This window comes from Pseudomonas sp. PSPC2-3, from assembly GCF_049898265.1.
Lineage (GTDB): Bacteria > Pseudomonadota > Gammaproteobacteria > Pseudomonadales > Pseudomonadaceae > Aquipseudomonas > Aquipseudomonas veronii.
The window spans coordinates 228,178-285,307 of sequence record NZ_JAFCXJ010000013.1 but is presented as its reverse complement, the minus strand read 5'-3'; the positions used below and the strand labels follow the sequence as shown (position 1 = coordinate 285,307).

The window sequence follows — 57,130 nt, the reverse complement described above, 5'->3', positions numbered from 1 at the left end:
TTATCCAGGAGAGACCGCAACCATTGCACCACCTGGTTCCTACGATACGTCTATAGACCACCTACTTCAGCAGTAACGCTTCTGCCCCCACCCCAGAAAACCGTCCAACAACTGCTTCAACACCCCCCGCGTCGGCCCCGCCAGATCCTCGCGATAACGAAACGGCTCGAACTCTTCCATATACGTGCTCTGGCACAACTCCAACTGCACGGCATGAATGTTCTGCGCCGGGTTGCCGTAATGCCGGGTGATATGCCCGCCCTTGAAGCGTCCGTTGAGCACATGGGTGTACTGCGGATGCGCGGCGCAGATGGCTTCCAGTTGGCTGGCCAGCCCAGGGTCGCAGGCGGCGTTGTTGAAGGTGCCGAGGTTGAAGTCCGGCAGTTTGCCGTCGAACAGGTGCGGGATCACCGAGCGGATCGAATGTGCGTCGAACAACAGTGCGTAGCCGAATTCGGCCTTGAGCCGCGCCAGTTCGTCTTGCAGGGTGCGGTGATACGGCATCCAGATCTGCTCGAGGTAGGTGGCGCGCTCTTCCCTGGATGGCGCCAGGCCTTCGCGGAACAATGGCACACCATCGAACAGGATCGACGGGTACAAACCAGTGGTGGCGCCGGCGTACAGCGGCGTGTCGTCGGAGGGCCGGTTCAGGTCGATGACAAACCGCGAGTACTCCGCCGCCAGGGTGCTGGCGCCGAGTTCTTCGGCAAAGTCATACAGCGTGGGGATATGCCAATCGGTGTCCGGCAGGCTTTGTGCCTCGGGGATCAGCCCGGCCTGCACGGCAGGCGTCAGGCGCAGGCCGGCGTGGGGCATGCTGATCAGCAGCGGCACGCGGCCTTGTTTGAAGTTCAGAACGTTATCCACAGTGCGACTCCTTAAACAGTGACATCGACGCCGTGGCGCACGACGCGTTTTTCAAGCTCGCCGCCCAGCCAGTAGGCCAGGTCGGCGGGACGATCGATCTGCCAGGCGACAAAGTCGGCGACCTTGCCCACTTCCAGCGAGCCATGGGTATCGCCCATGCCCAGCGCGGTGGCGGCATGTTGGGTGGCGCCGGCAAGGGCTTCTTCCGGGGTCATGCGGAACAGGGTGCAGGCCATGTTCAGCATCAGGCGCACCGACAAGGCCGGTGAAGTACCGGGGTTGAGGTCGCTGGCGATGGCGATCTTCACCCCGTGCTTGCGCAGGGCGTCCATCGGCGGCAGTTGGGTTTCGCGCAGGAAGTAGAACGCGCCCGGCAGCAGCACCGCGACGGTACCGGCAGCGGCCATGGCGATGGCGTCGTCTTCGGTCATGAACTCCAGGTGATCCGCCGACAGCGCCTGGTAACGCGCGGCCAGGCTGGAACCGTGCAGCGACGACAGTTGCTCGGCGTGCAGCTTCACCGGCAGGCCGAGTTGCCGCGCGACCTTGAACACACGCTCCACCTGCGCCGGCGAGAACGCCAGGTATTCGCAAAACGCATCCACCGCGTCCACCAGCCCTTCCGCGGCCAGGGCCGGGAGCATTTCGCTGCAGATGTGATCGATGTAGGCGTCGGCGCGGTCCTCGTACTCCGGCGGCAACGCATGGGCGGCCAGGCAGGTGGCGCGCACGCTGACCGGCAGCGCATCGCCGAGGCGCCGAATCACCCGCAGCAACTTGCGCTCGTTGGCCAGGTCGAGGCCGTAGCCGGATTTGATCTCCACCGTGGTCACGCCGTCGCGCAGCAAACTGCGCAGGCGCTTGTGGGCGCTTTCGAACAGTTCATCCTCGCTGGCGGCGCGGGTGGCGCGCACGGTGCTGGCAATACCGCCGCCCTGGGCGGCGATGTCGGCGTAGCTGACGCCTTGAAGGCGTTGCTCGAATTCACCACTGCGGTTACCGCCGAACACCGTGTGGGTGTGACAGTCGATCAGCCCGGGGGTGACCCACGCGCCGTGCAGGTCATGCACCTGGGCGTAATCCGCAGCCGGCATTTCGCTGCGCGGGCCGATCCACTCGATCAGCGAACCGGCAGTGACCAGGGCGGCATCCTCGATGATCGAGTAATTGCCGTGGGCCATGGTTGCGATGTGGCAGTGTTGCCAAAGGACTTTCATCAATGCCTCCCAAGGTGGTCGCTGTTGCCTGTAGGAGCGAGCTTGCTCGCGAAAAACCTCAACGATAACGCGTGCTACTTGATAGCTCGCGGCGCCTGGGGGTTCTTCGCGAGCAAGCTCGCTCCTACAGGGGCGGAGGGTTTTTCAAAGGCTCGGCAGCAACTTGGCCGGCACCAGTTCATTCAGGCAGCGGCTGGCGAGCAGTTCAGTGGCGGCGATGATGTCCGGGGCGAAGAAGCGGTCTTTGTCGTAGAACGCCACTTTGCCACGCAGGGTAGCGCGCGCTTTTTCCAGCTTCGGCGAGGTCTTCAGGCCTTCGCGCAGGTCCAGGCCCTGGCACGCCGCCAGCCATTCCACCGCCAGGATGCCCCGAACGTTTTCAGCCATTTCCCACAAGCGCTTGCCCGCAGCCGGAGCCATCGACACATGGTCTTCCTGGTTGGCCGAGGTCGGCAGGCTGTCGACGCTGTGGGGATGGGCGAGTGCCTTGTTTTCGCTGGCGAGTGCCGCGGCGGTCACCTGGGCGATCATGAAACCGGAGTTCACCCCGCCATTGCCCACCAGGAACGGCGGCAGTTGCGACATGTGCTTGTCCATCATCAACGAAATACGCCGCTCGCTCAGCGAGCCGATTTCAGCGATGGCCAGCGCCATGTTGTCGGCGGCCATGGCCACCGGTTCGGCGTGGAAGTTGCCGCCGGAGATCACGTCGCCTTCGGCGGCGAATACCAGCGGGTTATCCGACACCGCGTTGGCCTCGATCACCAGCACCTCGGCGGCCTGGCGGAACTGGGTCAGGCAGGCGCCCATGACTTGTGGCTGGCAGCGCAGGGAATAAGGGTCTTGCACCTTGTCGCAGTTCTGGTGCGACTGCGACACCTGGCTGCTTTCGCCCAGCAGGTCGCGGTAAGCCGCCGCCGAATCGATCTGCCCACGCTGGCCGCGCGCGGCGTGAATGCGCGCATCGAACGGCGAGCGCGAACCCAGCACCGCTTCCACGGTGAGGCTGCCGCACGCGAGGGCACCGGCGAACAGATCCTCGCCCTCGAACAAGCCCCGCAGCGCATACGCTGTGGACACCTGGGTGCCGTTGAGCAGCGCCAGGCCTTCCTTGGCGGCCAGGGTCAGCGGGGTGAGACCGGCGATTTTCAGCGCAGCAGTCGCCTCCAGCCATTCGCCTTGGTAGCGCGCCTTGCCTTCGCCGAGCAGCACCAGGGACATATGGGCCAAGGGCGCCAAGTCACCGGAGGCACCGACCGAGCCTTTGAGCGGGATGTGCGGGTACACCTCGGCGTTGATCAGCGCGATCAGCGCGTCGATCACCTGGCGGCGAATCCCGGAAAACCCACGGCTCAGGCTGTTGACCTTGAGCACCATGACCAGCCGCACCAGCGCATCGCTGATCGGCTCACCGACGCCGGCGGCGTGGGACAGCACCAGGGAACGCTGGAGGTTTTCCAGGTCTTCGCTGGCGATGCGGGTCGAGGCCAGCAGGCCGAAACCGGTGTTGATGCCGTAGGCGGTGCGGTTCTCGGCGAGAATCTGCTCCACGCAGGCCACACTGGCGTCGATCTGCGCAGTGGCGCTGTCATCCAGATTGATCGTTACCGGCTGCTGGTAGATGGCCCGCAGTTGGGCAAGGCTCAGTTGGCCCGGAATCAGAGTTAGCGCAGTCACATTCATGCTCCTTGGAAATTATTGTTCAGTGCAATTCGGGAAAAGTCTGCTGCAGCAAAGCGCTGTGCTTGAGCAACGCGGCGGCGGTCGCGATGTCTGGCGCCAGCCAGCGGTCTTGCGCGTAAGGCGCGACCTGTTCACGCAACAAGCGCCAGGCGCGGTCGGTGCCCGCGCCGAAACGCTGGTCCTTGAGAAACTCGAAGGCCTGGGCCGCCAGCAGGTACTCGATGGCGAGGATCTGGGTAACGTTGGCCAACAGTTGGTGCAGCTTGAGCGCGGCGTTGGTGCCCATGCTCAGGTGATCTTCCTGCAGGCCCGAGGTGACGAAATTGTCGAGCACCGCCGGCTGCGCCAACTGGCGGTTCTGCGCGCACAGGGAAGCGGCGACGTACTGCACGATCATCATCCCGGAGTTGACCCCCGGGTCGCTCACCAAAAACGCCGGCAAGCCGCTGACGTGGGGGTTGATCAGGCGGTCCAGACGACGTTCGGCGACCGAGCCGATCTCGGCCATGGCAATCGCCAGCATATCAGCGGCCAGCGCCACGGACTGCCCGTGCGGGTTGGCCTGGGACACCACGCGATAGCTGTGCGGCGTGCCGAGCAGCAGCGGGTTGTCGGTGGCGCTGTTGAGTTCGGTCTCGATCTGGCGGGTCGCGTGTTCCACCTGGTCGCGCGCCGCGCCGTGGATCTGCGGGATCGAGCGGATGCTCAGCGCGTCCTGGGTGCGGATGCCCTGGCTGCTGGCGATCACTTCACTGCCGTCGAGCAACGCACGCAGGTTGATACCGACCTGCTGCATGCCGGGGTGCGGTTTGAGGGCGATGATTTCGGCGTCGAAGGCATCGATCTGGCCGCGCTGGGCCTCGAAACTCATGGCGCCGATCACGTCGGCCCATTGCAACAGTTGATGGGCGTCGGCCAGGGCCAGGCAGCTCAGGCCGGTCATGCACGGCGTGCCGTTGACCAGGCACAGGCCGTCCTTGGCGCCGAGCACCACCGGCTGCAAGCCTTCTGCGCTCAGGGCCTGTTGCGCCGGGACGATCCGGCCGCGGTAGCTCACGTCGCCAATCCCCAGCAACGCCACGCCGACATGGGCCATATGGGTCAGGTAACCCACCGAACCCTGGGACGGCACCTGCGGCGTGATGCCGTGGTTGAGCAGCGCCAGCAGCGCATGCACCACCTGCGGATGCAGGCCGGATTTGCCGTGGCTGTAGTTGATGATCGCCGCGCAGATGATCGCGCGGGTCTGTTCGTCGCTGAGCACCGGGCCGACGCCACAGGCGTGGCTCAACAGCGTGTTGCGCGACAGTTGGCTCAGTTGCGCGCCCTCCAGCGGCACATTGCACAGCGCACCCAGGCCGGTGTTCACGCCGTAGGCGCGCTCACCGCTGGCGACGATGCGCTGCACAATGGCCTGGGCATTGTCGATGCGCGCCCAAGCCTGGCCCGAGAGTTCGAGCACCGCGCCGAAGCGGGCCACGGCGACCACGTCCTGCCAGCGCAGGGGGGTGTCGGCGATGATGATTTTTGCTGCCTGGGACATCTTCATACCTTCTTGAGTTCTTGTGCAGCGTTACTGGCCCTATCGGGAGCAAGCCCCCTCCCACCTTTGGAATGCATCCCCCTGTGGGAGGGAGCTTGCTCCCGATGAGGCCAGCAGCCTCCCCACATAATCCGGATCAAACCACCGCCGCCCGCCGCTGAACGAACCGATCCACATACTCATCCGCCGGCGAATGCAAAATCTCCCGCGGCGTGCCGACCTGGATCAGCTTGCCGTCCTTGAGGATCGCAATGCGGTTGCCGATACGCACCGCCTCGTCGAGGTCGTGGGTGATGAACACGATGGTCTTGTGCAGGGTCTTTTGCAGTTCGAGCAACTGGTCCTGCATCTCGGCGCGGATCAGCGGGTCGAGGGCGCTGAAGGCTTCGTCCATCAGGATGATGTCGGTGTCTGCCGCGAGGGCGCGGGCCAGGCCGACCCGCTGGCGCATGCCGCCGGAGAGCTGGTGCGGGTATTTGTTTTCGTAGCCTTTGAGGCCCACGGTTTCGATCCAGTGCAGCGCGCGCTCGGTGCAGACCTGCTTGGTTTCGCCGCGCACTTTCAGGCCGTAGGCGACGTTGTCGAGCACGTTCTTGTGGGGCAGCAGGCCGAAGCTCTGGAACACCATGCTGATCTTGTGTCGACGGAATTCGCGCAGGGCTTGCATGTCCAGTTGCAGGATGTCTTCGCCGTCCACCAGGATCGCGCCGCTGGTGGGGTCGATCAGGCGATTGAAGTGGCGCACCAGGGTCGATTTCCCCGAGCCCGACAGGCCCATGATCACAAAGATCTCGCCGGTGCCGACGCTCAGGGACAGGTCGTTGACGCCGACCACGCAACCGGTCTCGGCCAGCACCTGATCCTTGGTCTTGCCCTGGCCGATCAGCGCCAGCGCGTCCTTGGCGCGGTTGCCGAAGATCTTGAAGACGTTTTTCACTTCGATTTTGCTGACAGTAGTCATTTGCTCGCCTCATGCCGTGGACGACCATAGGCCTGGGTGATGCGGTCGATGACCACGGCGAGAATCACGATGGCCAGCCCGGCTTCAAGGCCGCGGCCGACGTTGAGGGTCTGGATGCCGACAAGGACATCTTCGCCCAGGCCGCGGGCGCCGATCATCGAGGCGATCACCACCATCGACAACGCCATCATGGTGGTCTGGTTGATGCCAGCCATGATGCTCGGCAGCGCCAGCGGCAGTTGCACGCCGAACAGCTGTTGCCAGCGATTGGCGCCGAAGGCGTTGATGGCTTCCATGACTTCGCCGTCGACCTGGCGAATCCCCAGGTCGGTCAGGCGGATCAGCGGCGGCGCGGCGTAGATCACCGTGGCGAAAATCGCCGGCACCTTGCCCAGGCCGAACAGCATCAGCACCGGGATCAGGTACACGAAGCTGGGCATGGTTTGCATGATGTCGAGCAGCGGCATCAACACCGAACGCAGGCGATTGCTGCGCGCCGACAGGATGCCCAGCGGAATGCCGATCAGCACCGAGATCAGCGTAGCGACCAGCATCAGGGCCAGGGTCTGCATCAGTTTGTCCCACAGGCCGACCGCGCCCACCAGGAACAACAGGCCGACGATCACCGCGGTAGTCACCACCTTGCGCGTGGCGTGCCAGGCCACGGCGCCGACGATGGCCAGCATCAGCCACCAGGGCGCGGCGCGCAGCAGGCCCTCGAGGTTGACGATGGCCCATAGCAGGGTGTCGGAGATGTGCCGGAACACATCGCCGTAGTTGGTCACCAGCGAATCCACCCAACCGTTGACCCAGTCGGCGATGGAAAACGTAAAACTCTCAGGAAACATAGCGTGCTCTCGATCCAGTGGGTTGTGGCCAGGCGCCCGGCTGCCCCTCAGGGTAGTCGGGCGCGCATGACCTACAAGGCCGCGTCGATTTTCTTGGCGGCGTCTTCGCTCACCCAGGCGTGCCAGATTTCAGGGTGTTCCTTGAGGAATAGTTTCGCCAGTTTCGGCGACTCGATTCGCTCCTTGGCCATGCGCCCCAGGTTCTGGTTCAGCAGGTCGATGGGCAGGTTGACCTTTTCCAGCACGGCCACCAGTTCCGGTGCCTGTTCGTGGAAGGTCTTGGACAGGCCGACCTTGATGCTCACGCTCTTATCCACGCCGGGTTTTTCTTCCAGCTTGACCAGGTCGACCTGGCCCATCAGCGGCGTTGGCGACCAGTAGTAGAACAGGATCGGCTCGCCGCGCTTGTAGCTCGACAGCACCGCCGCATCCAGCGCCGGGCCGGTGCCAGGACGGAAGTTGGTGTAGCTGCTCTCCAGGCCGTAGCTCTTGAGCATCGCGCTGTTGTCCAGCTCGCAGGTCCAGCCGGCCGGGCAATTATAGAAGCGGCCTTTGGACGGCTCTTCCTGGTCCTTGAACACCGCGGCGTACTTGGCCAGGTCGGCGATGTTTTTCAGGCCCGGCGCCTTGGCTTCCAGCTTGCGCTTGGCATCGCCTTCGATCACGTAACGCGGCACATACCAGCCTTCGATCGCACCGACAATCGGCGCGCCGACACCGACGACCTTGCCGGCCTTCTCGGCCTTGTTCCACACCTCGCTGCGGCCGACCCACTCTTCGGCAAACACTTGAATGTCATTGCTGCTCAGGGCGTTTTCCATGGTGATCGAATTACCCGGCAGGCTGTCGGTCTTGCAGTCGTAGCCCTTTTCCATAACGGTTTGCAGGATGTCAGTGAGCAACATGCCGCTTTCCCAGTTCAGGCCGGCGAATTTCACCGGTTTACCGGACTCGCACCAACCGGCCGCCTGGGCACCGGCGCTTGCCAGCAAGCCCATGGACAGCAATGTGGTCAGCAGGGTCTTGTTCGATTTCATTGTGTGACGCTCCTAATCATGAGTTGGCTTACGGCAGTCAAGAGGCATCCTGCCCGGTCCACGTCCAATCAGGCCCGCGCCGCAGAGCGACTGGCGCCGCTGGCTGGGGCAGGTACAACGCTGTCCTGCTCGACCGGCAGAATCAGTTGATCGGGCACGGCGCTGTGCCATTTTTTCGCACACACGTAATACAGAACTGCGGGAATTATCAGACCGATGATCCAGGAAATATCCACATCACCCAGGGCGGCCACCAGCGGACCGGTGTAGAACTTGGTGGAGATGAACGGCAATTGCACCAGCACACCGAACACATAGACGCTGATACCGAGCAGGTTCCAACGCCCATAGCGCCCGTCCGGATCGGCCAGCGCCGTCACGTCATAACGCTCGCGGGTGATGCAGTAGTAGTCCACCAGGTTGATCGCGCTCCAGGGCGTAAAGAACGCCAGCAGGAACAGGATGAAAGACTTGAACGCACCGAGGAACGAGTGCTGGCCGAGCAACGCGATCAGAGTCGCCGTACCGACGATGGCCAGCACAAAAACCAGACGCTGCAAGCGCGTGACCTGCAGGCGCCCCCGGAAGCCGCTGATGATGGTGGCAATGCACATGAAGCTGCCGTAGGAGTTCAGCGTGGAGATGGTGACCTTGCCGAACGCGATGCTGAAATACAGCAGCGCGGCGGTGGCCCCCGTACCGCCCAAACCGACGATGTAGGCCACTTCATGACCGGCGAATTGCCCGTTGGACAGGGCGGCGGCAAACACACCGAGGACCATCGCCACCTGTGCGCCGATCACCGACCCCGCGCCGGCGGCCAGGAAGGTTTTCAGCGAGGACGTCTGGCTCGGCAGGTAGCGCGAATAGTCCGCCACGTAAGGGCCGAAGGCGATTTGCCAGGAGGCTGCGAGCGACACCGCGAGCAGGAAGCTGCTCCAACTGAAGTGACGGATTTGCAGCAGCGCGCCAATGTCGGCCTGGCTCATCAGACGGCTGAACAGGTAGACAAAGGCAATCACACCAATGACGCTGGCGACCCGGCCGATGAAGTGGATCACGCGGTAGCCGAGCACCGTGACCAGCACGATGACACTGGCAAAGACAAGGATACCGACGCTGTCGCTGACGCCGAACAACTGGCCCAGCGCCTGACCGGAAAGCACGGTGCCGGTGGCGGTGAACCCCAGATACATCAAACACACCAGCACGATCGGGATGGCCGCGCCATAAACCCCGAACTGCACCCGGCTGGAGATCATCTGCGGCAGACCAAGCTTGGGCCCTTGCGCCGCGTGCAACGCCATGACGCTGCCGCCGAGCAGTTGGCCGATCAACAGGCCGATCAACGACCAGAACACATCACCGCCCAGCACCACGGCCAGGGCCCCGGTGACGATCGCAGTGATTTGCAGGTTGGCGCCCATCCATAGAGTGAACTGGCTAAACAGACGTCCGTGTCTTTCCGCTTCCGGGATGTAGTCGATCGAACGCCTTTCGATCAACGGGGTGGTGCTTGCACGCGCGTCATTTGCAGCCATGTGTGTTCAACCTCTGATGGATTGTTTTGGGTACTGATTGCTCTTCTGTGGGAGCTGGCTTGCCTGCGATGCGGGCGACGCGGTCTTTCGGGTAGACCGCGGTGATGCAATCGCAGGCAAGCCAGCTCCCACAGAAACCGAGCCAGTCGTTACTTGATCATCGGCAGGTTCAAGCCCTGCTCTTTGGCGCAATCGATCGCGATCTGGTAACCCGCATCGGCATGACGCATCACCCCGGTGGCCGGGTCGTTGTGCAGCACGCGGGCAATCCGCTCGGCCGCTTCGTCGGTGCCGTCGCAGACGATCACCATCCCCGAGTGCTGCGAGAAGCCCATGCCCACACCGCCGCCGTGGTGCAGCGAGACCCAGGTCGCGCCGCTGGCGGTGTTGAGCAAGGCGTTGAGCAGCGGCCAGTCGGACACGGCGTCGGAGCCGTCCTGCATGGATTCGGTTTCGCGGTTGGGGCTGGCCACCGAGCCGGAGTCGAGGTGGTCGCGGCCGATCACCACCGGCGCGGACAGCTCACCGCTGCGCACCATTTCGTTGAACGCCAGGCCCAGCTTGGCGCGTTGGCCCAGGCCGACCCAGCAGATACGCGCCGGCAGACCCTGGAAGCTGATGCGTTCGCGGGCCATGTCCAGCCAGTTGTGCAGGTGCGCGTCGTCGGGGATCAGCTCTTTGACTTTAGCGTCGGTCTTGTAGATGTCTTGCGGGTCGCCCGACAGCGCGGCCCAGCGGAACGGGCCGATGCCACGGCAGAACAGCGGGCGGATGTAGGCCGGTACGAAGCCTGGGAAGTCGAACGCGTTTTCCACGCCCTCTTCTTGCGCCATCTGACGGATGTTGTTGCCGTAGTCGAAGGTCGGGATGCCTTGTTTCTGAAAGTCCAACATCGCTTTGACGTGAACGGCCATCGACTGCTTGGCGGCCTTGATCACGGCCGCCGGTTCGGTCTTGGCGCGGGCGCGGTATTCGTCCCAGGTCCAGCCGGCCGGCAGGTAGCCGTTGAGAGGGTCGTGGGCGCTGGTCTGGTCGGTGACCATGTCCGGGCGCACGCCGCGCTTGACCAGTTCCGGCAGGATTTCGGCGGCGTTGCCCAGCAGGGCGATGGAGATCGCTTTGCCTTCCTGGGTGTACTTGGCGATGCGCGCCAGGGCGTCGTCGAGGTCGCTGGCCTGTTCGTCGACATAACGGCTGTTCAGGCGGAAATCGATGCTGACCTGCTGGCATTCAATGTTCAGCGAGCATGCGCCGGCCAGAGTCGCGGCCAGCGGCTGCGCGCCGCCCATGCCGCCGAGGCCGGCGGTCAGTACCCAACGGCCTTTGAGGTTGCTGTCGTAATGCTGGCGACCGGCCTCGACGAAGGTTTCGTAGGTGCCCTGGACGATGCCCTGGCTGCCGATGTAGATCCAGCTGCCGGCGGTCATCTGGCCGTACATGGCCAGGCCCTTGGCATCCAGTTCGTTGAAGTGTTCCCAACTGGCCCAGTGCGGCACCAGGTTGGAGTTGGCGATCAGCACACGCGGGGCATTGCGGTGGGTCTTGAACACACCGACCGGTTTGCCTGACTGCACCAGCAGGGTTTCGTCATCGTTCAGGTTGGTGAGGCTCTCGACAATCTGGTCATAGCACTCCCAGTTACGCGCCGCACGGCCGATGCCGCCATACACCACCAGCTCTTTCGGGTTTTCGGCCACTTGCGGGTCAAGGTTGTTCATCAGCATGCGCAGCGGCGCTTCGGTCAGCCAGCTTTTGGCGGTGAGCGTGTTACCGCGCGCGGCGCGGATTTCGACGTCTCGGTATTTTGTAGGCTTAGCGTTAGAAAAATCGGTCACAACCAGAACTCCTCAGCGATCGATGCGCGAACTGGATGCGTGCGAAGTCGACTCTTACGCACACACCTTTACTTGTACATACAAGCATATGCAATCGAACGGCCAACTTTCCTGGAGTGCAGGCGCGATTGTTTGCACAGGCGTGCGCGAGCCTTGGAAATTAAGGCTTCGAGGCGTGATGAAATTTCTCGGGGGGCGGTTTTACAGCGAGGCCGGTTTGCCACGTCAGGGTGGTATTGCGCCACGCTGGGGCGTTCGGTAACAAAGTGGTGCGGAAGGCTGGAAACAGATCGCAAGAACAGTGGAGAAACAAATGTGGGAGGGGGCTTGCCCCCGATAGCGGTGGACCAGTCAGCTTATCTATAGCTGACCCACCGCAATCGGGGGCAAGCCCCCTCCCACATTTTTTAACCGCGTGCAGTCAGTTCGATGATGCAGCAACGGCCAGTGATGGAGATATCCAGCAAACCAGCATTACCGTCCACCTGCAGGCAATCATGATGACCCAACACCTGGCCGAGCACCGTCACCTCATCGGCCACGCTGAACACCAGCACCGTCTGCGCGGTGCTGAAAAAGCGCTGCATCCCATCGACCCACTGCAACCGCGCATGGTAACGCTGGGGTGAATAGATCAGGTTGAAATCGCGGATCGGCCCACTGATCAGGCGACACGACACCTGGCTGTCGCCCTTGAACGCGAACGCTTGCAGCGGCAACAACCCCCGCTGCTCCTCGCCGTCCACGGTCAGGACCATGCCCGCACCGTTGATCACCGTGATCACGCGTTGATAGCCGGCGAAGGAGGAAAACCCGCCCGACTCGCCGATATCGGCAATCGACAGGCGCCAGCCAAAGCCCTCCAGGCCATGGCCGCCATCGCGGCTGATTTCTTCGGTGCTGCCGCCGCCGTTTTTCCACGGCATACGCACGTAATTGGCGGCGCGCCAGACGGTCACTGCACTCATTTACTGAAGCGTCCTTCCAGGCTGTGACGGGAACCGGGGTGGATCAAGCGCGCGGCGGTCACCGGCTGGCGACCGGACCAGGTGCGTCGACGAATCAACAGGCACGGCTCGCTCGGTTCGATCTGCAGCAACTTGCACTCGGCGGCATCGGCGAGGATCGCTTCGACCACATGCTCGCCCTCGGTCAACGGTGCGACCTGGTTCAAATAGGCGTAGGGGGTTTGCTGGGTGAAATCCTGCTGCAGGTATTCCGGCGCGACCAGGGCGTTGACGAAGCGGTCTTCGATTTGCACCGGAATATCGTTTTCAAAGTGAACGATCAGCGAGTGGAATACCCGTCCGCCTTCACGCATTTCCAGGGCGACGGCGCGCTCGGAACCGGCCGCCTCTTCGCCCAGGGTGATGACCTGGCAGGTATGCCGATGGCCGCGGGCGGCGATCTCATCGGCAATGTTATGCACTTCAAACAGCGCCGACTGGCTCTTGGGCTCGGCGACGAACGTGCCGACGCCTTGCATGCGTACCAGCAGCCCTTCGGCGGTGAGTTCACGCAGGGCGCGGTTGATGGTCATGCGGCTGAAACCCAGCTGGCTGACCAGTTCACTCTCCGACGGCACGCGGTAATGGGGCGGCCAGTTGCCGCTGAGGATCTGCTGGCTGATCATTTGTTTGACGCGGGCATACAAGGGCGCCGGACTTTCGTCCAGGTGGGCAGCCAGTGAAGACTTGGCGGGCGGAGTCGGCACGGGGAATCCTTGCAGGGGAAAAAGATGCATAGATTGCCGGAGTTTACCGAGCAGGCAAACGTCTGTATATGTATATACAAATAAACACACGACCGGGGTGCCCTGAACATGTCCGTTTTCTTTGCCGAACGCGCACTGCTGCCTGATGGATGGGCCAACGATGTACGCCTTGAAGTCGGCGTTGATGGCCTGCTGACCCACGTCGCGGCCAATGCCAGCGCAGACGGTGCCGAACGGCTCAGGGGGCCGGTGTTGGCGGGCATGCCGAACCTGCACTCCCATGCATTCCAGCGCGCCATGGCGGGCCTGGCCGAAGTGGCCGGCAACCCGAACGACAGCTTCTGGACCTGGCGCGAGCTGATGTACCGCATGGTCGGCAAGATCAATCCGGAACAACTGCAGATCATCGCGCGCCAGTTGTATATCGAGATGCTCAAGGCCGGTTACACCTCGGTCGCGGAATTTCATTACGTCCACCACGACGTCAGCGGCCAGCCATATGCCGACCGCGCGGAACTGTCGCGGCAGATCAGCCAGGCGGCCGCCAGCAGCGGGATTGGCCTGACATTGCTGCCGGTGCTCTACAGCCACTCCGGGTTTGGCGGCCAGGCACCCAATGAAGGACAGCGGCGGTTTATCAACAGCGGCGAACATTATCTGGAGCTGCAGGCGCGCCTGAAACCGATCCTCGCCGCACAGCCGGCGCAGCAACTGGGCTTGTGCTTCCACTCCCTGCGCGCCGTCACGCCGCAACAGATCACAGACGTGCTGGCTGCCAGCGACAAGGCCTGCCCGGTGCATATCCACATCGCCGAGCAACAGAAAGAAGTCGACGACTGCCTGGCCTGGAGCGGCAAACGCCCGCTGCAATGGCTGTATGACAACGTCGACGTCGATGAGCGCTGGTGCCTGGTACACGCCACCCATGCCGACCCCGAGGAAGTGACGCGCATGGCCAACAGCCGCGCGATTGCCGGTTTGTGCCTGACCACCGAAGCCAACCTGGGCGACGGGATTTTTCCGGCGGTGGATTTCCTCGCTCAAGGCGGGCGCCTGGGTATTGGTTCCGACAGCCATGTGTCGCTGAGCGTGGTGGAAGAACTGCGCTGGCTGGAATACGGCCAACGCCTGCGCGATCAGCGGCGCAATCGCCTGTATCGCCACGACCAACCGATGGTCGGCCGCACGCTGTTCGATGCCGCACTGGACGGCGGCGCCCAGGCGCTGGGGCAACCGATCGGGCGGCTGGAAGTGGGCAAGCGCGCCGATTGGCTGGTGCTGGACGGAAACGATCCATACCTGGCGACGGCGACCGAAGACGGGATTCTCAATCGCTGGCTGTTCGCCGGTGGTGATCGCCAGGTGCGTGATGTGCTGGTCAACGGCAAGTGGGTGGTGCGCGACGGGCGGCATGCCGCTGAAGAAGAGAGCAGCCGGGCGTTTACCCAGGTTTTGAGAGAGTTACTCGGTTAACAGGCAACCCATAACAAATGTGGGAGGGGCGGTGCGACGATTCGACTTGCCCCCTCCCACAATTGGATTTGTGCTGATCCAGAGTTATTGCGAGGTCTTCGCCATCTGCTTGTCCGACGTGCGCCAGATCAGGCGCGTGGTGTCATAGCCCTGCTGCCGTGCCCTGCTCAGCAGGTCTTCGCGGGTGTCGGCGCTGACCGTCGGCGTGCGCGACAAGATCCACATATAGCGCCGGCTCGGGCTGCCGACGAGGGCAGTCTTGTAATCATCGCTGACATACAACACCCAGTAGTCGCCCTTGGCGACGCCCGGCAACAGCGCGGTAAACCAGTTATTGAATTCCACCCTGAGCTTGTCGGTCTTGCCCGGCACTTGCGGCGTAGCGGTGCCCTTGGCTTCTTCCCACTTCCAGTCGCTGGTCAGACAGCGGTTGAACACCGACATATCGCCATCCGGCAACAAGGTGTAGCGGGCCTCGGACTGCGCGCAGTTGCGCTGGAAGTACATCGGCAATCGCGCCAATTCGTACCAGGTGCCCTGGTAACGCTTGAGGTTGACGTTACCCGCGGTCTTGGGTTGCAGATCATCGCCAGAATGGCTGGCGCAGCCCGCCAAAAACAGGCTGGCGCAAAGGAACACAACAAAACGCATCATTCTTCTTCTCCCGCAGGCTTTCGCCCCGGTTTACTTCAGGCCTTGCCCGGAAAACATCAGAACTTTGTCACCGGCATATTGAACGCTGATAAAGCTGTTTTTATCGCCCCAGGTGCAGCTGGACATACCCAGCGCGCCGGAACAATCGGTCGGCTTACCCAGCAACGACTCCACCTCGGCCTTGGCCATGCCAGCCGACAGCTTCGCGTAATTTTCCTGATTGACCTTGCTGCAAGCGGCCAACAGCACGCAAAAGGCCAGCAAAGCGAGACGGCGTAACGACATGGAATAACTCCTGGAGGGACGAGGCAGGTTGGGGGTCTGCCAGAAGCTTAGAAGGGAAAACAGGTGTCTGGTTCCCGACAAACGAAAACAAAAAAGCCCCGAAAACGCTGAAACGTTTCGGGGCTTCTCATCGTTCAAGACTTCACGTCTTGAACGTGCCGAGGGAGCTTGCTCCCTCGCCACACTTACTTCTTGTGATAGCCGGTCACGCGCTCGACTTCTTCCTTCGAACCCAGGAACACCGCCACGCGCTGGTGCAGGCCTTCGGGCTGGATGTCGAGGATGCGCTGGTGGCCGTCGGTGGACACACCGCCCGCCTGTTCAACCAGGAACGACATCGGGTTGGCTTCGTACATCAGGCGCAGCTTGCCCGGCTTGGACGGCTCGCGGCTGTCACGCGGGTACATGAACACGCCACCACGGGTCAGGATACGGTGTACATCAGCCACCATCGCCGCGACCCAGCGCATGTTGAAGTTTTTCTTCAACGGGCCTTCTTCGCCTTCCATCAACTCGCTGACGTAGCGCTTGACCGGTTCTTCCCAGTGGCGCTGGTTGGACATGTTGATCGCAAATTCCTGGGTAGAAGCAGGAATCGAGATGTCTTCGTGGGTCAGCACGAAGCTGCCCATTTCGCGGTCCAGGGTGAAGCCTTTGACGCCGTCGCCCAAGGTCAGCACCAGCATGGTCTGCGGGCCGTAGATCGCATAACCGGCGGCAACCTGCTGGGTGCCCGGCTGCAGGAAGGCCTTTTCGTTCAGGGCTTCGTTCTGGCTCAGGTGTTCGTTCGGGCAACGCAGCACCGAGAAGATGGTGCCGACCGGGGCGTTGATGTCGATGTTGGACGAGCCGTCCAGTGGGTCGAACACCAGCAGGTAGGCGCCTTTCGGGTATTTGCCCGGGATCTGGTAGGCATTGTCCATTTCTTCGGACGCCATGCCGGCCAGGTGACCGCCCCATTCGTTGGCTTCGAGCAGGATCTCGTTGGAGATCACGTCGAGTTTCTTCTGCACTTCGCCTTGGACGTTTTCAGTGCCCATGCTGCCGAGGACGCCACCCAGCGCGCCTTTGGACACGGCGTGGCTGATTTCCTTGCAAGCACGCGCCACCACTTCGATAAGGAAGCGCAGATCGGCAGGCGTGTTGTTACTGCGGGTCTGCTCGATCAAATAGCGACTCAGGGTAACGCGGGACATGGAAGGCTCCGATGTATGGGGGGGCTAAAAACCCGCGCAGTTTAACGCGAGTCGGGGCGTATTTCCTCCTATCAGAGGATTTAAACCCAATAGAGTTCATGGACGTTATTTAACGTGCTGCTGCAGGCTTGCGCAGCAAACTGTAAGCCATGGCCCCCAGCGCCGCCACACCGAGCAGCAATACGGCCCAGAGTCCGAGTTTTTTCCAGTTCGGTTCGGTGTCGACAGCGGCCACGAGCGCTGGCGACGTGACCCTGACGTCCCCCGCCACCGTGGCCTGCCCCAAGGTGTTGAGGCGCTCGGCGCTGTAGTCGGGGATCAGGGTCGACAGCGGCAGGTTCGCCGCCTTGGCCGAGGCATTCCCCAGCGCCAGGGTGAACGGCGGCTCGCCCCGCGCCAGGAACACCAACTGAGTGGCGCGCACGGCAACCCGCAGGGTCGGCGCGGCGGTGCCCAGGCCGCCGCCGCGCTCATCCACCTGCAACTTGAGTTCGGCGACCGCCTGGCCCGGCAACTGCAATTGATCCTGCACCACGTCCTGGCCGTTCTGGGTCAGGCGGTACAGCAAACCATTGCTCAACGGCTGCCAGGCTTGCTTGCTGTCGCGTCGCCCCGACAAGGTCACGGGCGCCAGCGTATTGGGTTGTGTCAATTCCACGCGCAGGCGCTCGACGTTCAGCCCCGCCGGCAACTGCCAGGTGTATTCCCCCGCCTGCAGCCGCGTGCCGGAGAGCGGCTGCGACCACATCCATGGCGTCGGCAGGCTGCTGCGGGTGGCGCTGACCAATTTGGCCGAGGTCAACAGCGGCGCCGCCTGGCCCTGCCACAACAGGCGCAGGTAACGCGCCGTTTGCCCCGGCAGGCTGACGTCGTGCTGCTCGACGCGCTCGTCGGCAAACGACAAGCGCGCCACTTGCCCGTCGCCCCAGGGCGTCCAGTGCTGCAAGTCATCGCTGGCTTCGATGCTGAATCGCTGGAAACCTTCTTGCTCGTGGCTCCAGTCGAGGCTCAGTTGCTGCAACGGCGCCTTGATCGCACTGGCGTCGAGCACCCAGCCGCGCAGCACCTGCTGGCCGGTCGTGGTTGCCGTGGAGGGGCGCACCTCCAGCAAGGTGCCTTCGGCGCTGGACTTCATCACCACCGCTGGCAAGGTTCCGCGGGTGTCGGCGGCGTACAGCGGGAACCACTTCACATCGGCAACGTTACGGTTCTCGGTGTGTTGCGCAGATTGGCGCGACAGCGCGTAGGCCTGGGGCTCACCGGCGGCGTTGAATACGCGCAGGTCGCTGAGGTCGGCCTGGCGCGCACTCAGTTGCACGGCCAGCGGCAATTCGAGGCGATACCACGGGCCGTTGCCGCTGATACTCAGCGGCACCTGGGCGGAGAAGTCGGCGGGCGTTTCCTGGGCCCATACCGACAATGTCGCACACACGCCCACTACCGCCACGCTCAACTTACCGATCAAGAGGATGCTCCTTCAGTTTCCAACACAGGTTCGGCGCGCTTGGGCGGCAGCGGTGCGAAGTAACCCACCACCAGCAACAACCCGCCCACGCCAATGAACGACACGATCCGCGCCAGGCCGCCACGGTTGCTCAGCTCGACAAAAAACAACTTGGCCACCACCACGGCAATCAACGCCGCGCCGATCAGCCAAACTTCGCGACGATGGCGCAGGTGACCGCCGATCATCAGGCCGAGGGCGATCAGGGTCCAGATGATCGACAAACCGGCTTGCACCAGCATCGACTCCAGCAACGCGTCCAGGTGAAACGGCACGCCGCCCCAATGGTGGGCGGTACGCATCACCAGCGCCGTGAAGAACGCAAACAGCGAAGCCCCCGCCACCCCTTGGGCGATCCATTCGGCACGCGGCCCGCGCTGCGGCGCCACACTGCGCGACCACAGATACACGCCAAGCAGGGCAAACAGCAGGCCCAGGTCCAGCGGGTTGATCAGCGGCACATAGGGCAACGGCTTGGCCGTACCGTCGCTGAACGTATTGGCCAGCCAGAACCAGCCGAGCATCAGCACCGCCAACGGCAGCGCCGCCAGCACGCGGTACTCCTTGCCATAGGCCGACACCGGCCATGGCCAACTGCGCGGCGCAGCCGCCAGCACCAGGTAGAGGCTCGGCAGGATCGCCCAGCCCAGCCAGCGCCAGGCGTTGTATTCGCTCGACAGCAACAACAGGCCGTAGCGCAGCTCCAGCGCCAGGACGCCGATCAACATCCAGCTACCCAACACATGGGCAACGCTCAGTACTTTGGCCGGAGCCACCGCCGCCAAGCGCCGCAACGAGATGAAATGCACCGCGAACACCGCCAGCCAGGCCAGCCAGCCGAACTGCGCCGCCGGGTGATAGTAGCTATGGGCAGACACCAGCAACACCGCTGCCGCCGCCGGCATCAGCAAGGTGCAGAGCATCGCCAGCGAGGCCCAGCGCAGGCGCGCCGCGAACAGCGTCCAGAGCGCCACGCTCGCCGCGGCGATACCCAGCAGGAACGCGCCCTGCAACGCTTGCGGGATAAACCGCAGCACTTCGCCGATCAGCGCCAGCGCCCACCAGGCCGCGCCCCACACCAGCAACAGGTCAGACAGGCGTTGCAGTTTCAGCACGGCAAACACCGGCGCATGAGGTTCGCGCTGCAAGCGCCAGGCGCCGACCAGAGCGGCCAGGCCCAACACCATCGGCGTCCAGAAGCCGCTGTGCGCCAACGGACGCAAACCTTCATTGGTCAACGGCCCGAGCAGTTCCGGCACCGCCAGCAGGAACGACGCGCCGCCGATCAGTTGCAGCAGCAAACCGAACACAAAACTGACGCGCTGTTGCAGGTACAGGCTCAACCAGATGATCAGCAGACCACTCGCCGCCCACACCCCGCTGGCGCTTTCCCAAGGCAGCACAAACAGCACGGCCAGGTTGATCAACACCAGGCCGGCCAGCAGCACCACCGACAACCCGCGCAACAGACGCGCGTCGCTGCGCACCATGTCGTCACGGGCCGCCAGCAGCATGCCGCCGATCAGCGCCAGCCCGATCAGCGAGGCCGTCAGCAAACCGCCCCAACCCGCGCTGAATACCGCCGCGCCATCACCGCCTTGCAGGCGCAACAGGAACAACGCGCCACCCAGCAGTTGCACGGCGAACGCAGTGAACAGGAAGGTCCGTGAACCGATGCGCAGGCCCACGTACAGCGTCGCCAGGCCGGCGAGCGCCCAACTGATGGCGGTGCCTTGGGTCAGCAACAGCAGCGGTGCGAGCAGGTACACGAAGGTCAGCCCGAGGCTGGCCAACACCGGCAAGCCCTTGCGCTCCCAAGCCGCGGCCTGTTCGGTGGAGGCGTTGCGCAACTGCGCGAAGCTGAACAACAACGCGGCACCCAGCAACAGCGCGCCCAATGGCGCACCGTCCAGCATTGTGTGTGCGCCGACGCGCAGTTCACTGAGGAACGCCAGCGCCGAGCCCAGTTGCAACAACAGGCCGAACGCCCGCGCCAACGGCCGTTGCTGGCGCAGGCCGAGCCAGAAGATCCCGGCGCCTTCCACGGCCCAGGCCGCTGCGGTCCAGCGCGCGTCGAGGCCCAGGGGAATCGCCAGGCTGGCGAAGATCACGCCCAGGGCCAGACAGGTTTCCGCCAGCAGCAAGGCACGCCCGCCACTGAGCAGTCGGGCCAGGCCCATGTAGATGATGCCCAGGCCCAGGGCGCTGAACGCAGCAGCAAACTCCAGGTGTTGTACCAGTGCGAACTGCAAGCCAAAGCCCACCAGCGGCGGACCGAACAGCAGGCTGCCGTCGACATAATCGCCCTTGGCCGCCGACCAGCGCAGCAGCGCGCCCCGGCTGTCGTCCTCGGGCGCGTCGTTCATCTCCAGCAATTTGCGCCGGGTGAACAGCAGGCCGATGGCCAGGTACATCAGGAAAAACACGATCAGGAACGGCTCGGTGCTCCACAGCAGCTGCGGCGCATACGAACGCAGGCCCCAGGCGAAACCGATGCCGAAGGTGCCGACAAAGCCGATCAGGTTGAGCAGGCGCCAGGCCTTGAACCAGGCGATGGCGAGGATGCCGGCATTGAGCAGGGCGAAGTAGCTGAACAGCGCCACATGGCTGCCGGCGCCGGTGGAAGTCAGGATCGGCGCGGCAAACCCGCCCAGCGCCGCTGCGCAGGCCAGGCCCAACGCATCCTGGGTAATCGCCAGGATCGCCGAAAACAGCGTGACCGCCACCAGCAGGCCCAGCGCCGCGCCCGGGTCGATCAACGGGTGCAGGCGCATTGCGGCAAACACCGTCAGGTACAGCACCGCAATCCCGGTGCCTTGCAGCATCAAGCCGTAATTGCTGTTGCGCAGCCGCAACCACCAGCCCAGGCCCAGCAGGCCCAAGGCGGCGGCGGCAACCCCGGCATAACGCAGTTCGATCGGCACCACCATGCCTTCGGTGGCATAACGCAGCAAAAAGGCCAGGCCGAGGAACAGCAGCACCACGCCGACGCGCAACACGGTATTGCCGCCGAACAGCCAATTGCGCGCGCCGCGGATGGCGCGTTCGATCAGGTTCGGGCCTCGGGGGATAACCGGTTCAGGTGCAGGCGGTTTCTCGGCAGGCGTCCACACATCCGCCGGTAATGCCTGGCTTGGTTCGGCGGCAATGGCGACGGGGGTCGGCGCCAGTTCGGCGGGCAATTCCCAGATAAGCTCGGGGGCCTTGGCCGGCGGGGCGGATTCGGCGACGGGGGATTCGACCAACACACTGTGTGCGAGCGGCGCGGGTTCAGGCGCAGGTTTTTCCAGTTGCGCCAGGCGTTGTTCCAGCGCGGTGAGCGCTTTCTGCGCGGTCTCCAACTGACGGCCTTGTTCATCCGTGCGCGAAGCCAGCATCGACAGGCGAATCGCCTGACCAATGCCCAACCCCAGCAGCGCGCCGATGCCCGCGTCGCCGAACGACTCATCGAGCGTCCAGCCAAGCGCCAGCCCAATCAGCATGAAAATCCATTGCATGGTCGATATTCCCTAAGCAAACCGGGACCTAGTATATCGACGAGAGACCAATGTGGGAGGGGGCAAGCCCCCTCCCACATTTTGGTTTTGGGGTGTTCAGTCGAGCGCTTTCCAGATCTCGGTGGCGTATTCGCGGATCGTCCGGTCCGAAGAGAACCAGCCCATCCGCGCGGTATTGAGCACCGCCGAACGCCACCATTCCTTGGAATCATGCCAATGCGCGTCGACCCGGGTCTGCGCCTCCCAGTAGGCATCGAAGTCGGCACACACCAGGAAGCGGTCGTACTCGATCAGCCCATCGATCAAGCCCACATAACGGCCCGGATCGTCCGGCGAGAACACCCCGCCGCGAATCGCTTGCAACACATCGCTCAAACGATGGGACGCGGCGATGTCCGGCCCGGCGTGGAATTCACCGGCGTGCTTGCGGGCCTCCACCTGCTGGGCGCTGAGGCCGAAGATAAACATGTGCTCGCCGCCCACGCGCTCGTGCATCTCGACGTTGGCGCCGTCCATGGTGCCGATGGACAGCGCGCCGTTAAGGCCGAATTTCATGTTGCTGGTGCCCGATGCTTCAAAGCCGGCGGTGGAAATCTGCTCCGACAAGTCCGCCGCCGGGATGATGCTTTCCGCCAGGCTGACGTTGTAGTTGGGCAGGAACACCACCTTGAGCAAGCCGCGCACGGTGGGGTCGTTATTGACGGTACGGGCGATGTCGTTGGTCAGCTTGATGATCAGCTTGGCCTGGTGATAGCTCGCCGCCGCCTTGCCGGCGAAGATCTTCACTCGCGGCACCCAGTCGGTCTCGGGCTCGGCACGGATCGCCTGGTACAGCGCCACGGTGTGCAGCAGGTTGAGTAACTGGCGCTTGTACTCGTGGATGCGCTTGACCTGCACGTCGAACATCGCCGCCGGGTTGACCGCAATACCCAGACGCTCATGGATGATCTCGGCCAGCGCGCGCTTGCTGTGCAGGCGTTGTTCGGCAAAGGCCTTGCGGAAGGCCTGCTTCTCGGCAAACGGTTCGAGTTCGATCAGGCGCTGTTCGGGCTTGTCGAGGATGTCCGCGCCCAGCGCGTCGACGAGCATGCCGGTGAGTTGGGGGTTGGCCTGGTACAGCCAGCGGCGGAAGGTGATGCCGTTGGTTTTGTTGTTGATGCGCTCCGGGTACAGCTTGTGCAGTTCGGAGAACACCGTGCTGCGCATCAGTTGGGTGTGCAGGCCGGATACGCCGTTGACGCTATGGGAGCCGAGGAACGCCAGGTTACCCATCCGCACGCGGCGGCCGTTGTCTTCTTCGATCAGCGACACGGCGCGCAGCACGTCAAAATCGTGGATGCCCTTGGCGCGCAGCGAGTCGATGTGCTGCGCGTTGATCAGGTAGATGATCTGCATGTGCCGAGGCAGCATGCGCTCCATCAGGCCGACCGGCCAGGTTTCCAGGGCTTCGGGCAGCAGTGTGTGGTTGGTGTACGACAGGGTTTCGACGGTGACGTCCCACGCCGCTTCCCAGGGAATATCGTGCAGGTCCACCAGTTGCCGCATCAACTCGGCGACCGCGATGGACGGGTGCGTGTCGTTGAGCTGAATGGCGGCATGTTCGCCCAGGCTCAGCACCGAGCCGTGCATGTTCTTGTGGCGGCGCAGCAGGTCTTGCAGCGAGGCCGAGACGAAGAAGTATTCCTGGCGCAGGCGCAGTTCCTGCCCCGCTTCGGTGCTGTCGGCCGGGTAAAGCACTCGGGAGATGCTTTCGGCGCGGGCCACTTCGGCGACGGCGCCCAAATGGTCGCCGGCGTTGAAGCGCTCCAGGTGCAGGTCTTCCACGGCACGCGCACGCCACAGCCGCAGGGTGTTGACACTGGCGCCGCGCCAGCCGACCACCGGGGTGTCGTAGGCCACGGCCCGCACGGTTTCGCTGGGCGACCACACCTGAATCAGCTTGCCGCCGGCATCGGCGAGGGTTTCGACGCTGCCGCCGAAGCCGATCGAGTAGATCACTTCAGCCCGTTCGAACTCCCACGGGTTGCCGAAATCCAGCCAGCGCTCGGTCTGCTCCTGCTGCCAGCCATCGACAATCGCCTGGCGGAACAGCCCGTGCTCATAGCGGATGCCATAACCATGGCCGGCAATGCCCAGGGTCGACATGCTTTCCATAAAGCACGCCGCCAGGCGTCCCAGACCGCCGTTGCCGAGCGCTGCGTCGGGCTCCAGCAGGCGGATGCGTTCCAGGTCGACACCCAACTCGGTGAGCGCTTCGCGAGCGATCTCCAGCAGGCCGAGGTTGCTCAGGCTGTCGAAGAGCAGGCGGCCGATGAGGAATTCCAGCGAGAGGTAATACACCCGCTTCTGGCCTTTGCGGTAGATTTGCCGCGTATGGTTCATCCAGTGATCGACCATCTGGTCGCGGGCGGCCAGGGCAATGGCTTCGAACCAGTCATGGTCGAAGGCGTGATCCGGGTCTTTGCCCACCGCGTAGGTGAGTTTGGTCAAGACAGCATCGCGAAATGCGGCTACCTCTGCTTCTCGTGCAAGCGGTTCCTGAGACATCGGTGTGACCTCGGGCGAGATTGAAGGAGTTGCTAGAGCCTAGTCGGTCTGACCGGCGGTCGACGCGCTGGTTCGGCAGTTTTTTAACTCATTCACCTTTGCATGAATTTAATGCAGGGGTCGTGCCCGATCACTGTTCGAGCCGCCTTCGAGCTGAAAACCCGAAAATATTGTTCAAAAAACCATCAATCCCGGTATGATCGCGCGCCCGGATACCGCCCCACCTTGGAACCCTGATGAAGCCTCAACTGATCGCCGCCGCGGAACTCGACCGTCTCGAGACCTGGCAGAAATATTCCGCCCACATGTGCGGAGGCTGCGTGTCCAGCTGCTGCACGCTGCCGGTCGAAGTGAAGATCAAAGACTTGATCCGCATTGGCATCGTCGATGAATTCGAGCGCGGCGACCCGCCGAAGAACATCGCCAAGCGTTTGCAGAAGGAAGGCATCGTCGAGCGCTACAACAGCAAATCCGAGATCTTCACCCTGCAGCGCATGAGCAACAACGACTGCCTGTACCTGGATCGTAAGACGCGCTTCTGCACTATTTATGACAAGCGCCCGGATACCTGCCGCAACCACCCGAAAATCGGCCCGCGGCCGGGGTATTGCGCGTACAAGCCCAAGGAAGTGGTGCGCGAGACCAATTTCAAGACGCTCGATAAGTTCTGATCCATGTTTTGCAGGGCTCTCAAGGGCCCTATCGGGGGCAAGCCCCCTCCCACAGTTTTGATTTGTGAACGCCTTCAAAATGTGGGAGGGGGCTTGCCCCCGATAGGGCCGGCACCTTCAGCACAAAACCTGCAGACATAAAAAAACGCCCCCGGCCTTTCGACCGGGGGCGTTTTTCATTCAGCCTGAGTTAACTCAGTTCTTGGCTTTCTTGGCAGCGCGGGTACGCTCGCCTTCGTCCAGGATCTTCTTACGCAGGCGGATCGACTTAGGCGTGACTTCGCACAGCTCGTCGTCCTGGATGAATTCCAGGGCCTGTTCCAGGGTGAAGCGAACAGGTGGAACCAGAGCGATGGTTTCGTCTTTACCCGAAGCACGCATGTTGTCGAGCTTCTTGCCTTTGGTTGGGTTGACGCCCATGTCGTTGTCACGGCTGTTCAGACCAACGATCTGACCGTTGTAGATCTCTTGACCGTGTTCAACGAACAGCTTGCCACGCGCCTGGAGGGTTTCCAGGGAGTAGGTCAGCGCCTTGCCGGTTTCAACCGAAACCAGAACACCGTTCTGACGGCCGGACATGTCGCCGGACTTCATGGTGTCGTAGCGATCGAAGATCGAGGTCAGGATGCCAGCACCGTTGGTCAGGGTCAGGAACTGGTTACGGAAACCGATCAGACCACGCGCAGGGATGTTGTATTCCAGACGCACACGGCCTTTGCCATCCGGCACCATGTTGGTCAGGTCGCCCTTACGCAGGCCCATCTCTTCCATGACCTTGCCCTGGGATTCTTCAGGGGTGTCGATGGTGACGTTTTCGAACGGTTCCTGCTTCACGCCGTCAACAGTACGGATGATCACTTCAGGACGACCAACGCCCATTTCGAAGCCTTCGCGACGCATGGTTTCGATCAGTACCGAGAGGTGCAGCTCACCACGGCCGGAAACCTTGAACTTGTCAGCCGAGTCGCCTTCTTCAACGCGCAGTGCCACGTTGTAGAGCAGCTCTTTGTCCAGACGTTCCTTGATGTTACGGGAGGTCACGAACTTGCCTTCTTTACCGCAGAAAGGCGAGTCGTTTACCTGGAAGGTCATGGAAACGGTTGGCTCGTCGACGGTCAGAGGCTTCATCGCCTCGACAGTGTCCGGCTGGCACAGGGTGTCGGAGATGAACAGCGAGTCCATACCGCTGACGCACACGATGTCGCCAGCGAACGCTTCTTCAACGTCGATGCGGTGCAGGCCGTGGTGACCCATCAGCTTCAGGATACGACCGTTGCGCTTCTTGCCGTCGGCGCCGATAGCGACAACCGGAGTGTTCGGCTTGACGCTACCACGAGCGATACGGCCAACGCCGATAACACCCAGGAAGCTGTTGTAGTCCAGTGCCGAGATTTGCATCTGGAACGGACCGTCACGGTCAACCTTCGGTGGTGGAACGTGGTCAACGATGGCCTGGTACAGCGGGGTCATGTCTTCCGCCATGGCGGTGTGATCCAGACCGGCAATACCGTTCAGGGCCGAAGCGTAGATAACCTGGAAGTCCAGTTGTTCTTCGGTAGCACCCAGGTTGTCGAACAGATCGAAGATCTGGTCCAGAACCCAATCCGGACGCGCGCCTGGACGGTCAACCTTGTTGATGCACACGATCGGACGCAGGCCGGCTTCGAACGCCTTCTTGGTCACGAAACGGGTTTGCGGCATAGGGCCGTCTTGAGCGTCAACCAGCAGCAGAACGGAGTCGACCATCGACATTACGCGTTCTACTTCGCCGCCGAAGTCGGCGTGGCCCGGGGTATCCACGATGTTGATGTGGTAGCCGTTCCAGTTGATAGCGGTGTTTTTAGCCAGGATGGTAATACCGCGCTCTTTTTCCTGGTCGTTGGAGTCCATCACGCGCTCGTCGTTGAGCTCGTTGCGCTCCAGGGTGCCGGATTGACGCAAGAGTTTGTCTACCAGGGTGGTTTTACCATGGTCAACGTGAGCAATGATGGCGATGTTACGTAGATTTTCGATCACTTGTGTATCTCGATCAGAGGATTCGGTGTGCTGACAGGTCGTGGCAGCGATTAACAGTAGAGTCAGGCCTTGCCGTTACAGCTTGACGGCAGAGTCGGGGGGCCGGTGACGCAGGCCACAGGCAAACAGCCCCGGGCTCTTAGCTCGGTCGATAAACGCGCACATTGGCATGCCCCTCACTGAGCAAATGGTGGGCATGCAGGCGACTCATCACGCCTTTGTCGCAATACAGCAGGTACTGACGGCTGTTATCCAGTTCCTTGAAACGCGCGTTCAATGCATAGAACGGCAGCGTTTGTACGTCGATGCCAGCGATTTCCAGCGGCTCGTCTTCAGCGGCATCCGGGTGACGGATGTCGATGATGATCTGACCGGCCAGGGCTTCGCTGACTTCTTCGATCTGCACATCCTGGCCCAACTCGTCGATGACACGATCGATCGGGACCAGTTTGGCGTTCTCGAGCGCACGCTCCAGAACCGCCATATCAAACTGTTGTTCTTCATACTCCACGCGGTTGCGCTTGGCGTGGGTCTTGGGGTTCACCGAAATGACCCCGCAATATTCAGGCATGTGCTTGGCAAAGTCAGCGGTGCCGATCTGTTCTGCCAGGTCGATGATGTCCTGCTTATGGCTGGCGATCAGTGGGCGCAGCACCAGCTTCTCGGTCACGCAATCGATGAGCGACAGGTTCGGCAGCGTCTGGCTGGATACCTGGGAAATCGCTTCGCCGGTCACCAGCGCGTCGATCTGCAGCTGATCGGCAATTCGGGACGCTGCGCGCAACATCATACGCTTCAATACTACGCCCATATGACTGTTATCGACTTTGCCGAGAATTTCGCCCAGTACTTCCTCGAACGGCACGCTGACAAACAGCACGCGTTGGGAGCTGCCGTACTTCTTCCAGATATAGTGCGCGACTTCCATCACGCCCAATTCGTGGGCACGCCCGCCCAGGTTGAAGAAGCAGAAGTGGCTCATCAGGCCGCGGCGCATGATCTGGTAGGCCGCCACCGTGGAATCGAAACCGCCGGACATCAAGACCAGGGTCTGTTCCAGGGCGCCGAGCGGGTAGCCACCAATGCTATTGTGCTGGCTGTGGATCACAAACAACCGTTGGTCGCGAATTTCCATCCGCACTTCAATTTGCGGCGCCTTGAGGGAAATTCCGGCAGCGCCGCACTCGCGACGCAGCTTGCTGCCGACGTATTTTTCCACATCCATGGAGCTGAACGGGTGCTTGCCGGCACGCTTGCAGCGCACCGAAAAAATCTTGCCTTCAAGCTCGCTGCCGAAGTGCTGTTTGCACTTTTCGGTGATGTCGTCGAAGTCGCCCAGCGGGTACTCGTCGACCTGCAGGAAATGCGCGATGCCCGGCATGCAGCTCAGGCGCTCGGTCATATCCTTCAAGGCCTTGGCGTCGGTGACACGGGTTTCCAGCTCGAGATTGTCCCACACACCGTTCACCACCACAGCCGGGTCCAGATCGCGGAGCACGGCACGGATGTTCTTGGCCAACTGACGGATGAAACGCATCCGTACCGGTCGGCTTTTGATGGTGATCTCGGGGAAGACTTTAACGATTAATTTCATGGAAACAGCGCGCGCAGGGCCTGCCGAAAAAGGGGGGCGCGGATTATAGCGGAAATCGCTCAAGGTTTAACCAGTTAATATGCATCAACGGCGCAACGCACCAAAACAGGTCATTTATGCAAATGTGCGCCACATTGCAGTGCGTTATTTATTCCATTTCGGCGGTTTGCACTGTTATAGGGGCCATTTTGACGCAAAAAGGCCATGTTGGCGCACTGGCATGCAATTTGCTCTCTTGTGAGGCAGGTTGCCATGGCGGACTATCCGCGCCGGCATCACCCACATTCTAAGGGCTAACTCCACTACCCAGCCCGAAGCCACCCCGGAGGACACCATGTCGAAGTCGGTTCAACTCATCAAAGATCATGACGTTAAGTGGATTGATCTGCGCTTCACGGACACAAAAGGCACTCAGCACCACGTGACCATGCCGGCTCGCGACGCGCTGGATGACGCGTTCTTCGAAGAAGGCAAAATGTTCGACGGTTCCTCCATTGCCGGTTGGAAAGGCATCGAAGCTTCCGACATGATCCTGATGCCGGACGACAGCACTGCCGTGCTGGACCCGTTCACCGAAGACCCAACCCTGATCATCGTCTGCGACGTGATCGAGCCTTCGACCATGCAAGGCTACGACCGCGACCCACGTGCGATCGCCAAGCGTGCCGAGGAATACCTGAAGTCGACCGGTATCGGCGACACCGTATTCGTAGGCCCAGAGCCAGAATTCTTCATCTTTGATTCGGTCAAGTTCAAGTCCGACATCTCCGGTTCCATGTTCAAGATTTTCTCCGAACAAGGTTCGTGGATGTCCGACCAGGACGTAGAAGGCGGCAACAAAGGCCACCGTCCAGGTATCAAAGGTGGCTACTTCCCAGTTCCGCCATTCGACCACGACCACGAAATCCGTACCTCCATGTGCAACGCCATGGAAGAAATGGGCCTGGTCATCGAAGTACACCACCACGAAGTGGCGACTGCCGGCCAGAACGAAATCGGTGTGAAGTTCAACACCCTGGTTGCCAAGGCTGACGAAGTCCAGACCCTGAAGTACTGCGTACACAACGTGGCTGATGCCTACGGCCGTACCGCAACCTTCATGCCTAAGCCTCTGTACGGCGATAACGGTTCGGGTATGCACGTTCACCTGTCCATCGCTAAAGATGGCAAGAACACCTTCGCTGGCGAAGGTTATGCCGGCCTGTCCGACACCGCCCTGTACTTCATCGGCGGTATCATCAAGCACGGTAAGGCCCTGAACGGCTTCACCAACCCGTCGACCAACTCCTACAAGCGTCTGGTCCCAGGTTTCGAAGCACCGGTAATGCTGGCCTACTCGGCTCGTAACCGCTCCGCATCGATCCGTATTCCTTACGTGTCCAGCCCGCGCGCTCGCCGTATCGAAGCCCGCTTCCCGGACCCGGCAGCCAACCCGTACCTGGGCTTCGCTGCACTGCTGATGGCTGGCCTGGACGGCATCCAGAACAAGATCCACCCAGGCGACGCCGCCGACAAAAACTTGTACGACCTGCCGCCTGAAGAGGCCAAAGAGATCCCACAAGTGTGCGGCAGCCTGAAAGAAGCCCTGGAAGAGCTGGACAAGGGCCGTGCGTTCCTGACCAAAGGCGGCGTATTCAGCGACGACTTCATCGATGCCTACATCGAGCTGAAAAGCGAAGAAGAAATCAAAGTCCGCACCTTCGTACACCCACTGGAATACGAGCTGTACTACAGCTGCTGATCCGGTAGCGTCGCTTAACGTGGCGTGATCGAAAAAGACCTCCTTCGGGAGGTCTTTTTTTGCCCGGGGATTACACAGCTCCGCACCTGCAAACCCAATCAAAAAGGTGGGAGGGAGCTTGCCCCCTCCCACAAGGAGATCAGCATTGAAACGTCGACTTGTGTTCGCTCTGTTATTCGTCAGTGCCAGTGCGAGCGCTGCGCCGCCCAGCCTCGAACCTTTACTCAACAGCATCGCCGAGCGCCTGGCGATCGCCGACCAGGTCGCCCTGAGCAAGTGGGACAGCCACAAGCCCGTAGAAGACAAGAAGCGCGAGCAAGAGGTGATCGCCAGCGTCGTCGCCCAGGCCCCGAGCTACAAGCTGGACCCTGCCGCCGCCGGGCAGTTCTTCTCGGCACAGATCGAAGCGAACAAACTGGTGCAGTACGCCCATCTTTCCGACTGGCAGTTCCAGGGCAAGGCCCCCGACGATCCGCGCCCGGACCTGGTCAAGCAGATTCGCCCGCAACTGGACCAACTGCAAAAACGCCTGCTGCAGCAATTGGCCGACTTCAGCCCGCAGCGCACCGACCCACAGTGCCCGCAATGGCTGGCCGAAGCCGTGCATGAGCCGCTCAATGAGCCGATGCAGCAGTTGGCGATGATCCGCGCGACCGCCGAGCTGTGTATCTACAAAAACTAAAACGGTAAACCCGATCCAAAAATGTGGGAGGAGGCAATCCCCCTCCCACATTTGATTTGTGTGAATTCGCGCTTCCTGAACAATCGTCACAAAATCGCACTATATTGGTGCGACAGCTTGCACCCTTCCCACCGACCCAGCCCATTTTGGTTCGAAACTTCCCGATGAAGCTGGCAGAACGCCACAGTTTCGAGCCTTAAACCCTTATTTCAGGGCTTAAACGCTTCTTTTCGGAGCCTTGGTTTGGTTTTTGCATTTTCCTTGTATCAGCGTGTGCCTCAAGCCCGCGCCTTGCTCCAAAAGAGGTCCTGATGACCATCAGCGATGCACTGCACCGTTTGTTACTCGACAACCTGACCACCGCGACCATCCTGCTCAATGACGACCTGCGCCTTGAGTACATGAACCCGGCGGCGGAGATGCTCCTGGCCATCAGCGGGCAGCGCAGCCATGGGCAGTTCATCAGCGAGTTGTTCACCGAGTCGGCCGAAGCCTTGAGCTCGTTGCGCCAGGCAGTGGAGCAGGCACATCCGTTCACCAAGCGCGAAGCGATGCTCACCGCCCTGACCGGCCAGACCCTGACCGTCGACTACGCCGTGACCCCGATCCTGAGCAACGGCAGCACCCTGCTGCTGCTCGAAGTCCACCCGCGTGACCGCCTGCTGCGCATCACCAAGGAAGAAGCGCAGTTGTCCAAGCAGGAAACCAGCAAGATGCTGGTGCGCGGCCTGGCCCACGAGATCAAGAACCCGTTGGGCGGGATTCGCGGCGCGGCGCAGTTGCTGGCTCGTGAGCTGCCGGACGAGCACCTCAAGGACTACACCAACGTCATCATCGAAGAGGCCGACCGCCTGCGTAATCTGGTGGACCGCATGCTCGGCTCCAACAAGCTGCCGTCGCTGGCGATGACCAACGTGCATGAGGTGCTGGAGCGTGTCTGCCAGTTGGTCGAGGCCGAAAGCCAAGGCTGCATTACCTTGGTGCGCGACTATGACCCAAGCATTCCCGACGTGTTGATCGACCGCGAGCAGATGATCCAGGCGGTGCTCAACATCGTGCGCAACGCCATGCAGGCCATCAGCAGCCAGAACGAGCTGCGCCTGGGCCGCATCAGCCTGCGCACCCGCGCCTTGCGCCAGTTCACCATCGGCCACGTGCGCCATCGTCTGGTGACCAAAGTCGAAATCACCGACAACGGCCCGGGCATTCCAGCAGAACTGCAGGAAACCATTTTCTTCCCCATGGTCAGCGGCCGCCCGGACGGTACCGGGCTGGGCCTGGCCATTACCCAGAACATCATCAGCCAGCACCAGGGTCTGATCGAATGTGAGAGCCATCCTGGCCACACCACGTTCTCGATCTTTCTGCCTCTGGAACAAGGAGCCCCATCGACATGAGCCGTAGTGAAACTGTCTGGATCGTCGATGACGACCGTTCTATCCGCTGGGTCCTCGAGAAAGCCCTGCAACAGGAAGGCATGACCACCCAGAGCTTCGACAGCGCTGACGGGGTGATGAGCCGCCTGGCGCGCCAGCAGCCCGACGTGATCATCTCCGACATCCGCATGCCCGGTGCCAGCGGCCTGGACCTGCTGGCGCGGATTCGCGAGCAGCACCCGCGCCTGCCGGTGATCATCATGACCGCGCACTCGGACCTGGACAGCGCTGTCGCGTCCTACCAGGGTGGTGCCTTTGAGTACCTGCCCAAGCCGTTCGACGTGGACGAAGCGGTGGCGCTGGTCAAGCGCGCCAACCAGCACGCCCAGGAACAGCAGAACCAGGAAGCCCCGCCTGCCCTGACCCGCACCCCGGAAATCATCGGTGAAGCGCCGGCGATGCAGGAAGTGTTTCGCGCCATCGGGCGCTTGAGCCACTCCAACATCACCGTGCTGATCAACGGCGAGTCGGGCACCGGTAAAGAACTGGTGGCCCACGCCCTGCACCGCCACAGCCCGCGCGCGGCGTCGCCGTTCATCGCGCTGAACATGGCGGCGATTCCGAAGGACTTGATGGAGTCCGAGCTGTTCGGCCACGAGAAAGGCGCCTTCACCGGCGCGGCCAACCTGCGGCGCGGGCGGTTTGAACAGGCGGACGGCGGCACGCTGTTCCTCGATGAAATCGGCGACATGCCGGCCGATACCCAGACCCGCTTGCTGCGCGTGCTGGCGGACGGCGAGTTCTACCGTGTGGGCGGGCATACGCCGGTCAAGGTTGACGTGCGTATCATCGCCGCGACTCACCAGAACCTGGAAACCCTGGTGCATGCGGGCAAGTTCCGTGAGGACTTGTTCCACCGCCTCAACGTGATCCGCATCCACATCCCGCGCATGTCGGACCGTCGCGAAGACATCCCGACCCTCGCGCGCCACTTCCTCAGCCGCGCCGCCCAGGAGCTGGCCGTCGAGCCGAAGCTGCTGAAAAGCGAGACCGAGGAATACCTGAAGAACCTGCCGTGGCCCGGCAACGTGCGCCAACTGGAGAACACCTGCCGCTGGATCACGGTCATGGCGTCCGGGCGCGAAGTGCATATCAGCGACCTGCCGCCGGAGCTGCTCAGCCTGCCGCAGGATTCGGCCCCCGTGACCAACTGGGAACAGGCGCTGCGTCAATGGGCCGACCAGGCCCTGGCACGCGGCCAGTCGAACCTGCTGGACAGCGCCGTGCCGGCCTTCGAACGGATCATGATCGAAACCGCCCTCAAGCACACCGCCGGCCGCCGTCGCGATGCCGCCGTGCTGCTGGGTTGGGGCCGCAATACCCTGACGCGCAAGATCAAGGAACTGGGGATGAAGGTCGATGGCGCGGATGATGACGACGGTGACGAGGGCTGAATCTCAGCCCCACTGAAGATCGAATGTGGGAGGGGGCTTGCCCCCGATAGCGGCATGTCAGTCGGCATCTACATGACTGATCCACCGCAATCGGGGGCAAGCCCCCTCCCACATTTGGATCTGCATAAGGTTTGGCGACCATGCACCGCTTCAATGCACCATGAACCGGCATCGGGCACGGCGCCAACACCTCAAACCTTCGCACCGCCGCCTGAAATCAGACAACCGAAAACGCCAAAGCCCCGTATTCCGGGGCTTTTCGCTGTCTGGAGCGTTTTTTTCGAGCAACTTGGCCAGTGTGGCACGCGCCCTGCAATAACCCTGATACAACCCAGTTTCGGGGACCTTGGTACAGGCAGGCCGAGAATCCCCTCTTTACACCCGGGGTGCTTGATGCGAACCGCGTCGCGCTCCACACCGCTTTCGGGAACCTCGGTACAGGCAGGCCGGGGATTCCCTCTTTAACACGAAGCCGGATGGCTTCATCCCGTTTTGGGAGCCCTGGTACAGGCAGGCCGGGAACTCCCTCTTTTATTGCTCTTGGAGATGGATCTCCAGCCGCCAGCGGCCTTCAGCTTCCTCTCCCGACCATTCCCCACGCAACGGCCGCGCCGCCACCAGGTTGAGCAACAGGCCGCCATCGGTCTTGCGCACGCGCCAGTTCACATCCTTGTCATTGACCTTGAGCTGCCCGCTGGCGGCCTTGCCCTGCGCGTCGAACAACAGCGCCACGGTGCCGTCGATATGCTCGCCATGCAGCTTGGGTTCGCTGTTGAACCACACCACCACACCGTTGGCCGCCGGCGTCACCTGCAGCAATTCGACCGGGTCCGGGGCGGTCAGGCGCCCGATCATCAGGCCCACCATCAGGCCGACAATCGCCAAAGAGCCCAAAACCCTTGGCAATAGCTTCGGCCTGGGGTCTTCTTCGAGGGTAGAATGCAGCGCATCTTTGCCTTCGGAGCCGTGCATGTTTCACGTCATCCTTTTTCAACCAGAAATTCCGCCGAATACCGGCAACGTTATCAGGCTGTGCGCCAACAGTGGCTGCCACCTGCATTTGATCGAGCCGCTGGGCTTCGACATGGACGACAAGCGCCTGCGCCGCGCCGGGCTGGACTACCACGAGTATGCCACCCTGCAACGCCACGCTGACCTCGCCAGCTGCCTGGAAAGCCTCGGCCACCCTCGGTTGTTCGCGTTCACCACCAAGGGCTCGCGGCCGTTCCATGACGCCAGCTTCGCCGACGGCGACGCCTTCCTGTTCGGCCCGGAAAGCCGTGGCCTGCCGGCCGAGGTGCTCGACGCCCTGCCCGACGGCCATCGCCTGCGTTTGCCGATGCGCGAAGGTTGCCGCAGCCTGAACTTATCGAACACCGTCGCCGTCGCCGTCTACGAAGGCTGGCGCCAACTCGGCTTCAAATAACACACATAACAAATGTGGGAGGGGGCTTGCCCCCGATAGCAGTGAGTCAGCCAACACCTATTCAGCTGACACACCGCAATCGGGGGCAAGCCCCCTCCCACATTTTTAGCGCATCGACTTATTGAACCGTCGACGAACCTTCCTGTTGCATGCGCTGCAGCTCTTGCGCGTACAGGGCATCGAAGTTCACCGGAGCCAGCATCAGCGCCGGGAACGAGCCACGGGTGACCAGGCTGTCCAGGGTCTCGCGGGCATACGGGAACAGGATGTTCGGGCAGAACGCGCCCAGGGTGTGGCTCATGGACGCTTCGTCCAGGCCCTGGATCAGGAAGATACCGGCCTGTTGCACTTCAGCGATGAAGGCCACTTCTTCGCCGTTCTTGACGGTGACCGAGAGGGTCAGCACGACTTCGTGGAAGTCACCTTCCAGGGCTTTTTGACGGGTGTTCAGGTCCAGCCCGACGCTTGGGGTCCACTCCTGACGGAAGATGGCCGGGCTTTTCGGCGCTTCGAACGACAGGTCACGCACATAGATGCGCTGCAGCGAAAACTGTGGGCCTTGGGCTTCTGCTGCTTCGGTGTTCTGTTGGTCAGTCATCGCAGATCCTTCTTGATCTTGGGTCTTTTAGGGTTTAGGAGTCAGACGTGAAGCAGCGCGTCCAGCTTGCCGGCGCGCTCAAGGGCAAACAGGTCATCGCATCCACCGACGTGCTTGGCGCCGATCCAGATCTGCGGCACGGACGTGCGTCCCGCCTTCTGGGCCATTTCGGCGCGCACCTGGGGTTTGCCGTCGACCTTGATCTCTTCGAAGGCAACACCCTTTTTCTCCAGCAAGGCCTTGGCCCGCATGCAGTAAGGGCACCAATCGCTGGAATACACGACAACCTGGCTCATATCACTTCACCAGCGGCAGGTTGTCGGCGCGCCAGCTGCTGATACCACCAGACAGTTTGGCGGCGGTAAAGCCGGTCTTGAGCATTTCGCGGGCATGGGTGCCGGAATGCTGGCCTTGGGCGTCGACCAGGATAATGGTCTTGGCCTTGTGCTTTTCCAGCTCGGCCAGGCGCGCGATCAGCTTGTCCTGGGGAATGTTCAGGGCGCCAACAATATGACCGGCGGCAAAATCCTTGGCCGGACGGATATCCACGACAACGGCCTCATCCTTGTTGACCAGCGCGGTCAGCTCCGACGTGCTCAGGCTGCGGCCACCGCGGCTCATTTCATGAGCGATCAGCAGCGCCAGCAGGATGACGAAGGCACCCGCGAGCAGGTAGTGGGCAGTGGCAAATGCAATCAGGTGATCAACCATCAAGGAGGTTCCAGGGCGTTAAAATGGCGGTAAGTATACACAGCCGTCAGGGGGGGCCAACCCCCGTAAAGCGGTGACGTGGTCGGAACTTCGCTTTAAACTGCCACTCCCTTTTCAATCCCCTTCATCAATTACCGCCGCGAGAGGATCTATGACTACGACGCCTAAACCTTTGGTCCTGATAATTCTCGATGGCTTCGGACACAGTGAAAGCCACCACGACAACGCCGTGTACTCGGCCAACAAGCCGGTGCTGGACCGTCTGACCGCCACTTTGCCCAACGGGCTGATCTCCGGTTCGGGCATGGATGTGGGCCTGCCGGACGGCCAAATGGGCAACTCGGAAGTCGGCCACATGAACCTCGGCGCCGGACGAGTGGTCTATCAGGACTTCACCCGCGTGACCAAAGCGATCCGCGACGGCGAGTTCTTCGAGAACCCGACCATCTGCGCAGCCGTCGATAAAGCCGTCGCTGCCGGCAAGGCCGTGCACTTCATGGGCCTGCTGTCCGATGGCGGCGTACACAGCCACCAGGACCACCTCGTGGCCATGGCCGAACTGGCCTTCAAGCGCGGCGCCGACAAGATCTACCTGCACGCCTTCCTCGACGGCCGCGACACGCCGCCGAAAAGCGCGCAATCGTCGATCGAACTGCTGGACGCCACCTTCGCCGCCCTCGGCAAGGGCCGCATCGCCAGCCTGGTCGGTCGCTATTTCGCGATGGACCGCGACAACCGCTGGGACCGCGTGTCCCAGGCCTACAACCTGATCGTCGACGGCCAGGCCGAATTCAACGCCGCCACCGCCCAGGAAGGCCTGGAAGCCGCCTACGCGCGCGGCGAGAGCGATGAGTTCGTCAAGGCCACCACCATCGGCGAGCCGGTGAAAGTGGAAGACGGCGACGCCGTGGTGTTCATGAACTTCCGCGCCGACCGTGCCCGCGAGCTGAGCCATGTGTTCGTCGACCCGGGTTTCAAGGACTTCGAACGCGCGCGCCAGCCGAAAATCGAGTTCGTGATGCTCACCCAATACGCCGCCAACATCCCGGCCCCGTCGGCTTTTGCCCCCGGCAGCCTGGAAAACGTGCTGGGCGACTACCTGGCGAAAAACGGCAAGACCCAACTGCGCATCGCCGAAACCGAGAAGTACGCCCACGTGACCTTCTTCTTCTCCGGCGGCCGCGAAGAACCGTTCCCGGGCGAAGAGCGCATCCTGATCCCGTCGCCGAAAGTCGCGACCTACGACCTGCAACCGGAAATGAGCGCACCGCAAGTCACCGACAAGATCGTCGACGCCATCGATAACCAGCGCTATGACGTGATCGTGGTCAACTACGCCAACGGCGACATGGTCGGCCACAGCGGCAACCTGGCCGCCGCGATCAAGGCCGTGGAATGCCTGGACCTGTGCGTAGGCCGCATCGTCGACGCCCTGGAAAAAGTCGGCGGCGAAGCGCTGATCACCGCCGACCATGGCAACTGCGAGCAAATGTCCGACGAATCCACCGGGCAAGCCCACACCGCCCACACCACCGAGCCGGTGCCGTTCATCTACGTCGGCAAGCGCGACCTGAAAGTGCGCAAAGGCGGCGTGCTGGCCGATGTGGCGCCGACCATGCTGATGTTGATGGGGTTGGAGAAGCCCAAAGAGATGACCGGCACCTCGATTCTGGTCTGATCTAAACCACACCGCAGAACCAATGTGGGAGGGGGCTTGCCCCCGATAGCAGTGGATCAGCCAACACCTATTCAGCTGACACACCGCAATCGGGGGCAAGCCCCCTCCCACACTAGGCTCTCTGTGTTGGGTAGATGTCTTTTCGCCATACCACTGCCGCTCGGCACCTATCTTGCCCAGAAGCCCGAATTGGGCGTTTTTTTTGCAGCGCTTGCCGGGCATACTAGGCCGTCCCTTTCCCTGGTGTCGCCCGCCTCTATGCTTCGCGCCTTGATTACCCTCGCTCTCGTCTGCCTGCTCCAACCGGCATTTGCCGATGAGCGCGCGCAAACCCAACAACAGTTGGACGCTACGCGTCAGGACATCACCGAGCTGAAAAAACTGCTCGGCAAGCTCCAGGAAGAGAAATCCGGGGTGCAGAAAGACCTGCGCGGCACGGAAACCGAGATGGGCAAGCTGGAGAAGCAGGTCCAGGAGCTACAAAAAGAATTAAAGAAGAGCGAGTCGGAACTGGAGCGACTCGACGCTGAGAAAAAAAAACTCCAGAGCGCCCGCGTTGAACAGCAACGCCTGATCGCGATCCAGGCCCGCGCCGCCTACCAGAGTGGCCGCCAGGAGTACCTCAAGCTGCTGCTCAACCAGCAGAACCCGGAAAAATTCGCGCGCACCCTGACCTACTACGATTACCTGAGCAAGGCACGCCTTGCCCAATTGAAGGGCTTCAACGAGACCCTGCGCCAACTGGCCAACGTCGAACAGGAAATCGCCGACCAGCAATCGCAACTGCTCGACCAGAAAAGCAGCCTCGACAGCCAGCGCGACCAGCTCGACAAGGTGCGCAAGGAACGCCAGTTGGCCCTGGCCAAGCTCAATGACGACGTAAAGGCCCGCGACGCCAAGCTACAAGCCCGCGAGCAGGACCAGGCCGACCTCGGCAAAGTGTTGAAAACCATCGAAGAAACCCTGGCTCGCCAGGCACGCGAGGCCGAGGAAGCGCGACAGAAAGCGCTGATCGCCCAGCAGGAAGCGGAAAAAAAGCGCCAGCGTGAGGCCGAACTGGCAGCCACGAGCGACGCCCCGGCACCGCGCAAACCGGCGCACGCAGCGCCCGGGCCGCTGGTTTCCAGCGCGGGCGAATCCTTCGGCGGGCCTTTTGCTTCCGCGCGCGGCAAACTTCCGTGGCCGGTTGATGGTCGACTGCTGGCACGCTTTGGGGAAACCCGCGGCGATGACACCCGCGCCAAGTGGGACGGGGTGATGATCAGCGCGGCCGCCGGCAGCCAGGTCCATGCCGTCCACGGCGGTCGCGTGGTGTTTGCCGATTGGCTGCGGGGCGCCGGTTTATTGGTGATTCTCGACCACGGTAATGGCTATTTGAGTCTTTATGGCCACAATCAGACTTTACTCAAGTCGGCAGGTGATGTGGTAAAAGCCGGGGAATCCATCTCCACTGTCGGTAACAGTGGCGGCCAGGACACCCCGGCGCTGTACTTCGCTATTCGTCAGCAGGGCCGCCCGAGCGATCCTGCACAATGGTGCCGCACCCAAGGATAGGGTCGCATCTACATTAGGAGTTCGTTCGACATGCTGCATTTGTCCCGCCTCACTTCGCTGGCCCTGACGATCGCCCTGGTGATCGGCGCGCCTCTGGCTTTCGCCGACCAGGCCGCACCGGCTGCACCCGCCGGCATGGCCGCGACCACCAAGGCGCCGTTGCCGCTGGACGAGTTGCGCACCTTTGCCGAGGTCATGGACCGGATCAAGGCAGCCTATGTCGAACCCGTGGACGACAAGACCCTGCTGGAAAATGCCATCAAGGGCATGCTCAGCAACCTCGACCCGCACTCCGCCTACCTCGGCCCGGAAGATTTCGCCGAGCTGCAGGAAAGCACCAGCGGTGAGTTCGGTGGCCTGGGCATTGAAGTCGGCGCCGAAGACGGCCAGATCAAAGTGGTCTCGCCGATCGACGACACCCCGGCGTCCAAGGCCGGCATCCAGGCTGGCGACCTGATCGTCAAGATCAACGGCCAGCCGACCCGTGGCCAGACCATGACCGAAGCCGTCGACAAGATGCGCGGCAAGATCGGCCAGAAAATCACCCTGACCCTGGTGCGCGACGGCGGCGCGCCGTTCGACGTGACCCTGGCCCGCGCGACCATCACGGTCAAGAGCGTGAAGAGCCAGTTGCTGGAGTCGGGCTACGGCTACATCCGCATCACCCAGTTCCAGGTCAAGACCGGCGACGAAGTGGCCAAGGCCCTGGCCAAGCTGCGCAAAGACAACGGCAAGAAGCTCAACGGCATCGTGCTCGACCTGCGCAACAACCCCGGTGGCGTGCTGCAGTCGGCGGTGGAAGTGGTCGACCACTTCATCACCAAAGGCCTGATCGTCTACACCAAGGGCCGTATCGCCAACTCCGAACTGCGCTTCTCGGCCACCGGCAACGACCTCAGCGAAAACGTGCCGCTGGCCGTGCTGATCAACGGCGGCAGCGCCTCGGCCTCGGAGATCGTCGCCGGCGCCCTGCAAGACCAGAAGCGCGGTGTGCTGATGGGCACCACCAGTTTCGGCAAAGGCTCGGTGCAAACCGTGTTGCCGCTGAACAACGAGCGCGCCCTGAAAATCACCACCGCGCTGTACTACACGCCGAACGGTCGCTCGATCCAGGCCCAGGGCATCGTGCCGGACATCGAAGTGCGCAAGGCCAAGATCACCAACGAGGTCGACAGCGAGTACTACAAGGAAGCCGACCTGCAAGGCCACCTCGGCAATGGCAACGGCGGCGCCGACCAACCGACCGGCAGCAGTGCCAAGGCCAAGCCGATGCCGCAGGACGATGACTACCAACTGGCCCAGGCGTTGAGCCTGCTCAAGGGCTTGAGCATCACGCGCAGCCGTTGATATGCGCGTTGCCCTGATCATCGCTGCGCTGTGCAGCCTGGCCGGGGTCGCCCACGCGACCCCGGCCAGCGAACCGCACAAAGCCTACCTGACCCTGATCATCGACGACCTGGGGCAAAACCTGCCCCGGGATCGCCGTGTGCTGGCCCTGCCCGGCCCGGTGACCACGGCGATCATGCCCGACACGCCCCACGCCGCCGAATTCGCCCGCGAAGCGCACAAGGCCGGCAAGATCGTGATCCTGCACATGCCCATGGACCCGGCCACCGGCCCGTTCGCCTGGCACCCCGAGTTGCCTATCGAAGAGCTCGGCAAGCGCCTGGACGCTGCGTTCAAGGCCGTGCCCTACACCGCCGGCATCAACAACCACATGGGCAGCCGCATGACTGCCCAGCCCGAAGCGATGGCCTGGCTGATGGGCGAGTTGCAACGGCGCCACAAGTTCTTTGTCGACAGCCGCACCAGCGCGCAGACCGTCGGCGCCGCCGAAGCGCAGAAGATCGGCCTGGCCAGCGTCTCGCGGGATGTGTTCCTCGACGACGAACGCACCGAAGCCGCGATCACCACGCAATTGCAGAGCGCCATCAAACTGGCCCATAAACAGGGCTCAGCGGTGATGATCGGCCATCCGTATCCACAAACCCTGGCGGTGCTCGAACGCGAGCTGCCCAAGCTCAAGGCCCAGGGCGTGGACTGGATTGATATCAAACTGATGATCAGCGTGCGCAGCAATCAGGCGATGGCAGGGCACGGCAAGAACGGCACCTATCGCTACAAATAGCGCGCCATCATCTGGTCGAGCAGGCCTTCCTCGCGCAACTGATCCAACGCTGCCTGCAGCTTGGCCACCGTTTCGTCCGGCACATCCTTGTTCAGCGCCAGGTACAACTGGGCACTGTTGAAGCGAAGCACAGTCTTGAGCCCGGTCACACCGACCTGGCGCGCCAGGTAGCGGCCGGCCGGGTCGCCGGTGGCCCACAGGTCGATCTGGTCATCCAGCAGCTTTTGCGCGTTGTCCTGGTCACGCAGCACCAGCACTGGCTTGAGGCCCTGCTTCTCCAGGGTCTCGGCAATCGCGTCGCCCTTGTACGCGCCAATCTTGTAGCGCCGCGCCTGCGCCAGCTCGTCGAGCTGGATTTTGCTGTCGGCCTTGGCCAGCATCACCCAGTCATCCGGGCCGATAGGGCCGACCCATTTGAACAGCGCTTCGCGCTCCGGCAGGCGGGCCATCACGAACACGCCGTAGCCGGGGTTTTCCAGGGCGAGTTTGTAGATCCGCTCCCAAGGAAAACGCAGAGTGAGGCTGTAGGAAATGCCAGCACGCTTGAAGGTTTCGCGCATGATGTCCACGGCGATGCCTTCGACATTCTCGTCCTTGGCGAAGTTCTTGCCGTTTTTCGCCATGTTGTAGGGCGGGAAGTTTTCCGTCAGCAACACCAGGGAGGCGTCAGACGATTCTTCGGCTTGGGCCACTCCGATCATGAGCACGGAGGTACTGGCGAGCGCGAGCAACAGGTCTTTGAGCATGAAAGTTACCGGAATCCATGGCAAGCGCAGAGAGTGCCGCGCACTTGCCATGGTGTCCAGCAGCGTTTAGCGCACCACGATACCGCGCGCGGCCATGTACGCCTTGGCCTCGGGGACGGTGTATTCGCCGAAGTGGAAAATACTCGCCGCCAACACGGCGCTGGCGTGGCCTTCGATCACGCCGTCGGCCAGGTGCTGCAGGTTGCCGACGCCGCCGGACGCGATCACCGGAATGCCCAGCGCATCGCTGATGGCACGGGTCACGCCGAGGTCGAAGCCGTTTTTCATGCCATCCTGGTCCATGCTGGTCAGCAGGATTTCACCGGCGCCCAGGCCTTCCATCTTCATCGCCCACTCCACCGCGTCCAGGCCGGTCGGCTTGCGCCCGCCGTGGGTGAAGATCTCCCAGCGCGGCGGTTCGCCGGGGCCGGAGACTTTCTTGGCGTCGATGGCCACCACGATGCACTGCGAGCCAAAGTGCTGTGCGGCTTCGCCGACGAACTCCGGGTTGAACACTGCGGCGGTGTTGATCGAGACCTTGTCCGCGCCGGCATTGAGCAGGTTGCGGATGTCTTGCACGGTGCGAACGCCACCGCCCACGGTCAGCGGGATGAACACCTGGCTGGCCATGCGCTCGACGGTATGCAGCGTGGTGTCGCGGCCGTCGACGCTGGCGGTGATGTCGAGAAAGGTAATCTCGTCGGCACCTTGCTCATCGTAGCGACGGGCGATTTCCACCGGGTCGCCGGCGTCACGGATGTTCTCGAACTTGACGCCCTTGACCACGCGACCGTTGTCGACGTCCAGGCAAGGGATGATGCGTTTGGCCAGCGCCATGGTCAGTCCTCAGCCGTTGTAGGCATCGCAGTAAGCCTGGGCTTCGGCGACGTCCAGGGTGCCTTCGTAGATTGCGCGGCCGGTGATCGCGCCGATGATTCCAGGGGCCCGGGCATCCAGCAGCGACTTGATGTCACCCAGGTTGTGGATGCCACCGGACGCGATCACCGGGATCCTGGTCGCCGCCGCCAGCGCAGCGGTGAACGGTACGTTGCAGCCCTGCATCATGCCGTCTTTGGCGATGTCGGTGTAAACGATGGCGGACACGCCGTCGGCTTCGAACTGCTTGGCCAGGTCGATCACCTGCACCGTGCTGATTTCAGCCCAGCCGTCGGTGGCGACGAAACCGTCCTTGGCGTCCAGGCCGACGATCACCTTGCCCGGGAACGCGCGGCAGGCTTCGGCGACGAAGGCCGGGTCTTTCACGGCCTTGGTGCCGATGATCACGTAGCTTACGCCGGCCTTGACGTAGTGTTCGATGGTTTCCAGGGAGCGGATACCGCCGCCGATCTGGATCGGCAGGTTCGGGTAGCGCTTAGCGATCGCAGTCACCACTTCGCCATTGACCGGCTGGCCTTCGAAGGCGCCGTTCAGGTCCACCAGATGCAGGCGACGGCAACCACCGTCCACCCATTTGGCAGCCATGCTCACCGGGTCGTCGGAAAACACCGTGGAATCTTCCATGCGGCCCTGGCGCAGACGCACGCAAGCGCCGTCCTTGAGATCGATAGCGGGGATAATCAGCATCTGGCAAACCTTATTCGATATTCAGCAATGCTTGGGAAATCAGGGTTTCTCAAGCGACCACAGGTCGCTTTCGATGCTTTCGAACCGTTCCCTAAGGAGCGTCTGCGTATCGAAAATCGCCCTGTTGTAATAGTGCGGCGCAACTTCAATGGTGAACAACTCAAGGATCTCGGCAACCTCGAACGAGCCCAGCTTGAGCTCGAAACGGTCCTCCATGAAGCGCTTGATCTTGTTGGTAGCCTCACGTTCCTGTTCGGGCGTGAGGTTCAGGATCGGCAGCTTCGGTTTCTTGGCCATCTACCAGCGACCGTCCCACGCAGCGAAGTTCTGCAGCAATTGCAGGCCATGGGTATGGCTCTTCTCCGGGTGGAACTGCACCGCAAAACGCGAACCTTCGGCCAGCGCAGCGGCGAAGTCGACGCCGTAGTGCCCGCCACCCACCACCTGGCGCGGGTTACCGGCGGCGATGTAGTAGCTGTGGACGAAGTAAAAGCGCGCCATGTCCGGGATCTCATGCCACAGCGGGTGATCCACGGTGCGCCGCACTTCGTTCCAGCCCATGTGCGGGACTTTCAGGTGTTCGCCGTCTTCATGCAGGTCCTTGCCGAAGAACTTCACTTCGCCTGGAAACAGGCCGATGCAGTCGACGCCGTCGTTCTCTTCACTGCGCTCGAGCAAGGCTTGCATGCCCACGCAAATGCCGAGGAACGGCCGGTCCTGGCTGACCTCGCGCACCAGGCTGTCAAAGCCCAGGCGACGGATTTCGGCCATGCAATCGCGAATCGCGCCAACGCCTGGGAACACCACGCGGTCAGCCTCGCGAATCACCGTGGCATCGCTGGTGATCAGCACCTTGCCAGCCCCTACGTGCTCGAGGGCCTTGGCCACCGAGTGCAGGTTGCCCATGCCGTAATCGATAACCGCGACCGTCTGCATTACAGGACGCCCTTGGTCGATGGCATTTGCCCGGCCATGCGCTCATCCAGCTCCACCGCCATGCGCAGCGCGCGACCGAATGCCTTGAACACGGTTTCGATCTGGTGGTGGGTGTTGGTGCCGCGCAGGTTGTCGATGTGCAGGCTGACGAGGGCGTGGTTGACGAAACCCTGGAAGAATTCCTGGAACAGGTCGACGTCGAAGCCGCCCACGGTGGCGCGGGTGTAGGGCACGTGCATCTGCAGGCCGGGGCGACCGGAGAAGTCGATGACCACACGCGACAGCGCCTCATCCAGCGGGACATAGGCGTGGCCGTAGCGACGGATGCCTTTTTTGTCGCCGATGGCCTTGGCGAAAGCCTGGCCGAGGGTGATACCGACATCCTCCACCGTGTGGTGGTCGTCGATATGCAGGTCGCCCTTGCTGACGATATCCAGGTCGATCAGCCCATGACGGGCGATCTGGTCCAGCATGTGCTCAAGAAAAGGTACACCGATATCAAATCGGGCCTTTCCGGTGCCATCCAGGTTGATCGAGGCTTTGATCTGGGTTTCCAGAGTGTCGCGCTCGACGGACGCCTTACGTTCGGCCATCACCAGCTCCGCAAAATCATTGGGCGAAAAAGGCAGCCATTATAGGGGCGCGGGCGCTAAACAGAAACATCGAAGGGGATAAGACTGACGAGTTGAAGCGAGGAAGGTCGACGCTAGACATGTGCATACAAGCGGGCGCTCCAGGATGGTGCGCCCGCCTGCAGTCAACTTAGTGGAACAGTACCGCCGTCTTTTGCAGGGTCACCCACACACCCCACGCCAACGGAATACCCACCACCAACCAGGCCGCGACAGCCAGCGGCTTGCTGCCGGCGGAGGCTTTCCACTCCAGCACGGTGCTCGAATCGGCACCCTTGTCATGGCCCAGCGCCTGTTCGGCGGCCAGTTCGGCGTCGCTCATGAAGTACTTGTCGGCCACCGGGCGCACCAGCAGGTTGCAGATGAAACCCAGCACCAGCAGGCCGGCGAGGATGTACAAGGTGATGTCGTAGGCGGCGGCGCGTTCGACGCCGATGCTCAACTGATATTCACGCAGGTAGTTCACCAACACCGGGCCCAGCACGCCCGCCGCAGCCCAGGCGGTCAGCAGGCGGCCATGGATCGCGCCGACCATCTGGGTGCCGAACAGGTCGGCCAGGTAAGCCGGAACCGTCGCAAAACCGCCGCCGTACATCGACAGGATGATGCAGAACGCCGCCACGAACAGCGCCACGTTGCCCAGGTGCCCGAGGTTCGGGATCAGCGCATACAGGGCAAAGCCCAGGGCGAAGAACACGAAGTAGGTGTTTTTACGGCCCAGGTAGTCGGAGAACGACGCCCAGAAGAACCGGCCACCAATGTTGAACAGGCTCAACAGACCGGTAAAGCCCGCCGCGATCGCCGCGATCGAGGCCAGTTGCCCGGCATTCAGTTGGCCGAACGGCACATCCACACCCAGCAACTTGCCGCCGAACACTTCCTGCAGCAGCGGCGAAGCCATGCCGAGGATGCCGATACCAGCCGATACGTTCAGGCACAGCACCAGCCATACCAGACGGAATTGCGGGGTTTTCCAGGCGACGTTCACGTGAACGTGACGATGGGTGATCATCGCATTGCTGGCTTTTTTCACCGGCGCGGTCCAGCCCTCAGGCTTCCAGCCGGTCGGCGGAACGCGGTAGGACAGCGCGCCACCGATCATGAACACGAAGTAAATCGCCGCCATCACCAGAAAGCTCTGCCACACGCCGACGCTGGTCGGCGAAGCGAAGTGCCCCATCAGCGCTGCCGCCAGGGGAGCCCCCACCATCGCGCCGCCGCCGAAGCCCATGATCGCCATGCCGGTGGCCATGCCGCGCTTGTCCGGGAACCACTTGATCAGGGTCGACACGGGCGAGATATAACCCAGGCCCAGGCCGATACCGCCAATGACCCCGGAGCCGATCCACATCAGCCAGATCTGGTGGGTATAAATCCCCAGCGCCGAAATCAGCAGGCCGCCACACCAGCACAGCGCCGAGACGACGCCCGCCTTGCGTGGCCCGGCATGTTCCAGCCAGCCGCCCCAGATCGCTGCCGAGCAGCCCAGGAAGATGAAGAACAGGGTGTAGATCCAGCCCAGCATGGAGATCGGCCAGTCGCACTGAGACGAGAAGACCTGAGCGATAAAGCTCATATCCGGCGCACAGGCCACCGGCGCGCTGATCCCCAGCGCCTTGGACAGCGGCAACCAGAACACCGAGAAGCCGTAGGCCATGCCGATACACAGGTGGATGGCCAGAGCGGCCGGTGGAACCAGCCAGCGGTTGAACCCGGGCTTGGCGATGATGCGCTCCTTGGACAGGAACGCAGGCTGCGCGGCAGCAATACCCGCCGCAGTGCTAGTGCTCATTAGTGTTTCCCCCAGTTATTAGTATGTGTTCGTCAGGCGCTCTCTCCTTCGGCCTTGCACGCAGGGCGTGACCGTTTTGTTGAATAAAGCTCCATTTAAAGCGCGACGTTACGTCGCAGAAGGCGGACGAACGCGCAGAGATTAGCATCAGTGGATGACAGAAAAACCAAAATGCCACTACCTTTCGCGGAATTTTTGTGTTTTTTGACGCCAAAATACCGCCCCCCTGCGCTAGATACAATGTAACGATCCGTGAACTGACGCAGGCCATCGGGCGCTATACTCTGCGGCTAAATTTTGAAATCGACATACAAGGACTCGCCCATGAAAGCGTTCGGCAAAATCCTGGGTCTGGTACTTCTCGGGCTGTTGCTGATCATTGTGGCTCTCGGCTTTGCCCTGACCCATCTCTTCGATCCCAACGACTACAAAGACGAGATTCGCCAGATTGCCCGCGACAAGGCCCACATCGAGCTGACGCTCAATGGCGACATCGGCTGGAGCCTGTTCCCCTGGCTGGGCCTGGAACTGCACGAAGCCAGCGTCGCGACCCTGACCAACCCGACCCAGCCGTTCGCCGACCTGCAGATGCTCGGCCTGTCGGTACGCGTGCTACCGCTGCTGCGCCGCGAAGTGCAGATGAGCGATGTGCGCGTCGAAGGCCTGAACCTGCGCCTCAACCGCGACAAGCAAGGCCACGGCAACTGGGAAGACATCGGCAAGAACGCCCCCGAGGCGGCCACCGATACGCCAACCCCCGTGCAAGCGACGGCACCGGTGACCGAGGTGAAGGCAGAGAAACCGCCGCAGCCCATCCGCCTGGACATCGACAGCCTGACCATCAACAACGCCCGCATCGAATACAACGATGAACAGACCGGCAAGCAGTTCAGCGCCGAAAGCATCCAGCTGAGTGCGGGTGCCATCCACGAAGGGGCGAGCATTCCGCTGAAACTCACCGCGTTCCTCGGCAGCAACCAGCCGGTCATGCGCGTCAAGACCGAACTCAACGGCAACCTGCGCATTCAGCGGGCGCTCAAGCGTTATCAGTTCGAAGACATGCGGTTCAGCGGCGAAGCCACCGGCGAACCGCTGCAAGGCAAAACCGTGACCTTCTCCACCCAGGGCCAACTGCTGGTGGACCTGGCGGCCAACATTGCCGAGTGGACCAACCTGAAACTCTCGGCCAACCAGTTGCGCGCCCTCGGCGAACTGAAGGTCAATGACCTGGACAAGACCCCGCAGCTCAGCGGCGCCCTGTCGATCGCCCAGTTCGACCTGGCCAAGTTCCTCGACAGCGTCGGCAACCCGCTGCCACCGATGGCCGAGGGCAGCCTGAGCAAAGTCGAGCTGGTCAGCCGCCTCCAAGGCACGCCGACCCGCCTGGCCCTGGAAGACCTCAACCTGAAACTCGACGGCAGCACCTTCACCGGCCGCGTTGCCGTGGACGATTTCGCCAAGCAATCGCTGCGCGTGCAACTCAAGGGCGACACCTTCAACGCCGACAATTACCTGCCGGCCAAGTCCGAATCCGCCAAGGGGGCAACCGCCGCACGCCAGGCCGAAGTGCAGAACAGCGAAGCCGGCGCCATGGCCGCCGGTGGCACCACACCGCTGCCGGACGCCCCGACCAAAGGCGCCTGGAGCACCGACAAGCTGCTGCCGCTGACCCGCCTGCGCACGCTGGACGTGGAGGCCGACCTGGCCTTCGGCCAACTGACCCTGAGCAAGCTGCCGATCCAGAACGCCATGCTCAAGGCCAGCGGCCTCGACGGCCAGCTCAAGCTCGACAGCCTGAGCGGCGGCCTCTACAACGGCAGCTTCCAGGCCAATGGCAGCCTCGATGTGCGCCAGGACATTCCAGTGCTGGCCCTGCAAAGCCACATCAAGCAAGTGCCGGTCGAGCGCATCCTGCAAGCCCAGGGGCAGACGCCGCCGGTCAAGGGCGAGATCACCCTCGACAGCAACCTCAGCGGCCGCGGCAACAGCCAAAAGGCACTGATCGACAGCCTCAACGGCAACGCCAGCTTCGTGATCAACAACGGCGTGCTGCTCAACGCCAACCTTGAACAGCAACTGTGTACCGGCATCGCCCTGCTCAACCGCAAGACCTTGAGCAGCGAACCACGGGCCAAGGACACACCGTTCCAGGAACTCAGGGGCAACCTGACGTTGCGCAACGGCGTGGCCAACAACCCCGACCTGAAGGTGCGTATCCCCGGCCTTACGGTCAACGGCAACGGCGACATCGACCTGCGCGTGCTGGGCATGGATTATCGCGTCGGCATCATCGTCGAGGGCGATCAACGCGAAGTGCCGGACCCCGCCTGCGAGGTAGGCGCCAACTTCCAGGGCATCGAAGTGCCGCTGCGCTGCCGTGGCCCGCTGGAGCTGGGCGCCAAGGCGTGCCGCCTGGACAAGGACGGCCTCGGCCAGGTTGCCATCAAGGCCGCCGGCAACCGCCTCAACGAGAAGCTGGAAGAGAAGCTCGACAAAGTTAACCCGCAGTTGAAAGACGCGTTGAAAGGCCTGTTCAAACGATGAGAAACGAGCAGTTTTCCGAGGCGGTACTGAACTGGTACGACCGCCACGGTCGCCATGACCTGCCCTGGCAACAGGGCATCACGCCCTACCGGGTGTGGGTTTCGGAGATCATGCTGCAACAGACCCAGGTCAACACCGTGCTCAATTACTTCGACCGCTTCATGGCCTCCCTGCCAACGGTCGAAGCCCTGGCCGCCGCGCCGGAAGACGAGGTGCTGCACCTGTGGACCGGCCTCGGCTATTACACCCGGGCGCGCAACCTGCAGAAGACCGCGAAGATTGTCGTGGCCGAGTACGGCGGCGAATTTCCCCGCGACGTGGAAAAGCTCACCGAACTGCCCGGCATCGGTCTGTCCACCGCCGGCGCGATCGCCAGCCTGAGCATGGGCCTGCGCGCGCCGATCCTCGATGGCAACGTCAAACGCGTGCTGGCACGCTTTACCGCGCAGGAGGGCTACCCCGGCGAACCCAAAGTGGCCAAACAGCTCTGGGCCACCGCAGAGCGCTTCACGCCCCATGATCGCGTCAACGCCTACACCCAGGCGATGATGGACATGGGCGCCACCCTGTGTACCCGCAGCAAGCCCAGTTGCCTGTTATGCCCGCTGGAAAAAGGCTGCGAAGCCCACATGCTCGGCCTGGAGACGCGCTACCCGATCCCCAAGCCGCGCAAGAGCATCCCCCAGAAACGCACGCTGATGCCCATGCTGGCCAATGGCGACGGCGCGATCCTGCTTTACCGTCGCCCGTCCACGGGCCTGTGGGGCGGTTTGTGGAGCCTGCCGGAGCTGGACGACCTGCAAGACCTCGAACACCTCGCCCACCAGCACGCGCTGGAACTGGGCAAACAACAGGAACTGCCGGGGCTGATCCACACCTTCAGCCACTTCCAACTGGCCATCGAACCCTGGCTGGTCCAGGTCGAGGAATCCGCCCATCACGTGGCCGAGGCCGACTGGCTCTGGTATAACCTCGCCACCCCGCCGCGCCTGGGCCTTGCTGCCCCGGTGAAAAAACTGCTGAAGCGCGCGGCCGACGTATTGAACGCAGGAGTTTCGTCATGACCCGCACCATCATCTGCCGCAAGTACCACGAAGAACTGCCCGCCCTGGAGCGCGCCCCGTTCCCGGGTGCCAAGGGCCAGGACATTTTCGATCACGTCTCCGCCAAGGCCTGGGCCGACTGGCAGAAACACCAGACCCTGCTGATCAACGAAAAACGCCTGAACATGATGAACGCCGAAGACCGCAAATACCTGCAAGGCGAGATGGACAAGTTCTTTTCCGGCGAGGATTACGCCAAGGCCGAAGGCTACGTGCCGCCTGCTCAATAATTGAGCAAAAACCGGGGTCGGCACGTAAGCGACGGTAATAATTAAATATTTTTTGAAAACTTGCTTGACGACCCCCTGAAAAACCCGTTTAATGCGCCCCGTTGCCCAGATAGCTCAGTCGGTAGAGCAGGGGATTGAAAATCCCCGTGTCGGCGGTTCGATTCCGTCTCTGGGCACCACTATTAAGTTTCAGGTGGTGCAACGATCATCTGAAACACCCAAAAAACCCGCCTAGTGCGGGTTTTTTGTTGCCTTCGATTTACCCATCCCGAACCGGGGTGGCTCACCGTCACCCCAGTACGCAATACCCGCCTCGCGCCGCCTACTTGAGCAAGAACACCAACAACGGATTGTCGTTCAGTCGTCCGTTGAACATCGGCGCCAGGTGTTCCACCGGTGTGCCCTTCAACTGCTCGGTTTCCTTGCGCGCCACGATCACCCAGGACGGCCGTGGCAGCGAGTCCAACTGATCGAGCTGGTTACGCCCGATGAACAGCGGTTGCTCGTCGTGATCCAGGTTCATCATGTAGCGCACGGCCCAGGTGTCTCGCGCAAGGCCGACAAACACCAACGGTCCCGGCTCTTGTGCGCGAAGCGCTTCCACCTGACTGACAAATTGCCGGGTGTCGAACTGCAGGTCCTTGGCCGGCTCTACCACGGTCACCAGCAACAACCACTGCGCCGCCAGTGCGATCGCGCTGAGCCACACCAAACGCCCGGCGCGACGCCAGGCGATCAATGCCGCCCCCTGCAGGATCACCAGCACGCCGATCAGCAACGGCAACGAAACGTCCGGCCAGTAACCGTGCTTCTGCCACCCATGTCGACACACGAAGACTACAACCACGCACAACGCCGGCAGCGCCGCGACGAGCCATGTGTAACAGCGACGCACCCCGACGAACCAGTTCTGTGCGTGGAGCAGCCCATAGGCGGCGACAGCGGCAAACATCGGCACCATGGGCAGGATGTAATAAGCGCGCTTGAAGTGCGGCACCGACAGCCCGAGCAGAATCATCAAGCCGCAGGCGCCGAGCCGCACGACCAGTTGCACGTCGTCATTGCCCCAGCGTTCCGGCCAGCGATGACGCAGCGCAACCATGCTCGCCAACGCCATGGGGACCACCGGGAAGTAACGGTACAGACTCAGCTGGAAGTAGAAATAGAACGGCTCGCCGATTTCATCGAGGCGCCCGCCAACCTGCATCTTGAACACTTCATCGGCAAAGGCCTGGCCCCCACTGATCCGCGCCAACTGCATCAGCAGCCACCAGCAACACGCCAACAGCAGCAACCCGATAACGCCGTGGATCAGCACTTGCCTGACCCGCTCCCCCGGACGACCCAACGCCCAATACACGCAGGCCACCCCACAGACTTCGATCAAGCCCAACGGCCCGCGAATCGCAAAGCCCAGGATAAACAGCGGGAACACCGCCAGCTGCCGCAGCCGCGAGCCAAGGCGTTCGCCACTGTGCAGCAGGTAGAAGCTGCCTACGCACAACAGCGCCACCATCTGATCCAGGCACACCGAGCGCGACTTTTCGAGCAACTGGGTGGTGAGCAAGGTCAGCAGCACCGTCAACAGCGCCCAGGCGCGACTGGAAGGCGCCAGCAAGCGATAGATCAGCGCCACCACTCCGGCAGAGGCCAGCGCGGTGGGCAGGACATTCGCCAGGTGGTTGGGCGCACCGAACAACCGGGCGAATACAAAACTGAAGAACGTCGCCGTACCGGGATAATCCGCGTAGGGCTGGCCGTAGGTGGTGGGGAAAAGACTCGCCCCATGGCGAAACATTTCCTGCATGAACAACGCCCAGCGCCCGTCAAACCCCTGAGGCTGCTGGTCCCAGATCCCCAACGTAAATAACAACAAAGCAATCAAAAAAATGCCCAGAGACTCCAGGCGAAAAGAGTTGCGGTGATCCATCGGTTGTCCTGCCAGGTAGTGAGCGGCGGCTTATGGTGCCCAACACATCCCAAATAGCGCCTGAACAACCCTGAACATTCATGTGCCCGGCCGATCTGCGCGCCACACCAGCGTCGGGATCAGGCGAACGTAGATCAGCTCGCCAATCAACTCGACCAGGGTTTGCAGGATCACCGCCGTCGCCGCCAACCCGCGCACGCCTTCGGGCAACGCCAGCGCCAGGGGCAACACCACCAGCGAGTTACGCGTCGCCGCGCTGAACGTCACCGCGCGCGCCGTCACCGCCGGCAGCACGAACAGGCGCGCGGCGAACATCCCCATCAATGGCGCCAACAGCACAAAGCCAACGTAGACCGGAATCACCGGCAGCAACAGGCTGATATCGCGCACCACCGCGGTGATTTGCGAACCGATCACCACAAACAGCACCGCTGCCATCGCCGGCACCGGCAACCAGGCCCAGGCATCGTTCCAGGCGTTGACGACCGAGGATCGCCGCGCCAGCGAGGTGGTGATCACCGCCAGCACCATCGGCACCACGATCAATAACAGGAACGCCTCGACAAACGGCCGCACCTCCACCACCACCGCGGACTGCGCGCCCAACATCAACCCCAGGTACACCGGCAACAACACCAACTGCAACAACAGCAGCAGCGGCGTCGCGGCCAGCATCAAGCGCGAATCGCCCTTGCCGATGTGGGTAAACACCACCACGTAGTCGATACACGGCGTCAGCAACACCAGCAACGCTCCCACCAGCAACGCCGGGCGCTCCACCAGGCCACGCGTCAGTAGCCACACCAGCACGGGCACGAGAACGAAATTGGCCAGCAGCAACGCCGCCAGGAACCGCTGGTTGCCCACGCCTTGGCGCAGCTGCAGAAACGGGATTTGCAGGAACATCGCATACATCAGCACCGCGATGGCCGGCGTGACCAGCACGCCGAGGCCATGCGCCAATGACGGCGCGAGCAGACCGAAAGCGGCGGCCAGGAGGACGGTGGCGAAGTAGAGGGGAATCTGGTGGTGTTCGAGGGTGTCGCGGGTCATCAGGACGCTCTCGCTGATTGCAAAGGCGCAAGCCTAAGCATCTACTGGCGTGAGGTCGAGTGGTGTGGCCCGATCACATCCCTGGGATATTCCTGGCGAGTGTGTAACACCATCACTATCTCAACGTGCTCCGTCACCCGATAGACCACCAGGTAGTTTGGATGAACAACCATTTCCCGAGTACCAGACAAGCGACCGTGCTTGAATCCGTATGGCATCAGGGACAACCCCTCGGCGGCAACCACAATAGTTTGGTGCAGCGAGACGGCGGCAACCGGGTTGTACTGCTCGATGTAATCAATGATCTCGATCAGGGCGACAATAGCCTCAGGTCGCCATTTAACGAGAAGCACGAGCCTTGCGCCTCTCTTCCAGCACCTTCTCGACTTCAGCCATCGCCTGATCGTGCGGAATACTAGGACGAGGATCGTCAATTGAAGCCTGCACCTTGGCACGAAACCAACGGTCGTAGCTGGCAGCTTGCTCTTCTGTTTCAAACTCCGAAACGATGGGAGAACGTGGAATGCTCATAGAGACCTCCGTAATGGATGCCTGCCAGTCTAATCTGTCCATGGTTGGCTGTCGTTTCTCTCAGATGTGTGGTTTTTTCGGAACAAGCCACTGTGCACGGGCGTTGTAGGCGTTGTGAGCGCCAGAGATTAGTGAGTCAGCGGAACGAAGTACAAGTGCTGGCAAACTGGCCAACCGTTACCAAAAATAAAAAATCGGCACAGGCCCAAAACGATGAATTTGAATGATGCCTCTTCGCCAACGCCTGCAACTCAACCCTGCCAAAACACTTCCTTCAGGGCACCCGCCGCAGACGGCTACCCGCTTGGCGGCTTCACCTGGCGCCATATCCGAAGCGACCCTACACGCCCGGTCGTCATCATCAACGCCGCCACCTCCGTGCGCTGTCGCCACTATTCACGCTTCGCCGACTACCTGTTCGCCAACGGCTTCGATGTCATCACCTACGACTATCGCGGCATCGGCGAGTCCCGTCGTGGCTCGCTGCGAGGCTTCAAGGCCTCATGGTCGGATTGGGGCCGCCTGGATTTCGAGGCGATATTGCAGCGGGCGCAGCGCGAGTTCCCGGGGCAGCCGATCGACGTGGTCGGTCACAGCTTCGGCGGCTGTGCAGCGGGGCTGGGGGCGTCCGGCGCAGTGATCCGGCGCCTGGTGACGGTGGGCGCGCAATTCGCCTACTGGCGCGATTACGCAGCGAGCGGGCGCTGGCGCATGGTTGGCAAGTGGCATGTGGTGATGCCACTGGTGACGGCGCTGTTCGGCTACTTCCCGGGCAAGCGCCTGGGCTGGCTGGAGGATACGCCGGCCGGCGTGGTACGGGACTGGAGCACGCCGACGCCGAGCTATGAAACACGGCCCAGCGGGCGCGCCTTGGGTGAATTGCCATTTGCCCGGGTAACGGCGCAGGTGCTGGCGATCAGCATCACCGACGATCCCTTCGGCACCGTGCCGGCCATCGAGCGCTTGCTGAGCTACTTCGCCAGCAGCGAACGCACTCACCTGCGCATCGCCCCTGACGATATCGGAGAAACACAGGTCGGACATTTCGCGTTCTTTCGCAGCGAGTATGAGGATCGGCTGTGGCCGATTGCGCTGGCATGGCTGAAGCACGGCGCGCTAACGCCCGGCACACCGGGCCGTCGCATGACGGCGCGCGTCTAGAACCTCTTGGGATTTCCCTCAACCTGCGCTTCAATACCCACCCAGATCCTGAACCAAGGACGTGAGCCCATGGCCTCGCCGAACAAGCAGCAAAAACGTGCCCACCGGGCAAAGGCCAAGGCCAAGCAAAACCGTACCCAACGCGCCGTCGCGAGCAAGCCGGATGCATTTGCCGGCGATGACAGCCGCATCGATCTTGAGTCGGTGGATTTGACTGAATTGTTTGTCGAAATGCGTACTGCCGGCGAAATCAGCCAGCAAGCGCTGTGCGCGGCATTCCTGGCGCACCCGCTGTTGGCATTGGTGCTGGAGCAGGAAGGCGAAGAAGAGGCCACCGACTTTATCCTGGCGGCACTGATCGAATATCGGCAGTGGGCTACCGACACCGAGGATGAAGCGGCAGCCCTGGCGTGGGTCGAGTCGCCGCAGTTCCAGGCGGATTACGTCGCCGCATCCCAGGCGCTGGTGATTTCCCAAGACTGACGCAAAACGCAATGTGGGAGGGGGCTTGCCCCCGATTGCGGTGTGCCAGTCGACATCTAATTGACTGATACACCGCTATCGGGGGCAAGCCCCCTCCCACATTTGAACTGCGGCGCAATCAAGCACCGCACTCCATCACATCAATTCAGTACTGCAGCGCCTACGCTCTGGGCCTTGCGACGGCTCGAAACGAGCAGCCCCGCCGCCACCACCAGCAAGCTCAAGACCCCGGTCGCGATGATCTCGACCCGATGGGCTTCCTGGAACAGCATGATCCCCAGCGTACCGACGATGAACACCATCACCGCGTAGGTCAGGCCTGGGAACAACCACATTTTGAACGCGAGCGTCTCGCCCGCCGCAGTACGCTTCTG

At 62.2% G+C, this 57,130-nt stretch carries 51 protein-coding genes and 1 tRNA gene (1 of these 52 cut by a window edge); 17 read left to right on the top strand and 35 right to left on the bottom strand.

Annotated elements, in window-relative coordinates; genetic code table 11:
* Nucleotides 1–66 precede the first annotated feature (66 nt).
* From hutG to hutC, 11 genes are all read right to left on the bottom strand, one after another.
* A complete protein-coding gene (gene hutG, locus ACP7E3_RS28455) occupies nucleotides 67–867 on the bottom strand; it encodes an N-formylglutamate deformylase (RefSeq protein ID WP_108526621.1) in 801 nt (266 codons plus the stop codon).
* A gap of 11 nt (nucleotides 868–878) precedes the next feature.
* Nucleotides 879–2,084 (bottom strand): imidazolonepropionase, encoded by a 1,206-nt coding sequence (gene hutI / locus ACP7E3_RS28450; protein ID WP_169881400.1) that lies wholly within the window; start codon nucleotides 2,082–2,084, stop codon nucleotides 879–881.
* A 144-nt stretch (nucleotides 2,085–2,228) separates the two neighbouring features.
* A complete protein-coding gene (hutH, locus tag ACP7E3_RS28445; protein WP_017849903.1) occupies nucleotides 2,229–3,767 on the bottom strand; it encodes a histidine ammonia-lyase in 1,539 nt (512 codons plus the stop codon).
* Nucleotides 3,768–3,786: 19 nt separating this feature from the next.
* Nucleotides 3,787–5,310, bottom strand: a complete 1,524-nt coding sequence (locus ACP7E3_RS28440; protein ID WP_046385361.1) for an HAL/PAL/TAL family ammonia-lyase — start codon at nucleotides 5,308–5,310, stop codon at nucleotides 3,787–3,789.
* A gap of 136 nt (nucleotides 5,311–5,446) precedes the next feature.
* The gene (locus tag ACP7E3_RS28435; protein ID WP_079442670.1) at nucleotides 5,447–6,271 is read right to left on the bottom strand and encodes a quaternary amine ABC transporter ATP-binding protein; all 825 of its coding nucleotides are present in this window, start codon (nucleotides 6,269–6,271) and stop codon (nucleotides 5,447–5,449) included.
* A complete protein-coding gene (locus tag ACP7E3_RS28430) occupies nucleotides 6,268–7,119 on the bottom strand; it encodes an ABC transporter permease (protein WP_046384990.1) in 852 nt (283 codons plus the stop codon). Before ACP7E3_RS28430 ends, ACP7E3_RS28435 begins: the two co-directional genes overlap by 4 nt.
* A 71-nt stretch (nucleotides 7,120–7,190) precedes the next feature.
* Nucleotides 7,191–8,156 carry an ABC transporter substrate-binding protein gene (locus ACP7E3_RS28425; protein ID WP_046384991.1) on the bottom strand — a complete coding sequence of 322 codons (966 nt, stop codon included), beginning with the start codon at nucleotides 8,154–8,156 and terminating at the stop codon, nucleotides 7,191–7,193.
* 68 nt (nucleotides 8,157–8,224) lie between these two features.
* The gene (locus ACP7E3_RS28420; RefSeq protein WP_108526624.1) at nucleotides 8,225–9,697 is read right to left on the bottom strand and encodes a purine-cytosine permease family protein; all 1,473 of its coding nucleotides are present in this window, start codon (nucleotides 9,695–9,697) and stop codon (nucleotides 8,225–8,227) included.
* Between the two features lie 149 nt (nucleotides 9,698–9,846).
* A complete protein-coding gene (gene hutU / locus ACP7E3_RS28415) occupies nucleotides 9,847–11,532 on the bottom strand; it encodes a urocanate hydratase (RefSeq protein ID WP_057003614.1) in 1,686 nt (561 codons plus the stop codon).
* Between the two features lie 407 nt (nucleotides 11,533–11,939).
* Nucleotides 11,940–12,500 carry a HutD/Ves family protein gene (locus ACP7E3_RS28410; protein WP_426125091.1) on the bottom strand — a complete coding sequence of 187 codons (561 nt, stop codon included), beginning with the start codon at nucleotides 12,498–12,500 and terminating at the stop codon, nucleotides 11,940–11,942.
* Nucleotides 12,497–13,276, bottom strand: coding sequence for a histidine utilization repressor (gene hutC, locus ACP7E3_RS28405; protein WP_169850562.1), 780 nt, complete (start codon nucleotides 13,274–13,276; stop codon nucleotides 12,497–12,499). Before hutC ends, ACP7E3_RS28410 begins: the two co-directional genes overlap by 4 nt.
* 78 nt (nucleotides 13,277–13,354) lie before the next feature.
* Between hutC and ACP7E3_RS28400 the strand changes: the two genes are divergently transcribed.
* On the top strand, nucleotides 13,355–14,719 hold the full coding sequence (locus ACP7E3_RS28400) for a formimidoylglutamate deiminase (protein WP_017849912.1): 1,365 nt from the start codon (nucleotides 13,355–13,357) through the stop codon (nucleotides 14,717–14,719).
* An 84-nt stretch (nucleotides 14,720–14,803) separates the two neighbouring features.
* Here the strand turns inward: ACP7E3_RS28400 and ACP7E3_RS28395 are convergent, their stop codons facing one another.
* From ACP7E3_RS28395 to ACP7E3_RS28370, 6 genes are all read right to left on the bottom strand, one after another.
* Nucleotides 14,804–15,373 carry a lipocalin family protein gene (locus ACP7E3_RS28395; RefSeq protein WP_017849913.1) on the bottom strand — a complete coding sequence of 190 codons (570 nt, stop codon included), beginning with the start codon at nucleotides 15,371–15,373 and terminating at the stop codon, nucleotides 14,804–14,806.
* Between the two features lie 30 nt (nucleotides 15,374–15,403).
* Nucleotides 15,404–15,658 (bottom strand): hypothetical protein, encoded by a 255-nt coding sequence (locus ACP7E3_RS28390; RefSeq protein ID WP_017849914.1) that lies wholly within the window; start codon nucleotides 15,656–15,658, stop codon nucleotides 15,404–15,406.
* Between the two features lie 185 nt (nucleotides 15,659–15,843).
* Nucleotides 15,844–16,854, bottom strand: a complete 1,011-nt coding sequence (locus tag ACP7E3_RS28385) for a class 1 fructose-bisphosphatase (protein WP_046384995.1) — start codon at nucleotides 16,852–16,854, stop codon at nucleotides 15,844–15,846.
* A 109-nt stretch (nucleotides 16,855–16,963) separates the two neighbouring features.
* Entirely contained in the window at nucleotides 16,964–18,316 is a 1,353-nt protein-coding gene (locus ACP7E3_RS28380; protein ID WP_426125104.1) for a DUF3999 domain-containing protein, read from the bottom strand.
* Entirely contained in the window at nucleotides 18,316–21,855 is a 3,540-nt protein-coding gene (locus ACP7E3_RS28375; RefSeq protein ID WP_426125088.1) for a DUF2339 domain-containing protein, read from the bottom strand. The genes ACP7E3_RS28380 and ACP7E3_RS28375 overlap by 1 nt, the downstream gene beginning before the upstream one ends.
* Nucleotides 21,856–21,951: 96 nt before the next feature.
* Entirely contained in the window at nucleotides 21,952–24,402 is a 2,451-nt protein-coding gene (locus ACP7E3_RS28370; RefSeq protein ID WP_079442664.1) for a glycogen/starch/alpha-glucan phosphorylase, read from the bottom strand.
* 236 nt (nucleotides 24,403–24,638) lie between these two features.
* On the opposite strand from ACP7E3_RS28370, the gene ACP7E3_RS28365 reads away from it, so the two are divergent.
* The gene (locus tag ACP7E3_RS28365; protein ID WP_017849920.1) at nucleotides 24,639–25,073 is read left to right on the top strand and encodes a YkgJ family cysteine cluster protein; all 435 of its coding nucleotides are present in this window, start codon (nucleotides 24,639–24,641) and stop codon (nucleotides 25,071–25,073) included.
* A 195-nt stretch (nucleotides 25,074–25,268) separates the two neighbouring features.
* On the opposite strand, the gene typA is transcribed toward ACP7E3_RS28365, so the two are convergent.
* Nucleotides 25,269–27,089, bottom strand: a complete 1,821-nt coding sequence (gene typA / locus ACP7E3_RS28360; RefSeq protein ID WP_017849921.1) for a translational GTPase TypA — start codon at nucleotides 27,087–27,089, stop codon at nucleotides 25,269–25,271.
* A 139-nt stretch (nucleotides 27,090–27,228) separates the two neighbouring features.
* Nucleotides 27,229–28,683 carry a tRNA uracil 4-sulfurtransferase ThiI gene (gene thiI / locus ACP7E3_RS28355; protein ID WP_046384997.1) on the bottom strand — a complete coding sequence of 485 codons (1,455 nt, stop codon included), beginning with the start codon at nucleotides 28,681–28,683 and terminating at the stop codon, nucleotides 27,229–27,231.
* Nucleotides 28,684–29,017: 334 nt separating this feature from the next.
* Between thiI and glnA the strand changes: the two genes are divergently transcribed.
* The 4 genes from glnA (at nucleotide 29,018) to ntrC (ending at nucleotide 33,936) form a co-directional block, all read left to right on the top strand.
* Nucleotides 29,018–30,424, top strand: coding sequence for a glutamate--ammonia ligase (glnA, locus tag ACP7E3_RS28350; RefSeq protein ID WP_017849923.1), 1,407 nt, complete (start codon nucleotides 29,018–29,020; stop codon nucleotides 30,422–30,424).
* 145 nt (nucleotides 30,425–30,569) lie between these two features.
* Entirely contained in the window at nucleotides 30,570–31,106 is a 537-nt protein-coding gene (locus ACP7E3_RS28345) for a chorismate mutase (protein ID WP_017849924.1), read from the top strand.
* Nucleotides 31,107–31,417: 311 nt separating this feature from the next.
* A complete protein-coding gene (gene glnL, locus ACP7E3_RS28340) occupies nucleotides 31,418–32,503 on the top strand; it encodes a nitrogen regulation protein NR(II) (RefSeq protein ID WP_017849925.1) in 1,086 nt (361 codons plus the stop codon).
* Nucleotides 32,500–33,936, top strand: coding sequence for a nitrogen regulation protein NR(I) (gene ntrC / locus ACP7E3_RS28335; protein WP_017849926.1), 1,437 nt, complete (start codon nucleotides 32,500–32,502; stop codon nucleotides 33,934–33,936). The genes glnL and ntrC overlap by 4 nt, the downstream gene beginning before the upstream one ends.
* Nucleotides 33,937–34,467: 531 nt before the next feature.
* Here the strand turns inward: ntrC and ACP7E3_RS28330 are convergent.
* The gene (locus tag ACP7E3_RS28330; RefSeq protein WP_079442662.1) at nucleotides 34,468–34,908 is read right to left on the bottom strand and encodes a hypothetical protein; all 441 of its coding nucleotides are present in this window, start codon (nucleotides 34,906–34,908) and stop codon (nucleotides 34,468–34,470) included.
* On the opposite strand from ACP7E3_RS28330, the gene ACP7E3_RS28325 reads away from it, so the two are divergent.
* A complete protein-coding gene (locus ACP7E3_RS28325) occupies nucleotides 34,907–35,362 on the top strand; it encodes a tRNA (cytidine(34)-2'-O)-methyltransferase (RefSeq protein WP_017849928.1) in 456 nt (151 codons plus the stop codon). The two genes, ACP7E3_RS28330 and ACP7E3_RS28325, sit on opposite strands and share 2 nt — an antisense overlap.
* 118 nt (nucleotides 35,363–35,480) lie before the next feature.
* Here ACP7E3_RS28325 and secB read toward each other — a convergent pair whose 3' ends face one another.
* Genes secB through ACP7E3_RS28310 form a run of 3 tightly spaced genes read right to left on the bottom strand, consistent with a single transcriptional unit; the run spans nucleotide 35,481 to nucleotide 36,671 of the window.
* Complete coding sequence (gene secB, locus ACP7E3_RS28320) at nucleotides 35,481–35,960, bottom strand: protein-export chaperone SecB (protein ID WP_017849929.1); 480 nt, start codon at nucleotides 35,958–35,960, stop codon at nucleotides 35,481–35,483.
* A gap of 41 nt (nucleotides 35,961–36,001) precedes the next feature.
* Complete coding sequence (gene grxC / locus ACP7E3_RS28315; RefSeq protein WP_046384999.1) at nucleotides 36,002–36,256, bottom strand: glutaredoxin 3; 255 nt, start codon at nucleotides 36,254–36,256, stop codon at nucleotides 36,002–36,004.
* 1 nt (nucleotide 36,257) lies between these two features.
* Nucleotides 36,258–36,671, bottom strand: a complete 414-nt coding sequence (locus ACP7E3_RS28310; protein WP_017849931.1) for a rhodanese-like domain-containing protein — start codon at nucleotides 36,669–36,671, stop codon at nucleotides 36,258–36,260.
* Nucleotides 36,672–36,822: 151 nt separating this feature from the next.
* Between ACP7E3_RS28310 and gpmI the strand changes: the two genes are divergently transcribed.
* The 4 genes from gpmI to ACP7E3_RS28290 all read left to right on the top strand — a co-directional run bounded on the left by gpmI (nucleotide 36,823) and on the right by ACP7E3_RS28290 (nucleotide 42,031).
* Nucleotides 36,823–38,349, top strand: a complete 1,527-nt coding sequence (gene gpmI / locus ACP7E3_RS28305) for a 2,3-bisphosphoglycerate-independent phosphoglycerate mutase (protein WP_079442661.1) — start codon at nucleotides 36,823–36,825, stop codon at nucleotides 38,347–38,349.
* Nucleotides 38,350–38,607: 258 nt separating this feature from the next.
* Complete coding sequence (locus ACP7E3_RS28300; RefSeq protein WP_046385001.1) at nucleotides 38,608–39,903, top strand: murein hydrolase activator EnvC family protein; 1,296 nt, start codon at nucleotides 38,608–38,610, stop codon at nucleotides 39,901–39,903.
* A gap of 30 nt (nucleotides 39,904–39,933) precedes the next feature.
* Complete coding sequence (locus ACP7E3_RS28295) at nucleotides 39,934–41,250, top strand: S41 family peptidase (protein WP_046385002.1); 1,317 nt, start codon at nucleotides 39,934–39,936, stop codon at nucleotides 41,248–41,250.
* A gap of 1 nt (nucleotide 41,251) precedes the next feature.
* The gene (locus tag ACP7E3_RS28290) at nucleotides 41,252–42,031 is read left to right on the top strand and encodes a divergent polysaccharide deacetylase family protein (RefSeq protein ID WP_017849935.1); all 780 of its coding nucleotides are present in this window, start codon (nucleotides 41,252–41,254) and stop codon (nucleotides 42,029–42,031) included.
* Here the strand turns inward: ACP7E3_RS28290 and ACP7E3_RS28285 are convergent.
* From ACP7E3_RS28285 to ACP7E3_RS28255, 7 genes are all read right to left on the bottom strand, one after another.
* Nucleotides 42,022–42,777, bottom strand: a complete 756-nt coding sequence (locus tag ACP7E3_RS28285; RefSeq protein WP_057003610.1) for a substrate-binding periplasmic protein — start codon at nucleotides 42,775–42,777, stop codon at nucleotides 42,022–42,024. The two genes, ACP7E3_RS28290 and ACP7E3_RS28285, sit on opposite strands and share 10 nt — an antisense overlap.
* Before the next feature lie 66 nt (nucleotides 42,778–42,843).
* Nucleotides 42,844–43,614, bottom strand: a complete 771-nt coding sequence (gene hisF, locus ACP7E3_RS28280) for an imidazole glycerol phosphate synthase subunit HisF (RefSeq protein ID WP_010563131.1) — start codon at nucleotides 43,612–43,614, stop codon at nucleotides 42,844–42,846.
* A gap of 9 nt (nucleotides 43,615–43,623) precedes the next feature.
* Nucleotides 43,624–44,361: a 1-(5-phosphoribosyl)-5-[(5-phosphoribosylamino)methylideneamino]imidazole-4-carboxamide isomerase gene (gene hisA / locus ACP7E3_RS28275; RefSeq protein WP_017849937.1), complete on the bottom strand. Its 738-nt coding sequence runs from the start codon at nucleotides 44,359–44,361 to the stop codon at nucleotides 43,624–43,626.
* Nucleotides 44,362–44,400: 39 nt separating this feature from the next.
* A complete protein-coding gene (locus tag ACP7E3_RS28270) occupies nucleotides 44,401–44,658 on the bottom strand; it encodes a DUF2164 domain-containing protein (RefSeq protein WP_017849938.1) in 258 nt (85 codons plus the stop codon).
* Complete coding sequence (hisH, locus tag ACP7E3_RS28265; RefSeq protein WP_017849939.1) at nucleotides 44,659–45,297, bottom strand: imidazole glycerol phosphate synthase subunit HisH; 639 nt, start codon at nucleotides 45,295–45,297, stop codon at nucleotides 44,659–44,661.
* Nucleotides 45,297–45,890: an imidazoleglycerol-phosphate dehydratase HisB gene (hisB, locus tag ACP7E3_RS28260; protein ID WP_017849940.1), complete on the bottom strand. Its 594-nt coding sequence runs from the start codon at nucleotides 45,888–45,890 to the stop codon at nucleotides 45,297–45,299. The genes hisH and hisB overlap by 1 nt, the downstream gene beginning before the upstream one ends.
* Nucleotides 45,891–46,059: 169 nt before the next feature.
* Nucleotides 46,060–47,721, bottom strand: coding sequence for an OFA family MFS transporter (locus ACP7E3_RS28255; protein WP_046490889.1), 1,662 nt, complete (start codon nucleotides 47,719–47,721; stop codon nucleotides 46,060–46,062).
* Between the two features lie 324 nt (nucleotides 47,722–48,045).
* On the opposite strand from ACP7E3_RS28255, the gene ACP7E3_RS28250 reads away from it, so the two are divergent.
* The 4 genes from ACP7E3_RS28250 (at nucleotide 48,046) to ACP7E3_RS28235 (ending at nucleotide 51,777) form a co-directional block, all read left to right on the top strand.
* Nucleotides 48,046–50,265 (top strand): AsmA family protein, encoded by a 2,220-nt coding sequence (locus tag ACP7E3_RS28250; protein ID WP_426125079.1) that lies wholly within the window; start codon nucleotides 48,046–48,048, stop codon nucleotides 50,263–50,265.
* Complete coding sequence (gene mutY / locus ACP7E3_RS28245) at nucleotides 50,262–51,329, top strand: A/G-specific adenine glycosylase (RefSeq protein WP_426125077.1); 1,068 nt, start codon at nucleotides 50,262–50,264, stop codon at nucleotides 51,327–51,329. Before ACP7E3_RS28250 ends, mutY begins: the two co-directional genes overlap by 4 nt.
* Nucleotides 51,326–51,598, top strand: coding sequence for an oxidative damage protection protein (locus ACP7E3_RS28240; RefSeq protein ID WP_017849944.1), 273 nt, complete (start codon nucleotides 51,326–51,328; stop codon nucleotides 51,596–51,598). Before mutY ends, ACP7E3_RS28240 begins: the two co-directional genes overlap by 4 nt.
* A 103-nt stretch (nucleotides 51,599–51,701) precedes the next feature.
* Nucleotides 51,702–51,777 (top strand) — tRNA-Phe (locus ACP7E3_RS28235).
* A gap of 143 nt (nucleotides 51,778–51,920) precedes the next feature.
* Here the strand turns inward: ACP7E3_RS28235 and ACP7E3_RS28230 are convergent.
* The 4 genes from ACP7E3_RS28230 to ACP7E3_RS28215 form a co-directional block, all read right to left on the bottom strand.
* Complete coding sequence (locus tag ACP7E3_RS28230; RefSeq protein WP_057003607.1) at nucleotides 51,921–53,528, bottom strand: ArnT family glycosyltransferase; 1,608 nt, start codon at nucleotides 53,526–53,528, stop codon at nucleotides 51,921–51,923.
* Nucleotides 53,529–53,606: 78 nt separating this feature from the next.
* Nucleotides 53,607–54,581 carry an arsenic resistance protein gene (locus tag ACP7E3_RS28225; protein ID WP_128192059.1) on the bottom strand — a complete coding sequence of 325 codons (975 nt, stop codon included), beginning with the start codon at nucleotides 54,579–54,581 and terminating at the stop codon, nucleotides 53,607–53,609.
* A gap of 41 nt (nucleotides 54,582–54,622) precedes the next feature.
* Entirely contained in the window at nucleotides 54,623–54,934 is a 312-nt protein-coding gene (locus ACP7E3_RS28220; protein ID WP_032805156.1) for a type II toxin-antitoxin system RelE/ParE family toxin, read from the bottom strand.
* Nucleotides 54,921–55,112, bottom strand: a complete 192-nt coding sequence (locus ACP7E3_RS28215) for a type II toxin-antitoxin system RelB family antitoxin (protein WP_081610227.1) — start codon at nucleotides 55,110–55,112, stop codon at nucleotides 54,921–54,923. The genes ACP7E3_RS28220 and ACP7E3_RS28215 overlap by 14 nt, the downstream gene beginning before the upstream one ends.
* Before the next feature lie 213 nt (nucleotides 55,113–55,325).
* Between ACP7E3_RS28215 and ACP7E3_RS28210 the strand changes: the two genes are divergently transcribed.
* Nucleotides 55,326–56,273 (top strand): alpha/beta hydrolase family protein, encoded by a 948-nt coding sequence (locus ACP7E3_RS28210; protein WP_288077181.1) that lies wholly within the window; start codon nucleotides 55,326–55,328, stop codon nucleotides 56,271–56,273.
* Between the two features lie 69 nt (nucleotides 56,274–56,342).
* Entirely contained in the window at nucleotides 56,343–56,756 is a 414-nt protein-coding gene (locus ACP7E3_RS28205) for a hypothetical protein (RefSeq protein WP_046385011.1), read from the top strand.
* 140 nt (nucleotides 56,757–56,896) lie between these two features.
* Here ACP7E3_RS28205 and gabP read toward each other — a convergent pair whose 3' ends face one another.
* Nucleotides 56,897–57,130: the final stretch of a GABA permease gene (gene gabP / locus ACP7E3_RS28200; protein WP_017849950.1), read on the bottom strand. The gene runs 1,158 nt beyond the window's last position; the window shows 234 of its 1,392 coding nt (coding positions 1,159–1,392); its start codon lies beyond the right edge, outside the window — the gene reads right to left on this strand; its stop codon occupies nucleotides 56,897–56,899.

Bases quoted from the DNA above. Each gene is read 5' to 3' on its own strand.
- ACP7E3_RS28285 (WP_057003610.1), bottom strand. From the start codon at position 42,777: ATGCTCAAAGACCTGTTGCTCGCGCTCGCCAGTACCTCCGTGCTCATG.
- ACP7E3_RS28390 (WP_017849914.1), bottom strand. From the start codon at position 15,658: ATGTCGTTACGCCGTCTCGCTTTGCTGGCCTTTTGCGTGCTGTTGGCC.
- ACP7E3_RS28205 (WP_046385011.1), top strand. From the start codon at position 56,343: ATGGCCTCGCCGAACAAGCAGCAAAAACGTGCCCACCGGGCAAAGGCC.
- grxC (WP_046384999.1), bottom strand. From the start codon at position 36,256: ATGAGCCAGGTTGTCGTGTATTCCAGCGATTGGTGCCCTTACTGCATG.
- ACP7E3_RS28425 (WP_046384991.1), bottom strand. From the start codon at position 8,156: ATGAAATCGAACAAGACCCTGCTGACCACATTGCTGTCCATGGGCTTG.
- hisF (WP_010563131.1), bottom strand. From the start codon at position 43,614: ATGGCGCTGGCCAAACGCATCATCCCTTGCCTGGACGTCGACAACGGT.
- ACP7E3_RS28215 (WP_081610227.1), bottom strand. From the start codon at position 55,112: ATGAGCATTCCACGTTCTCCCATCGTTTCGGAGTTTGAAACAGAAGAG.
- ACP7E3_RS28270 (WP_017849938.1), bottom strand. From the start codon at position 44,658: ATGGCCAAGAAACCGAAGCTGCCGATCCTGAACCTCACGCCCGAACAG.
- ACP7E3_RS28370 (WP_079442664.1), bottom strand. From the start codon at position 24,402: ATGTCTCAGGAACCGCTTGCACGAGAAGCAGAGGTAGCCGCATTTCGC.
- ACP7E3_RS28295 (WP_046385002.1), top strand. From the start codon at position 39,934: ATGCTGCATTTGTCCCGCCTCACTTCGCTGGCCCTGACGATCGCCCTG.
- ACP7E3_RS28420 (WP_108526624.1), bottom strand. From the start codon at position 9,697: ATGGCTGCAAATGACGCGCGTGCAAGCACCACCCCGTTGATCGAAAGG.
- ACP7E3_RS28325 (WP_017849928.1), top strand. From the start codon at position 34,907: ATGTTTCACGTCATCCTTTTTCAACCAGAAATTCCGCCGAATACCGGC.
- ACP7E3_RS28400 (WP_017849912.1), top strand. From the start codon at position 13,355: ATGTCCGTTTTCTTTGCCGAACGCGCACTGCTGCCTGATGGATGGGCC.
- ntrC (WP_017849926.1), top strand. From the start codon at position 32,500: ATGAGCCGTAGTGAAACTGTCTGGATCGTCGATGACGACCGTTCTATC.
- hutI (WP_169881400.1), bottom strand. From the start codon at position 2,084: ATGAAAGTCCTTTGGCAACACTGCCACATCGCAACCATGGCCCACGGC.
- thiI (WP_046384997.1), bottom strand. From the start codon at position 28,683: ATGAAATTAATCGTTAAAGTCTTCCCCGAGATCACCATCAAAAGCCGA.
- ACP7E3_RS28240 (WP_017849944.1), top strand. From the start codon at position 51,326: ATGACCCGCACCATCATCTGCCGCAAGTACCACGAAGAACTGCCCGCC.
- mutY (WP_426125077.1), top strand. From the start codon at position 50,262: ATGAGAAACGAGCAGTTTTCCGAGGCGGTACTGAACTGGTACGACCGC.
- hisB (WP_017849940.1), bottom strand. From the start codon at position 45,890: ATGGCCGAACGTAAGGCGTCCGTCGAGCGCGACACTCTGGAAACCCAG.
- hisH (WP_017849939.1), bottom strand. From the start codon at position 45,297: ATGCAGACGGTCGCGGTTATCGATTACGGCATGGGCAACCTGCACTCG.
- ACP7E3_RS28365 (WP_017849920.1), top strand. From the start codon at position 24,639: ATGAAGCCTCAACTGATCGCCGCCGCGGAACTCGACCGTCTCGAGACC.
- secB (WP_017849929.1), bottom strand. From the start codon at position 35,960: ATGACTGACCAACAGAACACCGAAGCAGCAGAAGCCCAAGGCCCACAG.
- ACP7E3_RS28435 (WP_079442670.1), bottom strand. From the start codon at position 6,271: ATGACTACTGTCAGCAAAATCGAAGTGAAAAACGTCTTCAAGATCTTC.
- hisA (WP_017849937.1), bottom strand. From the start codon at position 44,361: ATGCTGATTATCCCCGCTATCGATCTCAAGGACGGCGCTTGCGTGCGT.
- ACP7E3_RS28290 (WP_017849935.1), top strand. From the start codon at position 41,252: ATGCGCGTTGCCCTGATCATCGCTGCGCTGTGCAGCCTGGCCGGGGTC.
- glnA (WP_017849923.1), top strand. From the start codon at position 29,018: ATGTCGAAGTCGGTTCAACTCATCAAAGATCATGACGTTAAGTGGATT.
- ACP7E3_RS28395 (WP_017849913.1), bottom strand. From the start codon at position 15,373: ATGATGCGTTTTGTTGTGTTCCTTTGCGCCAGCCTGTTTTTGGCGGGC.
- ACP7E3_RS28385 (WP_046384995.1), bottom strand. From the start codon at position 16,854: ATGTCCCGCGTTACCCTGAGTCGCTATTTGATCGAGCAGACCCGCAGT.
- ACP7E3_RS28225 (WP_128192059.1), bottom strand. From the start codon at position 54,581: ATGACCCGCGACACCCTCGAACACCACCAGATTCCCCTCTACTTCGCC.
- ACP7E3_RS28330 (WP_079442662.1), bottom strand. From the start codon at position 34,908: ATGCACGGCTCCGAAGGCAAAGATGCGCTGCATTCTACCCTCGAAGAA.
- ACP7E3_RS28250 (WP_426125079.1), top strand. From the start codon at position 48,046: ATGAAAGCGTTCGGCAAAATCCTGGGTCTGGTACTTCTCGGGCTGTTG.
- ACP7E3_RS28410 (WP_426125091.1), bottom strand. From the start codon at position 12,500: ATGAGTGCAGTGACCGTCTGGCGCGCCGCCAATTACGTGCGTATGCCG.
- ACP7E3_RS28440 (WP_046385361.1), bottom strand. From the start codon at position 5,310: ATGTCCCAGGCAGCAAAAATCATCATCGCCGACACCCCCCTGCGCTGG.
- hutH (WP_017849903.1), bottom strand. From the start codon at position 3,767: ATGAATGTGACTGCGCTAACTCTGATTCCGGGCCAACTGAGCCTTGCC.
- ACP7E3_RS28430 (WP_046384990.1), bottom strand. From the start codon at position 7,119: ATGTTTCCTGAGAGTTTTACGTTTTCCATCGCCGACTGGGTCAACGGT.
- gpmI (WP_079442661.1), top strand. From the start codon at position 36,823: ATGACTACGACGCCTAAACCTTTGGTCCTGATAATTCTCGATGGCTTC.
- hutC (WP_169850562.1), bottom strand. From the start codon at position 13,276: ATGCATCTTTTTCCCCTGCAAGGATTCCCCGTGCCGACTCCGCCCGCC.
- ACP7E3_RS28210 (WP_288077181.1), top strand. From the start codon at position 55,326: ATGAATTTGAATGATGCCTCTTCGCCAACGCCTGCAACTCAACCCTGC.
- ACP7E3_RS28300 (WP_046385001.1), top strand. From the start codon at position 38,608: ATGCTTCGCGCCTTGATTACCCTCGCTCTCGTCTGCCTGCTCCAACCG.
- glnL (WP_017849925.1), top strand. From the start codon at position 31,418: ATGACCATCAGCGATGCACTGCACCGTTTGTTACTCGACAACCTGACC.
- ACP7E3_RS28310 (WP_017849931.1), bottom strand. From the start codon at position 36,671: ATGGTTGATCACCTGATTGCATTTGCCACTGCCCACTACCTGCTCGCG.
- ACP7E3_RS28375 (WP_426125088.1), bottom strand. From the start codon at position 21,855: ATGCAATGGATTTTCATGCTGATTGGGCTGGCGCTTGGCTGGACGCTC.
- ACP7E3_RS28230 (WP_057003607.1), bottom strand. From the start codon at position 53,528: ATGGATCACCGCAACTCTTTTCGCCTGGAGTCTCTGGGCATTTTTTTG.
- ACP7E3_RS28255 (WP_046490889.1), bottom strand. From the start codon at position 47,721: ATGAGCACTAGCACTGCGGCGGGTATTGCTGCCGCGCAGCCTGCGTTC.